This window comes from Bradyrhizobium sp. HKCCYLRH1034, from assembly GCF_051168375.1.
Classification (GTDB): Bacteria; Pseudomonadota; Alphaproteobacteria; order Rhizobiales; family Xanthobacteraceae; genus Bradyrhizobium.
The window spans coordinates 1-54,739 of the sequence record NZ_JBNPUW010000016.1 but is presented as its reverse complement, the minus strand read 5'-3'; the positions used below and the strand labels follow the sequence as shown (position 1 = coordinate 54,739).

Below are 54,739 nucleotides of genomic sequence, written 5' to 3'. Positions count from 1 at the left end.
GCGAATGTCGTCGCCGTCGATCTCAATGCCGAAGCGCTCGGGACCGTCCTGGCTGCCCTGCCGGCGGACCGTGTGATGAAGGTCGTCGGCAGCGTCACCGACGCGGAGCTCGCCGCCAACACAGTTGCCGAGGCCGCCGGCCGGTTCGGCTCGGTAAACGGGCTGGTCAACAATGCCGGCATCATCCGGCCCGCGATGATCGAAAAGATGAGCATGCGTCAATGGCAGGAGGTCATCGACGTCCATCTCACTGGCGCCTTTCTCTGGCTTCAGGCCGTCGGGCGCCACCTCGTCGAGCGCGCCAAGGACGGCGACAGATCGGGCGGAGCCATCGTCAACGTTTCGTCGGACGCAGGACGAAAGGGCTCGGTTGGGCAGATCAACTATGCCGCCGCCAAGGCGGGTTTGCTCGGAATGACGATGACCGCGGCGCGCGAATGGGGCAAGTACAATATCAGGGCAAATTCGATCTGCTTTGGCGTGGTCGAAACGCCGATGACCGAGGTCGTTCGCGGCGAGAAATTCCGCGATGGCCTGCTGGCGCAGATCCCGCTGGCGCGCTGGGCGACGCCGTATGAGGTGGTCCAGACCGTCTGCTTCCTGCTCTCGGATGCAGCCTCATACACGACGGGCCAGCACATCGGAGTCAATGGCGGATTCCATATCAGTCTTTGATCCGCCTTCGTCCTCCCTCAAGCATCACGACTGTCGCGGTGCCGAAAAACGAAGGCCAAACTTGCGGTGGGGCGCGCACGAGACGCGCCCCACCGGCTCTTTTCTCTCAATCTGCCGTGATCAGTTCGCCGGAGAGCGTCCAGCTGGTCCCATCAAAAACGGCGATGCGCAGAGTCTTGAACGGCGCATAATCTTCGGTCGTGGTGCTGATGGTGATACCGGGCAGCATCATCGGCATGCGCTGGCCATGGAGCGATGTCGCCTGGCGAAGCAGGCTCTCACGGGTCAGATCATCGCCGCATGCCTTGAGCACAGCCGTCAACGTATTGACGTTCATGTAGGCGACGAGAACCGAATAATCGTCGGGGTTGACTGACGGCGCGTACTTCTTGAGGAACTTCTTGTAGGTCTTGACCTCGTCGTCCTCGGCCCAGGCCGGATCTCCCGGTTGCTTGAGAAACTGCGTGGTGACCAATCCACGCGAGGCCTCCAAGCCTGCCGGTTTCAACACCGTCTCGACAGAGGCAGTCGAGCCGCCAATGATGTGCAGCGGATGCCAATCCAGTTCATGGACCTTGCGGATCGATTGCGCCGCGGCCTTGGCTGAGGACTGCTCTATCAACGTGTCGACGCCGGCGGATTTCAACTGCACGATCTGAGAGTCGATGGTCGGGTCGGCGATTTCATACGAGACCTGGGCGATGATCAGACCGGCCTTCTCACCCAGTCCGGCGCGCAGACCTTTCAGGTAATCCTTTCCGAAGTCGTCATTCTGGTAGAGAACACCGATCTTGGCGTCCGGCTTGGTCTTGAGGATGTACTTGGCGATCGCCTGGCCTTCCGTCTCGAAGTCGGGATAGAGCGGAATGGTCCAGGGAAATTGCTTGGGATCGTTGAAGCGGCGCCCACCTGCGGTGATCAGGAGTTGCGGCACCTTCTTGGAGTTCAGATATTTCTGGATCGCGACGTTCGGCACCGTCCCGATCGTGCCGACCTCCGCCAGCACGCCGATATCCTCGATGAGCTTTCGGGATTGCTCGATGGCTTTCGGCGCACTGTAGGCGTTGTCGAGCTGGGTGAAGCTGATCTTGCGTCCGTTGATGCCGCCGCGCTCGTTGAGCATGTCGAAATAGCCCACCACCGCCCGTCCGGCCCCGGCGCCGAACGCGGAGGCCGGGCCGCTGAGCGGCGTCGACTGGCCGAGCTTGATTTCGGTGTCACTGACGCCGGGCCCATAGGCCTTCTGGGCATGTGCGCTCGCAAACGACAACAGCGCGGCGACGAAGATCGAACACGACAGAGCGGATCGACGGCTCACGGTATATCCTCCCAATTATGTTTTTCTGGTTTCTTGACTTATCGCAGGAGTTCACGGGCTATCACCAGACGCTGGATCTGGTTGGTGCCTTCGAAGATCTGGGTCAGCTTTGCGTCGCGCATCATCCGTTCGACGGGATAATCCATGGTGTAGCCATAGCCCCCGAAGATCTGCACCGCATCGGTCGTGACCTTCATCGCCATATCGCTGCCGAAGCATTTGGCCATGCTCGCAAGCAGGTTGAGGCGCTGCCAGTCGCCGTCATCTCCGGCGCGGGCGCATTCGTAGACCAGTGCACGCGCCGCCTCGATCTGCATTGCCATGTCGGCGAGAATGAACTGGACGCCCTGGAACTCGGAGATACTTCTCTTGAACTGTTTACGTTCCTTGGCGTAGGCGAGGCTGGCCTCGAACGCGCCTTGCGCCAGGCCAACGCATTGGGCGCCGATCGTCGGTCGATTGAGGTCGAGCGCGCGCATCGAGGCCTTGAAGCCTTTGCCTTCCTCGCCGACGAGGTTCTCGGCAGGGACGCGGACGTTATCCAGGAAGATCGGCGTGTTCGGCGCGCCGCGGAAACCCATCTTGCGCTCGTGGCGGCCGAAGCTGATGCCGGGCATCTTCTTCGGCTCGAGAATGAAGGCGCTGATGCCCTCTGAGCCGGGACTGTCGCTGGTGCGCGCCATCAGCACGATGTAGTCGGCGGCAACGCCATAGCTGCACCATTGTTTGCGGCCGTTGATGACGTAGCTGTCACCATCCTTGCGGGCTCGCGTATTGAGCGCCGAGACGTCCGAGCCTGCCTGCGGCTCGGAGATGGCGATCGCCGTGACGACACCGCCCCTGGCGATGATCGGCAAGAACCGCTTGCGCTGCTCTTCTGAGCCGAAGTGCAGCAGCGGCATGATGAACATGGTGTTGAGGCCGGCAATCGAGGCACATGCCGGCGAGACCTTCGAGATCTCCTCCCGCGCGATGCACATCATGGTGAGGTTGCCGTTGGGTCCGCCATACTGCTCGGGGACCCAGAGCTGCATCAGCCCCATGTCACCGAAGATCTTCACGATCTCCTCGGGGAAGCGGTCGGTCTCGTCGATCTCGGCCGCTATCGGCGCCACATGCTTGGCGACGACTTTCTGAATGCTGTCGCGAAAGGCGACCTGCTCCTCAGTGAAGCTCATGACAGCGCAATTCTCCTTGACTATCTCAATGGTTGGACCATTATAGATGCAGGATAGTGCATTGTCGAGGGGCGAAATACGCGGGGCTCCGCAACGCGAGTCTCGCGTGCAAGCTGCGGCGGTAGGGCAGGCCAATCCGGCAGAACAAAAGGCAGATGCAGTCGCGCCGGATTCATTCAGTGCAGGAGTGACGAGACTTGGCGGCGCATTCATCTCGCCGGGTTCAACTCCGGGCAGCCTTCACGTCCGGCGCCGGGCATTTTGCCCCGGTGCCGACCAGGCCTGCGGTGCTTGGGCATTCGCGCGCAGGCGTTCGAGAAAATGAGCGCGGCGAGGCGCCCAGGAGGTGATGTGTTGGGACTGCAGGAACTGTTGTCGATACCGTATCTCTTGCAGGCCGAGGCAACCGAGAGTGAGCCCGGCCAATGGCGGGTTCGTCTCGCTTACCCCGAGCTTCCCGGGTGCTGCGTCGAGAGCGCCGTGATCGAAGATGCTCTGCGAGAGCTCGAGCGCCGGCGTATGGAAATCATCCTTGGGCTGGTCGAGAGAGGCGAGGACCCGCCAGTCCCACGCGCGCCGCTCGCGGCTTCCGATCCGCTCTGGGCGGCACGCGAGCTTGGCCTCGAACAGCGTGTCGCTGCGCTCCTGAAGACTCTCGTGGAAACCAGCACCGCGCAATTGCCTACGGAGGAAGCGCATGCTCACGCACGAAGACAATGAGCGCCTCGTCAGGGTCGGAAAGGGGACTCCCCTCGGAGACCTGTTCCGGCTTTATTGGATTCCGTTCCTGCCCTCGACTGACCTCGCTGCCGACGGTCAGCCGAAGCGTATCCGGTTGCTTGGTGAGGACCTGGTTGCCTTCAGGGACACCGAAGGGCGGGTAGGCCTGGTCGACCAGGCATGCCCGCACCGCGGAGCGCCGATGGTGTTTGCGCGCAATGAAGATTGCGGGCTGCGCTGCGTCTATCACGGTTGGAAGTTCGACGTCACCGGCGCGGTGACAGACATGCCCGCCGAACCGGTTCGCAGTCGCCTCAAGGAGCGGGTACGCATCAAGGCCTACCCTTGCAAGGAGCGCAACGGGATGATTTGGGCCTACATGGGTCCCGAGCAGGTCGATCTTCCGCCGCTGCCCAACGTCGAATGGAATCTGGTGCCGCAGGATCAGGTGCATATCTCGCTGCGGGTCCAGGAATGCAATTGGCTACAGGCTGTCGAGGGCGAAATCGACTCGGCCCATGCGCCTTTGCTGCATGGACGTCTGGATTCCCAGGGTACCACCAGCGCCTGGATTCAAAAGCGCGATCTTCGCCCGACCTTCGAGTGCATCAAGCAAGACTTCGGAATGAGCATCGCCGCGCGGCGCCATTATGACGCCAACACCTTGTACTGGCGGGTCAACCAGTTCCTCCTGCCGTTCTATACGCTGGTGCCGCCCCTTTCTCCGTTCCCCGATCTGAGCGGGCACGCCTGGGTCCCGATCGACGACGAGAACACCCTCTGCATAATGTTCTCGTATCATCCTTCGAAGCCGTTGTTGCCGAAGACGCGGCAGGTCTTCGCGGAAGGTCACAACGGCCGCGAGAGCGGCCATGCCAGTCGTCATGCGCTGGTGCAGCAGCCGGTGACGGTTCCTTATGCCGGGTACTGGACCAGGTACAATCCGCAGAACGGTTTCCAGTTCGATTACGAAGCACAGCGGACCACGTGGTTCTCGGGCCTGCCCGGGCTCTGGGTGCAGGATGGCGCGTGCCAGAGCGGGGTATCGCCGATCTTCGATCGCACCAGGGAAAACCTCTGCTCCAGCGATACCGGCATTGCAATGACGCGGCGGTTCATCCTCGAAGCTCTGGGTGCGTACCGAGACAACGGCGTGAAGCCGAAGGGCGCCACCGATCCTGACGTCTTCATGGTCCGGGCGGTATCGCTCCGACTGCCGCCGGAAGAGCAGTGGGCCGACGTCGGTGCGCCCTTCATGAAAGCCAGGCTCGGGGCCGATTTCGGCTACGAGGTGTGAGGCGCCGCGATGCTGCAGCTGCGTGTGAAGCGGATCACCCCCGAAGCCGAGAACATCAACTCCTACGAGCTCGTTGCGCCTGATGATGCCGAGCTCCCGCCCTTCACCGCCGGCGCTCATATCGATCTGCAGCTCTCGAACGGCCTCATTCGATCCTACTCGCTGGTGAACGACCAGCGGGAGCGGCAGCGCTATGTGATCGCCGTCAACAGGGATCCGGCAAGTCGCGGCGGCTCGGCATTCGTCCATGATCGAATCCGCGCTGGAGACACGGTCACGGCATCCTGCCCGCGCAACAACTTCGCGCTTGTCGAGCACGCCGATCATTCGATCCTCATTGCAGGTGGGATCGGCATTACCCCGCTGCTGTCGATGGTTCGTCGTCTCGAGGCTATTGGACGACGATGGGAGCTGTTCTATGCCGCAAGATCGCGCCGAGCGGCGGCATTTCTCGACGAACTCGATACGGTTCGGCCTGACGTCCTGCATGTTGACTTCGACGACGAGCGGCCGGGCCGGGTGTTCGACGTTGCCGGCATCGTGGCGCGGGCGCCGGCGGACGCGCATCTCTATTGCTGCGGCCCAGCAGCGATGCTGGAGGCTTTCGAGACGGCAGCTGCCGAGCGGCCCGCCGATCTGGTGCATGTCGAATACTTCAAGGCCAAGCAAGCCGCCGCGGTGGGAGGCGGCTTCGAACTCCGCCTTGCCCGCAGCAATCGTACCATCTTGGTGGGTCCCGGAAAATCGATCCTCGATGCGCTCCTGGAGGCCGGGATCGCCGCGAACTTTTCCTGCATGGAAGGCGTCTGCGGTACCTGCGAGACGCGCGTCCTCGACGGCATACCTGACCACCGCGACCAGTTTCTCAGCACGGAAGAACAGGCGGCGAACAGGACGATGATGATCTGCTGCTCGGGCGCGAAATCGAAGACCCTGACCTTAGACCTCTAGATGTGCAAATAGGGAATGTGAACTCAACGCAGAGATTAGAGCGCACGCTGCGAGGCCGGGTCGCCGTTGTCGGCATCGGCGAGACTGAGTATTTCCGGCATGGGGCCTCGCCGGATCCGGAGTTCAAACTGGCACTCAAGGCGATCCTCGCTGCCTGCGAGGATGCCGGGATCGATCCGCGCGAGATCGACGGCTTCTCGTCCTATGGCGATGACCGCAGCGAAGCATCTCGCCTCGCGGCTGCGCTTGGCATCCATCAGCTTCGCAGCGCGACGATGCAATGGGGCGGCGGCGGCGGCGGCTGCTGCGCCGCTGTCGCCAACGCCGCGGCCGCGATCGTCGCCGGTCTTGCCGATTGCGTTGTCGTGTTCAGATCGCTGGCCCAGGGCCAGCACGGCCGCTTCGGCCAGTCCGGCAACGTCGACACGGTCTCGGGCGAGAGGGCCTACCTGATGCCGTATGGCGTGCTGGCTCCCCCGCAACGCTTTGCCATGCGCGTGCGCCGCTTCATGTACGAGCACGGCGTGCGCCAGGAGGCGCTGCGCGCGGTTGCGCTGGCGTCCTACCATCACGCGCAGGCCAATCCACGCGCGATCATGTACGGCAAGACGCTCGATCCTGAAAAGTACGATTCCTCGCGCTGGATCACGGAGCCGTTCCATCTCTACGATTGCTGCATGGAGAATGACGGTGCCGCTGCGGTCGTGCTCGTCGCGGCAGAGCGCGCCCGCGAGTTCCGGAGCAAGCCAGCGTACCTGTTGGGCGCTGCGGTCGGATCCGAATATCGTGCCGGAGCCGCACCGCATAACGCGCCCCATTATGCCGGTGCGAGCTTCGACACTGTCGCAGCCGATCTCTATCGCATGGCCGGTCTCGGCCCTGCGGACGTCGGTGTCGTTCAGAGTTATGAGAATTTCACGGGCGGCGTGATCATGGCGCTGGCGGAGCATGGATTTTTCGCGCCCGGGGAGGCGAACGACTTCCTGACGCCCGAAAACCTGCTCGCGCCTTCAGGGCGTCTTCCGCTCAACACCAGCGGCGGGAATCTCGCCGAATGTTACATGCATGGTTTCGAGTTGGTGCTGGAAGCCGTGCGCCAAGTGCGCGGCACGTCCGTGAACCCCGTCAAGCGCAATGACGTCGCAATGGTGATTGGCGGCCCGATGGTCACGCCTGTCAGCAATCTTCTCCTCGGCTCGGAGGCGACGCTGTGAGCGACTCGAAGAGATCCTTCTATCTTCCCGAGGGGCTGCCGATTCCGACGGCCGAACCGGACGGGCTCTCAGCACCCTACTGGGAGGGCTTGCGCCAGGGCCGGCTCCTCGTGCAGCGCTGCAGCAGATGTGAGACCTGGCAATTTGGTCCGGAGTGGATCTGTCATCGATGTCATGCCTTCGATCCCGACTGGGTCGAGATTGCCCCGCAAGGCCGCATCTTCAGCTGGGAGCGCGTCTGGCATCCCTCGCATCCGGCACTCCGGCAGCAAGGGCCGTATCTCGCAGTCCTGGTGGAAATGCCGCATGCAGGCGGAATCCGCATGGTCGGCAACCTCCTGGGCGAGGCCATGCAAGAGGTCACGATCGGAGCCGAGGTTTTCGGCTTCTTCGAGCATCACCCCAAAAGGGATCGGCCATACGCGCTGCTGCATTGGCGTCTCCGTTAGGCTTACCGCAGTAACGGCTTGTAAGGGCCCCTTGGGGGCCGAGTTCAGTGGCCACGCAAGGTTCTCTAGCGCCGACTTGCCGGCCGTAACGAGCGAGAGCGGGTCTGTTCAGCTGTGGTTCTACCCGCCATGGCAGGAGCCGGAGGTCGAGTTTGGAGCGCAACTTGACCGCATCCCCACCAACCTCGATCGCCTCATGAGTAGGACTGGATGAGATATCGTAGGCTTGCTTGGTGTGGGGAAAGGCGGTAGCGCCCCAGCGCATTGAACCCCCGACTGAGCGAGGAGCCGCTCAATCGCCACGTTCACCCGTCGGCGTCTCTATCGCCACCTTCCGTCTGCTGTTTTCCGACTTATGGCATCTCGGATGCTTAGGGGCGTGCTTGCGACGTTGCATATCGCTTCAACGAGCAGACGCACCGCTCGTCCTTCCCAACCTATTTGATCGATTGGGGCTTCCCAATACTCCGACAGAACGTAGGCCAAGTGACGGGCCTTCACGCTCAAGCCCGTCATCGTATAGGCGGGAGTCCCCATGATGGCTCGTTCAACGGGATCAAGGCGGGCCAGGAGGGCCTCATCCCGCGCCGTCAGGTACTCGTCGGACTGCATGAGGTTTTCACCGTCACGATCGAGTTCAGCTATCAACGCCAAGAACTGGTTTTCGAAGGCGACCAAAGGAGCGTCCAGGTCTCCGGTAGCTTCCTCGGGGCTGGTGCCTTCGGCGTGATCACGCATTTTTTCAGCTCGGTACACGGAAACCGATAATTTTACACGGTTAGCGTTTATATTCGCGGATGTCAACGCTTTTCGTGGCTGTTAAACGAAAATCGTGTTCCCATGAAATGGCGGTTGAATGACTCCCGATCAATCTCGGGCGGCTCGTGGTTTGCTCGACTGGTCTCAGGCTGAATTGGCTGCTCGGTCCAATTTGAGCGAGAGTACAATTCGTGATTTCGAAAAAGGCCGCCGGATTCCGTCGATCAACAATCTGGCGGCTGTCAGGCGCGCTCTTGAGGCCGCGGGCGTTCAATTCATCGACGGCGATCATCCTGGAGTTCGCTTGGTGCGATGACAGGCTGCTTCACGCGTTGGCACTCACCTACAGCTCAGGACGATTGCCACGCCACCACGGGTTGCCTCTGAAGCCAAGCCTGAATTAAGACGGCTGACGACTTCGGCTGCTTCGCTCTGAATCGTTCTCTAACCTGTTGAAGTTCAGAACCGGCGACTTCTTGTCACACGTCAAAATAGCCCAAGATCGCGGCTCCTAACTGTTGGGTCGCGGGCGCGCCGATCTGCAGCATGATTTCAGTAGAGTGACTATCTCCATCCTCCATCCCGCGGGTGAGGAGCGATCTTCGGGCCGCTTTAATTCGGATAATCCAGAAAAGCTATTTCAGTTCAATCGCGCCTGGAGCTAACTTTTGTCCGAACGCGTCTTGAAAGTATTCAACTGTCGAAACCCTTCCAAGCTGGCGCTCTCGCGCAGGTTTCGTCAATCGGCGATATCACTATGGGCCACATATGGTAGCTATGGTCGCGCGGCTCGAGGATGCTGGAGCTGGTGAGTCATGCCATCGATGGCTGACCGATGTAGGAGCGTCTCGGTCGCGCCTTCGAAATGCGCGCGCCCGCGCGCGGCTCGCTTTCAACCTGGACAGTATCAAAATATGTCCGCTGATTGGGGCAGACCAGAAGGGGCGGGCCGGCGATCGGCACGACGCGAATAGCCCTAAACCGACATTGGCCGGGTCCCAAGGCCCGGCCAATTCCAATGCCCTAGCCAACGGCTCATGCTTTTCGGTCCCTGTAACCGAGGAGTGTGACATGCAAGATCAAGAGAACGCTGCCCCGACGATCCGCACGCGAGCGCCTTGGAATAAGGGTAAGCTGACGGGAGCCAAGCCTCCGCTGCGGTCCAGATGCAGACGTGACGCTAGTGTGCTGCCCTAGGGCTGCTCTGTCCTGCGGACCGTCGCCGGCTTTCTCAGTTAGCCAACAACGGCGATTTCTTCATTCGTCGCTTTCGACGCGGCGCGCACGTCGTCTGCGGTCATCGCGCCGAGCTTGGCGAGTTCGGTAAGACAGTAGGCATTCAAGCCCTTGAGCGCGGACCCTTGCATCGACAGCCTTCCGCGCACGACGTGAAACCTGCCCGAGGCCAGATAATCGCGGACGACATTCATCATCATAAACAGCGCGAGAACGCGCGGCGGCTTCCCGTCGTTCACTTCGCGTCCGATGTTCTTTGACCAACCAAGAACGTCGCGCTCGACTTTCGGCATGATGATGTCGAGCGCGATGCGTCCGCCTAGCTCGCGTTTGGGGTCGCTCGAAATCAGATGGCATTCGCGCGCCAGCGCCGACAGCACAAGCTTCACTTCAACCGGAGCCATGAGCTTCCGAATAAAGATCGGAGGTTGCATAGAACAACCATTGCACAATGTGGTATGGTGCGCAATCTCGACGGGAGGGGAAGCAACATGAGGTTCGTGGTCGGACAGATTTTCGAAGGGACTACAGACACCACCATGCGCGCCGAAGTGCTGGAGGTCTGGAACGACGGACGCGACGCCAAGCTCAACCTACTAACCCACGATCACAGCACATTCGAACTCAACGCTGGCGCGGTGATGGCTGGTCATCAGCATTGGCGCTTGGTCCCCTGAGTTTTCCCCTTGACGCTGGCAACCATCCGTATGTGACTCGCGCCCGCACTCGACGGGCAAGCGCCCAGCGGGGCAAAAGGAGGGTTATTCTTATGAAGACTGCTCATGAGTTGTTGGTTGAAATAAATTTCTTTGCTTTGACCGTTGCCCCGACCATGCCTACCGACGGTCTGTTCGGTTGTTCGACAGAAGTCGAGACGAGCGACGCGAGCCTACCGAATTGGACGTTTCGCTGGCGCAAGCTTCCAGAGAACGACCATGATCTCAGCTTGAAACTGACCGAACTTAAGGAAACTAATCGACGTATCGATTGGAGCGGGGCATCTCGCGAGATCCCTGCGGGAGCAAACAAGCAGATTTGAAGACATTGAACGGAGGCAAGTTCGATGGTCAATTATGTGCCGACAAAGGCCGTGCGTATTATAGCTGCCATGGCGGCTTTCAGCATCGCGCATCGTGCGAATGCCGCCGACACAGTGCAGACACTCGACGCGAAGATCGCCGACGCCCAGCGTGCGGCGGCGGAGGCTAAGAAGGCGGCCGACAGCATTTGCTTCGATGCGGGCAAAGAGATGGGGCAGCGTGATTTAGGTCAGCCCAACGACGCCAGCGCGAAATTCAAGAAATGCACCGACGCCATGCAGACTAGCAGCGACGCGATTGGGTTGATCGGGTTCTTGCAAGAGCAGCGCTCGCATCTGACGGGCGAACCGCCCGCTACCCGCTACGCGTGTAGCGGTGAGCCCAGTCTCGGCGCGCCGCATCCCGACGCGAACGGCCATTACACGGTGTGCCCGAAAGGCCCGGATGACCACAGCTACAAATTTTGGATCATCACGCAAGTACGCATGCAGGCGGGCAACGCCAAGGAAACGTGGAGCGACGGCGGGATCATATCGTTGCGGCGCTACAGTAGCGAAGCCGAGTGCCGCGCGGGCATCGCTCGATATGAAGACTACCCTTCCAAGGTCCCCTACAACCTCAAGGATAGCGTCTTGGTCGGCGATGTGTGCGTCCAAGTGTTCATCGCGGACGTGCGCGAGTTGCAGTAACGCGACCTAGCATGCGCCCGGCCGGAGAGCGGGCGAAAGCATCCTTGGCGATCTCCAGCGCAATGGCCAAGGCTGGCTGACTCTTTACGGATTCGGCCTGAGCTTCGCGCAACTCTCGGCGGAGCCTGTCAGCCGAAAGCGTTGCGTAAAGCAGTCGCGTCCATCTTCATCCGCCGTGGTGCCCGTCCCAGCGCCTCGGTTCCATCCAAGTTAAGTGCTTTTTCGATTTCGATAGGCCCGAATTGGGTCATTCACGACGTAATCCGGCCGCCCCGTCAAGTCAGCAATTCACCCTGGACGGACCACGCAGGAGGCAGGCTTGAGACTTCGGTTGTTGAAGCATCAACGGACCTAGCTGAGATAATGGCTGGGAAACCTTAAGCCGCAGCACGATCTTCCTGGTCCGTGCCAGGCTTTACGACTTTCGGCGTGCCATTGGACACCCGGCGGCTGCGGTGCCTTGGGCTCGTCCCATGGTCCGTGCATCCAAACGTCCCACTCTTCCTCGATGGTCAGGATCATGGGCATTGCCGTGTGCTTACTCCGCTCGATGTCACCCAGCATTCCGGGATGATGTCGCCTGAGGTGCCGAGATGCGAGAACTCGCGCGTCGAACGACAAAGCCGGGTCCGTCAACAGCACGTCAACAGTAAATGGCGCTTTGTTCGAGTCTCGTTCACGCTCCGTTTTGGGCTCTACTGGCCTTTTCGCTTTGATTTCACGCGAGAAATTGTGTCCCGGACTACCTTGACATGGTGGGGGTCACAGGTTCGATCCCTGTCGTACCCACCATCGAGTGCTGCGTGTGATTTACCGTAATAGTGATCGCAGTACTGAAGGGGGTGTCGCTCCGCTCGTTTCCCCGGTTGGCAGCTTGAGAGGGAGGCGGGCGGTCCATCGGGTCGGAGCAGCTATTTGAACTTCTCCGGCCAAAGCCCTGGTGCGATCGACTAGCTCTGCCGGGAGCTGCCAATGCTGTTGACGGGCGCAGATGTCGTTGCAGCGAATTGCTCAGGCGCAAGCCGAAGCTGGCCACCGGTTGACCACCGAAACCCCGTGAACGAACGGCGATAAAGGCCGTCAATCGTGAGCAAACTTCATTGTTTTCGTTGATCTTTTCGCATGCTACTTACGTTCGGGACGCAGGGGTCGCAGGTTCGAATCCTGCCGCTCCGACCATTTTTTCAGGCGCCTAGCTTTTCATCTCCCGAGAAGCGCAACGAAATCACACGGCGCCACCCTGCACCATCCGGCTATTCGTGAGCATTTCGCCGCGGCAGACGACAGCGCTTCATCAAGCGTCCAATTCCTTCAGCTTCCGGTAAAGCGTGCGCAGGCTGATGCCGAGGGATTCTGCAAGCGATTCTCGATTGCCGCGATGCGTCAACAGGGCGGTCCGAAGCGCTCGCGCCTCGCGCTCCTTCGATGACGGCGGGTTCTCACCGTCAGCAGGCGCCAGCTTTGTTGCGGTTCGCTGCACCCGGTCGCGTCCCTCAATGTCCGGCGATCGCAGCGTCAGAGCACGCTCGATCGTCGCGGCTGAGATGACATCGTCATCGCAGAGCAGGGCCGCGCGCTCCAACACGTTGCGCAACTCGCGAACATTGCCCGGCAAGGCGTCGCCCTCGAGCCGCTCGGGTGCCGGCTGGGACAAGGTGAGCCTTCGCTCCGGCGCCACGCGGGCAAGCAGCGCTGCGGCGAGAAGCGGTAGATCAGCGGCGCGCTCGCGCAATGCCGGCAGAAGGATCGGAAAGGTCGACAGTCGGTCGTAGAGATCGTTTCTCGACAATGCGCGACGCATGCGCGCGATCAATTCCGGGGACCAGCAGAGCGCGATCAGGAAGGCCGGTGCGCGACCATTCCGATCAGCGCAGAGCGGCCGTGATGGCCGCTGCCTTCGCTGAGCTCCGTCTCGTATTCGCGCAGTTCGATGATCTCCAACTCACGGAACGCCTCTCGGAGCATGGTTTCCGTATAGAGGTGCGAGAGGGCGGAAGGGCCGCCCGTCTTGTACTCCAACTGCTTGGGCGTATAGCCCTGCAGGATCAGCGTCCCGCCCGGCTTCAGGCTTGCGATCATGCGCGCGAACAGCCGTTTCCTCAGATCCGGGGCGGCGAACTGCACAAAAATCGCCGCGATGCCGTCATACGCCGCGCTTGGCCACGCGAAGCCGTCGCAATCGGCAAGCTGGTAGTTCACGCTGACTCCGGCTGACGCGGCAAGTTTGCTTGCTTTCGCCAGACCTACCTCCGAGATGTCGAAGGCGTCGACCTGAAATCCCTGCCGGGCGAGCCAGACGCTGTTGCGGCCTTCTCCGTCGGCGACGCAGAGAATGCGACTGCGGTACGGGAACGTGCCGACATGGCGGCGCAGCCATTGATTGGGTTCGGTTCCGAAAACGAAATCATCGCCTTCGAATCGTCGGTTCCAGCGGCCGGCGCCGGTGTCTGGCGGTACGTTCGTGACCATCGGCGGTCCCACTTTGAAGATGACAAGCGTGTTGCTGGCAGCCGCAAGGAGCTTGCGAGCTCCTCGGTATCAGCCTGCGAACCCTTGATCGCAAGTTAGGTGAACTGGAAGCCGGATCGTAGTTCATCAGCCCGTCAGACGCGGCAGGCGCGTGAGCAGGGGACGATCGCGCCGGCGGCTCGATACCGTCTCGCACGAACCGCGCTGGCACAGGCTCGACCGCCTGTTTGTTATCGTCTCGCCAAAGTGATAGCAACACGGGGCGGCCTTGCGGCATGGCGCCGTGGCCGCCGATGTAACGGACCGAATTGGTCGATTGAGGAATATGCGGACGAATATGGCAACCAAGCGCGCACGCAGCAGGTCTTCGCTCGAGCCTGACGCGTTGCTCGAGAAGGCTCACAAGGCAAGCGAATTCCTCAAGGCGCTGTCGCACGAAGCGCGGCTTGCCATTCTGTGTCTGCTGCTTGACGGAGAGAAGTCCGTCAGCAGCATTGAGGATTCGCTGCAGCTCCGCCAGCCGACGGTGTCGCAGCAACTTGCCCGGCTGCGCGCGGACGATCTCGTCAAGGTGCGCCGGGACGGCAGGAACGTGTATTATTCGGTCTCGCGGCCGGAAGTGATCGAGGTCATGTCCGCTCTCTATCGCGCTTTCTGCTAGGTGGTGCTGATGGAGTCTCGCTGCCCGCGGAGATCGTCCGTCAGGCGGAGCCGGGGACGGCGGCGACTGTGTTTCCTGCGGTCACTCGATCGATGAACCCGGCTGCCGCGGCTATCACCGCGGAGGTCGCCTGTTGGTGGGGCGCATGTCCACAGCCTTCCAGCACGCAGGTCTCGATCCGGGCTGGCACGAGGGCGCGGAGCGTCTCAAGCTGAATATGCGTGAAGAACTCGTCTTCGCTGCCCTGAACAGCCAGCACCGGGGCGCGAACCCGTCCAACGTAGGGCTTGATCCCCCAGTCGCGCGCTTCTTCCCCAGTCCAAGCATCGACCAGCCGGCCAAAAAGATGATCGGTTCTGCTGCCATGATACCGTGCGAGCCGCGCCCTCAGGTCGCCGTGCTCGAAGTCCCTGATCTGGGCTGCGATGCCGTCAACCGTCCGCTGTTCGCGGAAGAGGTGAGGGGCGATCGCGACGACCCCGCTGACCTCATCGGGAAACGCGCCGGCAAACGTCAACGCGATCGCAGCACCGTCGGAGTGTCCGACCAGGATCGGGCGCCGCGCTCCGGTCGTCCGTAGCACTTCGGGCAGGGCATCCAGAGCCTCGGCGAGCAGATATTGCCGCGAATGGGGCGGCTCGAGCGGCTCCGAGTCACCCGAGCCCCAGCGGTCGAACACCAGGACGGAGCAGCCGGTCGCGGCCGCAAGCCGCTCGGGAAAATCGCGCCAGAGCCGGGCGCAGCCCAAGGCGTCATGCAGCAGGACGATCGGCGGACGTTCCGGTCGCGTCGCCACGAGCCAATGGCCGCGAAGCCTCCGGCCGGCCGCAACGAAGCTCAGCTGCCGCGCCGCCGCGACGACCACGTCGCGAATGTCCGACGGGCCGAGATTGACGAAGTCGGCCGACGTGCGCGAGAAGAAGTCCTCAACGAGGGATCCGGCATCGGCCAGTTCGGCGCCGCGCAGCGCCGCCTCGAGATCAAAGATGACGCGTGGCGGTGTGACGAAGAAATCGCCCGTGATCAGGGCTTCGCGAATTCGCCTGCGGTCTGGCCCCTCGAGGCGGATATCGGCGCGCAGGCTGCCGCCGCGCCGCGTCAGAGTGGCACTGACCAGCGAGCTGTCCACCTCGGGAGCGTCGACCATCTCGACGAAGTCGTCGCGGCCGATCTCGTCGCGATACAACTGGTCGGCGAGCTCTTCTTCGTGCATCGACGCCTGGCCCCATTGCGGAACAATGCCGAGGCCTTCCGCCAGGCCGTCGAGCAAGCCTCGCTGGATGGTGGCCAGATCAGGGAGCTTGTCGCCGAGGATCTCGCGCATGCTGACGACGCGCTGGTGGGCCGAGGCGAGGTCGCGCTTGGCGAGCTTTTCCACCGGCACTTTGAGCGCAGCGATCATCTGCTCGGGGTCGAAGTCGATCAGCAGTGTTCCCTGGTAGAACAGAGTATCGCCGTCAAAGAAGCCGCCGGTGCCGCTGATCTTGCGGCCGTCGACGTCGATGTCGTTGCGCGGGCGGTAGCGCGCGGGGACGCCGAGCTTGTTGAGCCCGAGTGCGACGCTTTCGCAGATCCGGCGTGTCGTTTCGGTGAGATTCATGGCGCCGAGGCTGGAGCGGCCGAACACGAGCTCCCATCCGATCTGACCCTCGTCGAGATAAAGACCTCCGCCTCCCGTGATCCGCCGGCCGATCTCGATTCCCTTGCTCCGGCAATAGTCGAGCCGGACCTCATGGCTCAGGATCTGATGGATTCCGACCAGCGCCGACGGACGAAACCGCAGGAAGCGGATGGTATCGGGAATCCGCCGTGCCTTGTGAGCGTCGATGAGCGCCTGGTCGAAGGCGATATTGGCGCGTCCGCCCCGAATCCCGGTGTCGATGACCCGAAATGACTTGGCGCTGCTGGCCATCGCATCTTCCTCCCGGTTATTTGGGTAGTCCGCGCCGGAGTTGGCTGCGCACGTGGCGAATGTCGCGGCGATCGGGCTTGAAAGGGTATGAAGCAATGTCGCGCGGCGGCGAGTCGCCATAGGGGCGGTCGCAGGCGGACACATCGGCGGCCTCCTTGCCCGGGCAGCCGGACGTGCGGAAGGCCACGCCCGCGTCGATGATCGCGTCGACTTCGTCCTGCGGCAGACCAAAATCGACGAGTTGACCGCGCTCGTCGAAACGCATGCGCTGCAGGGAGTGGCTTCGATAGTCGATGAGATACCGGGCGAGCTGGATGCGTCGCCATTGCGGGCGCGGCGCCGGCGGGAGATGATCCATCAACGAGCCTTGTTCGGGAAAGAACGCGAACAGGTGGCTGTGGCCGCCGAGGTCGCGAATTCTCTGCACCTGCGAGAGAACGTCGTGGTCGCTCTCGCCCATCCCGACGATGAGATGGGCGCCGAAACGTTCCGGGCCAAATATCTCGGCGGCGGCCAGCAGGATCTCCCAATATTTGTCCCAGCTATGCGGCGATTGAACCCCGCGGCCGCGGGTGCGGTCAAAGATGACCGGGTTGGCTGCATCGAGCGCGACCGTAAATATCTCGGCGCCGAGATCCTTGAGCTCCTGCACATCCAGTCGCGTCATCGTCGTCGGGTTGGACAGGATGGACACGGGTACGTGCCTGATGCGTTCAACCCATTTCCGCAGGACAATGCGGGTGTCCTGGTCCGACCGCGGATGCGTGATCATGCTGATACACATGCGATGGAAGCGCCCGCCGTCGCCGCCCGATGCAACGATGTCAATCACCTGGTCGTAGGGCACCGCAGGCCAGTCGACCCGAATGAAGTTGCGGTCGGCATAGTTGCGCTCCGCTTCGCGATGGCGCGCAAGCCCGCAATAGGCGCAGTTGGCGCGGCAACCTTCCGGATAGGTCAGCAGCAGGTTCAGGCAACGGGTGCAACTGGTGCGATGCATGTAGCCGTTCATGATGCCGAGGGTGATCGCCGCCGCCGTCGACATTTGCACGTACTCGGGCGACCGCATGTTCGGCGTCAGAACATTGTCGTTCGGCAGGTACGTGCCGACCGGCCGCACATCCTGCGCTCTCACGCGCCCGCCGTTGCGTGCTTCCGCCGGCACGGCGCCGGGCGCGCGCGGCCGCATGGCTTCGGCCGCGTTGAAGGTGCGCGTCTCCCCGGTGAGGAAATTCGGCACCGGATGCGTCGGTCCTTCGAGACAGCTCATGACGTCCTCCCCTGATCCTGCATCTTCACGCCCAATAGTTCGGCGAACTGATCCACCCCTCGGCGAGCGCAGTCGCGTCGGGGCGACGGCCGTCGCCATAGTGCGCCAGCACTTGCCGTCGTCGCAGCAATGCCCGGCTCAAGGCTGCATCGAAAATGTCGCCGAGCTCTTCGTCATAGTCATCGAGGGCGCCGCTGCGGCCGGACAGCATGTCTGCCGCGGCGTGCCCGGCGAGTGCCCCCGATTGCACGGCGGAGGCGATGCCGGCGCCGGTCACGGGGTTGGTCAGGCCTGCCGCATCGCCGGCCAGCAACACCTGGGTTGCGCCGAGCCGGCCTGTCGAACCCACCCTGCCGCCCACGGGTATCGCCCCGCCCGTCAACGCGAACGGGCGCGTTCCGATGCGGCGCGATGCCGACAGCGAGGCGAAGAGCGCGGCGAGCATCGGTTTCAGTCGCCGCCGGTCCTCTATCATGATGCCGACGCCGATATTGGCCACGGCGCCCTTGGGAAACAGCCAGCCATAGCCGCCGCGGTAGTCGGCGCTCAGGAAGATATCCGTGGCATCGTGCGGCACGATCAGCGGCGCGGTCAGTTGCCTCGTATCGACAAGCGCGCGATTGGTCTGGCCGATGGCCGCGCCGACCCGCGAGCGAGGGCCGTCGCAGCCGATGAGGACGCGCGGTTTCAGGGCAAGACCATCGGACGTATGAACTGTGCCGTCGATATCGATGGCAACCACGGAGGTGCCGTATCGGCACGCGGTTCCCGCATTCGCCGCCTCATCAGCGAGCATTCGATCGAAGGCGGCGCGATCGATCATCCAGCCGCGGAAGTCCGGCGTTTCCTCGCAATCCGTCGCTTCGGTGAAGGTCAGCATGCGCGTGATCTTCTGTTCGGCGACGGCCGTGATGTTCGGAATGTCCCGCTCGATCATGGCGGGCACGAACTCGGCACATTGGACCGGGCGACCCGCCTCGAGCCGGCGATCGACGGCGACGACGCGGTAGCCGGCTTTCGCGGCAATCGCAGCCGCACGGCTCCCGGCCGGTCCTAGTCCGACGACGACGATATCCGCTGCCTCGGCGTTCATCGTGCACCTCAGGCTGCGCAAGCCCGCCGTCCGGCGAGGCCGTCAAGCGCGATCGAGCAGCAGGCATGCTCCTGCTCGACCGGCCGGCCGATGGCGCGGGCGAGAGCTACGATGCCGTCCGCGGGATAGGCGATACCGTCAAATCCCGCCATGACGGCGTATGCGTCGGTCATCAGCTTATGGCGGCCCGCGGGGCGGATACAGCCAAGTTGAACCGGCGCGTGATTGATCCGTTGCCGCGCGGCGACCAGCACCTTCGCCACGTCGTCGGTGGATATCGTGGCGAAGGGCCGATCCGGCGGCGCATAGATCGGGGTCACCACCACCAGGATCAAGGCGGCAACCGGGTGGCGCGAAACGATGTCCAGCGCGGTTGCTTCGCCGAGTAGCCGGCCATAGTGCAGACCGATGACGATGTGTGGCACGACCTGCATCTTGGTGCCTGAGAGCGCGGCGAGCGTCGCCTCGAAATCCGCGACAGGACGGTCGAGGTGATAGACTTCGCGGATCGTCTGCTCCGAGCCGATCACGTCGAGCATCGCGACGTCGACCCCGGCGGCCTCCATGGATCTGGCGCGCCGTTCGTCGAGCAACGCGGAATGGACGGCGATGCGCAGATGGGGAAAGTCGCGCTTGAGCCTTTCGATGGTCGGATAGAAGCGATCGTACGGAACCTCGTTGCGCCGGTTGGATCCGCCTGAGAGCAGGAACCCGCGCAGATCCTTGAGCAGAATGAGATCGCGCACCTTGCGGTCGAGTTCGTCCGGTGTCGTTGCCGCGATCATCGGTTCGAGGATCTTCGCCTGACAGTGATCGCAATTCAGCGCACAGGCGCCGCCGGTGATGGAAAAGGCGGGAAAACTCGCCTTGCCGCAGCCCTTGAGTTCCTCGCTGGCATAGGCGCGGAACGTCGGCGTGTAGAACCGCATCGGTCCGAGTGCGCGCTCACGGGCTGCCGCCTCGAGTGCATCGACGAGCCCATGATCAAAACGCAGGTCGTCGAGCGGTTCGATCTCCTGCAGCTTCTCATACCACGCCATTGCGTTCCTCGCTTTTCATATGCGAAAAAACATATATATTGTAGGTCCGCCGTCGGCTTCGGCCGTCATTGATGCCTCATCAGTTGTCGCGGTTCGCCATGAAGACACTCTGCGTCTTGCAGCATTTTGAGGCGGACTATCTCGGCTTGATGGAAGACCAGTTCGAAGGCCGCAACGTCGGCTTTCGCTATTGCCGGCCGTTTACGGCCGGAGGATCGATACCTGCGACGGCCGGGGATTTTGACGGCCTCGTTGTTCTTGGCGCCGGACCGCTCGGAGTCGTCAGCGGCAACCTGCTTCCGAGCCTTGGGCCCGAGTTGCGGTTGGTACAGGATTTCCTGGCGCGCGACCTGCCCGTCATCGGCATCGGAGCTGGCAGCTGCATAGTTGCAACCGCGTGCGGCGGCGGCACTCAGGAAGCTCCGCTCCGCTTCGTTGTGGAGACGGCCCGACGGGTCGATCCCGCGGCGCTCGGCGGTCATCTGCCGCAATCCTTTCCCGTCGCGATCTACATGCGCGATCGCCCGGTGCTGCCGGCCGATGCCCGTGTTCTCGCGATCGACGCTGCGGGGGAGCCGGCGGTGTTTCAGCTTCGTGATAACTGCTTCGGGTTCCTCGGCCATCCCGGAATCAAGTCGGCCATGATCGAGGATCTGATCATGGAATCCGAAGAATGTCCTGATCGCACGGCGGAAACGCTCGCCGACCTGCGCGTGGTGCAGCGCGAGATCGCTACGGCGCTCGGACCGCTGATGATTGGTTTGATCGAGTCGACGCATTTGATGCGGCCGCTCCCGTAGGACCGTTCTCCCGAGCAACGAATTATTTTCTTCAGCCTATAGATGTCATTCAAAAAATGGAATATGTTTTGTGCGTTCGTCCGACGGATTGGATGAATTCGATGTGAGCTTGTTGTTCACCCAGGACTTCGGTTCTTGGGCATGTTGATCTTCATCAACTCCAAGGTGATGCGCCTCAAGATAAACTTATTGTGCACGCTCGTGTGTCGATGTGCGTTGCGCACGCTCAATAGCAGATGATCGGGAGGACATCGTAAGAATGGCCAAAAAGCTCATCATCATCATGGTCAATACCGATCCTCGCAACGGCGAGGAACTGGGCGCGCCGTTCTTCCAGGCCACCGTTGCCGCGGCGATGGACTACGAGGTGGAGGTCGTCTGTACCGCGACGTCGGGGCAGCTCATGAAAAAGGGCGTGGCAGAGAAGCTCGTGGTCAAGCCCGGGTCTCCGAAAACCGTCTATGACTTCATCAAGGACGCGCACGGAGCGGGAGTGAAGTTCTATTGCTGCTCTCCGAACCTCGATCTGTTCGACATGACCGAGCAGGACCTGATCCCTGAATGCGAGGGCATCGTCGGGGGTGCAAAGGTCATCGAAGAGGTGATGGAAAACGATAATGCCAAGGTGCTGACCTACTGAGGAGAGCCGCCAGATGACGAGCGGAGCTTCAATCGAGCTGACCTCTATCGGCGACCCGGTCTCCGAGGCGCCGGTCGTTCCCTACGAGAAGCTGGAAGAGGTGTTCGACGACATTCGCTCGCACGTCCTCTACGATCATGAGCTGCATGGCTGTCTCAATTGCGGCATCTGCACCGCGACCTGTCCCTCGGCTCACTACTACGATTATTCACCCCGCGAGATCGTCCAGCTGCTGTGGACCGAAAATCTCGAAGGCATTTACGACGCGATGCAGGAGAAGATCTGGTCCTGCGCGCAGTGCTACACCTGTGCGGCCCGCTGTCCGTTCGAAAATTCGCCGGGCGGGCTCGTCATGATCATGCGTGAGGTCGCGATCAAGCACGGCATGCAGTCGGCGAAGGATGTACTGCGACCGTTCTCGCGGGTGCTTCTGAAGGTCATTTCCACGGGAAACCAGCTCGCGCCGAACATGATCACGCGCGATGCGTTTCCCGACTGGGGCCCGAACGTCGCCAAGGTCGACGCCCCGCTCAATATCCTGCGCAAGGCCATTCCGGTCCCGACCATGCACACCATGGACACGGCCTGGGAGGTCAACCTGAAGACGTCCGTCGAACTCTACACCATTTGGGAGGCGACCGGCGTGCTCGATCAGCTCGAGACGATCGACGAGAATTTGTTCGATGTCGTCAGTGACGTGATGGATGAGAAGCGCGAGGAGTACAACGAGTGGCTAGAAGAGCATCAGGAAGAATAGGCCGCTGAGATGACCACAACAGACGGCGAGATCAATCGCTGCGGTGGACGACGGAGGAAACGATGGACGAAAAGCGCAGTGACAGTCAGTCGGCTTACGCCGGCTTTGGCGCGGAGTGGCGCCCTTCCAATCTGACGCCGGGCGAGGCGCAGACAGCGACGGCCTGGGTGGAAACCCGGATCGACCGTCGCTCGATGCTGACCAACAAGGAGCGTGTCCACGACATCCGCGACGCGATGTGGGAGTTGGAGAAGGACGGCGAAATCGTCGTCCATCGGATCGACGAGCGCCACGAGCCGGTGGTGGCGCGCACGCTGTACGGCTGGGACAAGCGCATTCCCACCACCAACCTCTGGCAGCACAAGTCCTGCGGACAGTGCGGCAATATCCCCGGCTATCCGTCGAGCGTGATGTGGCTGATGAACCAGCTCGGCGTGCGCTATCTCGACGAGACCGATCAAACCTCTTGCACCGCCTGGAATTATCACGGCTCCGGGGTCGGCAATGTCGTCAGTCTGGCCGCCGTCTTCCTGCGCAACTTCCACCAGGCATACATGTCGGCCAAGGCGCAGGGGCTGCCGGTCGGAACCTACTTCCCGCTGGTCCACTGTGGCACGTCGTTCGGCAATTACAAGGAGATGCGCATCTTCTTGATGCATTCGGCTGAACTGCGCGAGCAGGTGAAGAAGATTCTCGGCAAGCTGGGCCGCTTGGTCGACGGCAAGCTGCTGATCCCCGAGGAGATCGTGCACTATTCCGAATGGCTGCACGTCATGCGTCATCGCATCCGGGAGCGGCAGGTCATAGACGTGAGCAGCCTTCGCGCCACCGTTCATCCGGCTTGTCACGTCTACAAGATGGTTCCGGAAGACGTGATCTATGACGACACCGTCATGGACGGCAATCGCGTCGCGGTATCGACCGGCCTGATGCAGGCGCTGGGTGCACAGGTGATCGACTACTCCACCTGGTACGACTGCTGCGGCTTCGGTTTTCGTCATATCATTGGCGAACGTGAGTTCACCCGCTCCTTCGCCATCGACCGCAAGATCAGGGTCGCGGTCGAGGAGGCGCGGGCGGACGTCATGATCGGCCACGACACGGGTTGCATCACCACGCTCGACAAGAACCAGTGGATCGGCAAAGCCGTCGACAAGGTCTACGCGCTGCCAGTCATGGCCGATTGCCAGTTCGCGGCGCTCGCCCTCGGTGCGCATCCATACAAGCTCGCGCAGCTTCATTGGCACGCCTCGCCGTTCGAGGGGCTGCTCGAGAAGCTCGGCATCGACTGGCAGAAAGCCAAAGCCGAATTCGAGGCCTACCTCGATGAAGTGAAGGCCGGCCGCATCGAGACGCTCTACGACCCCAAACGCGCGATTACGTCGGGCCCAGGCTATGTCAAGCCGACGGCGACCTTGTCAGGAGCCGCATCATGACCTGTCCCGTTCTCATCGTTGGCGGTGGGCCGTCGGGGCTTTCCGCCGCACATGCGCTGGCCGCGGCCGGCCAGCGCGTCGTTCTCGTCGAGAAGGCGGAGCAGCTCGGCGGCGCGCCGATCCAGTCGGGCTATGCCAAGCTGGTGCCGTCCGGCGAATGGGCCAAGGACGCCATCGGTGGCATGGTGCGCCGGGTCGAAACCGACAGCCGTATCGAGATCCGAAGGCGCGTCACGGTGAAGGCCTTCTCGGGCAGCCCAGGCGACTTTCGCGTGACGCTGTCGGATGGCACGGTGCTGGAGGCGGGGGCGGCGATCCTGTGCACCGGCTTCACGCATTTCGATTCCGTCAACAAGCCGGAATGGGGTTTCGGTACCTACCCTGATGTGGTCACGACGACCCAGGTCGAGCAGATGCTCTCCTCCGGCACGGGCGTGCGCTGTCCGTCCGACGGACGCGAGCCGGAACGGGTCGCGATCCTGCTATGCGTCGGCTCGCGCGACCGCCAGATCGGTCGCGAGTGGTGTTCGAAGATCTGCTGCACGGTCTCCGCCAACATTGCCATGGAGATCCGCGAGGCGGTGCCACGGTGCAACGTGTATATCTACTACATGGATATCCGCACCTTCGGCCTCTACGAAGATCTCTACTACTGGGAAAGCCAGGAGAAGCATCGGGTCAAATACATCAAGGCGCGGATCGCCGAAGTGACATCGGACGGCAGGCGGCTGATCGTGAAGGGCGAGGACACGCTGGTGAAGCGGCCGATCTCGATTCCGTTCGACATGGTGGTGCACGCCATCGGCATGGATCCCAATGTCGACAACATGACGTTGTCGGCGGTGTTCGACGTCAAACTGCAGAAGCACGGCCATATCCAGAAGGCATCGGTCTATTCCAACACATCGGCGACCTCGCGGCCCGGCGTCTTCGTCGCCGGCGCGGCGACCGGGCCCGAGACCATCGACGATTCCATCGCACAGGGCCAGTCGGCAGCGATGGCCGCGCTGACCCTGGTCCGCGGCGCCATGATGGAAGCGGCCGAGTGATGTGGCCGATCACCAGCCATAGAGGCAAGGCGGGGGCCGAGCCGATGCGGCCGGTGCTTGATCTGTCCGGCTCCAGGCTGCGGCGGGCGTTCGAGAACCTCGTGGAATCCGCCGACGACACCGGCGGCGTCGAGCGTTATGTCGGAGCGCTCGCGCTCAAGGCCTCGCTGTTCGAGGAGGTGCTGGGCAAGGGGCGGGTCAGCGAGCTGACGGAGGCCGAATTCTGCGACCTCGCCACGTTCATCACGCCGGTGCGCCGGCGTGTGGGTGCGTGGCTCGGCCGCAACGGATTTGTGGCGATGCGCGGCAGGCTCGAGGCCCTGCTGCGCGGATGGTCCGATCTCGGCACCACCGACCAGCGCGTCGCCGCGTTCGTCACGAGCTTTCCAGCCGATCGCGAGCACCGCTGGTCGCGCGATCTTGCCGCCGAGGTCCTTCATTTCACCGCGCCCGACCGCTATCCGCTGATGACGCGCTGGATGTGGGACGCCAGGGTCAATACCGGCGTGTTGCGCGAGATATGGTACGACGAGGATGCCGAGGCCGGTACGATCGCCGTCGGCGACGGCCTCGCCACTTTCACGATGCTACGCGAGGAGCTCGAAGGTTTCCTGCAGGCGAACGGTGTCTTCCGCGATCTGGCCTTCTACGTCGATCTGCTCTGCGCCCACACCTATGCAAATTATATCAACGACAAGGGCGGCCAGTTCCTGCACGCGGACTTCTGCGGCGGCTTCAAGGCAGACGCGATGGCACATACTCGGCGTCTCCTGGGACTCGATGCGGTCGATACCGAGTCGGGGCGCACCCGCCTGAAGCTGATCGATGGCAGGGCCTATGTGCTCGGGCAGCCCCGCCTGCTGAGCGAATGAGGGAACATCCATGCCGATTCACGAAAAATCGCTGATCCGGCCCGAGAACCTCGTCACGCATGAACACCTGGAAATCGATGGCGTCGATGTCTCCGGGCACTGGAGCACGTTCATCACCTCGCGCGCCATCACCGACTACAACGAGCAGATGCAGGAGGAGATCGCGGCGCTCCCGGGGGGCGAGTTCATCCACCGCTGCTGGCAATGCGGCTCATGCACCAATGCCTGCACGATCAACGCCGTGAATCCCGACTTCAACCCGCGCTATTGGATCTACCTGATCCGCATGGGCTTCGAAAGCGAGCTGCTGCGTGACAAGGACATCATCTGGCAGTGCGTCTCCTGCAACAAATGCACCTATGCCTGTCCGCGCGACGTCAGTCCGGAAGGCGTGATGAAGGCCACGGCACATTGGCTGGAGCTGAAGGGCTATACGGAGAAGAAGCCGTCCACCGCGTTCGATGAGGTCTTCTCCGAGCAGGTCTTCGCCACCGGCAAGATCGAGGAAGGCCGCGTGCTGCGCCGGTTCTTCGCGCGGACCGGGCAGTCCCTGTCGCAGGGCTGGCTTGTCGAACTGATACGCAGTCTCGCCAGCCGATTGCCGGTCGGCCTCCTGGTGAAGTTGGGACTTGCCAGCGTGATCCGTCCCCGCACGCGCGGATGGCGGGGCGCCAGCCTCGCGATCGACGAGTATGTCCGTGAGTGCGAAGCAGCTGCCCGCAAGGCGCTTCGGCTGGACGTTCAGGGAGCTGAGTGATGAGCGACAAACACAAGCAGGTCGCCTACTATCCGGGCTGCGCGCTCGAAGGAACCGGGCACGCCTACAACCGCTCGACCAAGGAGGTCGGCAAGGCACTCGGCCTCGATCTGGTCGAGCTCAAGAACTGGAACTGCTGCGGCGCCATGGAGGTCAAGAACATCGATCCCAAGCTGCAGACCTATCTGTCGGCCCGCAACCTCTCGATCGCCGATGCGATGGGGTTCGATACCGTGATGGCGCCGTGCAATGGCTGCTATCACAATCTCAAGAAGGCCGAATACGACCTCGCCAAGGATCCCGCGTCGCGCGAGGTGACGGACCGACTGTCGCGCAAGGCCGGCCACGCGACCTACGAAGCCGGCAAGGTCACGACCATTCACGCGCTCGACTGGATCGAGGAATCGGTCGGCGAACAAGGCCTCAAGGCACGCGTGAAGAACTCGCTCAAGGGCCTGAAGGTCGCCAACTACTATGGCTGCATGTACACGCGGCCGCGTCACATCTTTCCGGAAAAGGACAAGGGGCCCGGCTCGGAATCGACCTCCAAGCCCCATTTCATGGACGACCTGCTGGCCGCGGCGGGGGCCGAAAATGTCGAGTACCCCCTCAAGACGGCATGCTGTGGCGGCGCTCACACGCTGTCCGACAGTGACACCTCGACCAAGCTCGTTCTCAACCTGCTCACGACGGCCGAGGCCTGCGGCGCGGACGTGATCGCCACCGAATGCCCGACCTGCCACACCGGGCTCGAAATGCATCAGGTGCGCGCCGAAAAGGTCTTCGGCCGCAAGACGAGCGTCAAGATCCTGTACTTCACCCAGCTCCTCGGCATGGCGCTCGGGCTGTCGGCGCGCAGGGTCGGCGTGCAGGAGAACTTCTCGGATTCGACCGGTCTGTTGCGTGCGCGGGGGCTCGGCTGATGGCGGATATCGGTATCACGAGCCTCGACAACGTCGCGATGCGGCTCGACGGCATGTTGGCCGCGTCCGATGCCGCACTCTCGGCGGCCGCCGCGCCGCTTGCCGAGGAGTTGCTGCAGCTCGGCGAAACGATTCTCGAAACATGGCTCGCTGCGCACGGCGAGATCGCGACCGATCGCAAGGTCGAGACGTTTCGCCTGTTGGCGCTGCATCGGCAGGGTGCGCGCGGCGATGCAAGCTTCAACGCATGCCGCGAAACATGCCGCGAGCTCGTCTATCATTATAATCTGGTGCGCCTCGAGCCTGGCCACGCGGAGGTCGCCCGGCGGCTGCGGCTGGGCGCCATGGTCGCGCGGCACCTTATGCTGTTCATCGGAGGCAAGCTGGAGGTGGCCGGGCTCGGCGACTTCTGCTGTGCGTCCCGGACGCTACGTCAACTCGATGCATCGATGCAGACCAACGAAACTGTTTGAGACAAGGAGAAGACGATGCCCATCGTCCGCGGCTGCAACCTTCCCGACGACCTCCTCTACGACGTCGAAAACAACATCTGGTATCGCGAGAACGCCGACGGCACCGTGACGCTCGGGATGACCGCTGTGGCAGCGGCCATGGCCGGTCAGCTTGTCGCCTTCACACCAAAGAAGGCCGGCCGGTCGGTCGATGCGGGCAAGTCCTGCGCCACGATCGAATCCGGCAAGTGGGTCGGCCCGGCAAAGGTCGCCTTCAATGCGGAAATCGTCGAGGTCAACGATGCAATGAGCGCAGCGCCCAAGCTCGCCAATACGGACCCATATGGCGAGGGATGGATGGTCAAGGTGCGCCCGAAGGACTGGGCTGCTGCCAAGGCCGGCCTCGTGCCGGGCACGGCGGCCGCCGCCCCTTACGAAGCGAAGATGGCTGCCGAGAATTTCGCTGGCTGCGCGTAAGGAAGTGGATAGGCCGTGACTGAGACCGTCGCAATCAGGACATCGATGATAAGTCGCGGCCTCGCGGCCTTCATGTCGCTGCCGACCTATTTCCCGGGTGTCCTGGCCAGTCTGATCATCGCGATCGCTGCAACCTTCCTGTCCGAGCACTATGGCGGGCCGGTCATGCTGTTCGCCTTGCTGCTTGGGATGGCCTTCTATTTCCTGTCGCAGGAGGGGCGCTGTGTTGCCGGCATCGAACTCGCCTCGAAGCACATCCTGCGCGTCGCCGTCGGCCTGCTCGGGGCGCAGATCACGATTGCCGAGATCATGAAGCTCGGTCCGACGCCCGTGATCACGGTCGTCGGCGCGGTGATCCTGACCATCCTGTTCGGCGCGCTGGCCTCCCGTGCCATGGGTTTGAGCCGGCGGTTCGGAATCCTCACCTCCGGGGCTGTGGCGATTTGCGGAGCGTCGGCGGCGCTCGCGATCTCGTCGGTGTTGCCCAAGGGGGAGCAGCACGAACGCGACACGGTCTTTACCGTGATCGGCGTGACCGCGCTCAGCACGATCGCGATGATCGTCTATCCGCTGGTGATCGCAGGATTCCATCTCGATCACGCTGCAGTCGGCATGTTTCTTGGCGGCACCATTCACGACGTTGCGCAAGTGGTTGGCGCCGGCTTCAGCGTGTCGGAGGAGACCGGAAACGTCGCGACCTTCACCAAGCTGCTCCGGGTTGCCATGCTGCTGCCTGTCGTGGTGATGCTGTCCTACGTGTTCCGCGCCCATCACGTCGGTAAGGCCGGGCGACAATTGCCGGGGTTCCTGGTGGTGTTCGCCGTTCTGGTGATGCTCAACAGCGCCGGCGTCATTCCCGCATTCCTGCTTGCCCTCATCAAGGACGTTTCAAGGTGGTGCCTGGTGACGGCGATCGCAGCGCTCGGGATGAAGACGTCGCTCAAGGCGATGGCCGATGTCGGCGGCCGGGCGATCGCGCTGATCGTCGCCGAGACGTTGTTCCTCGCAGTCCTCGTGCTGATGGTCGTGCGTTGGAAAGCAGGAATCCAGTAATGCGCGCGGTTGCGCCTGCGAGAGACCGAACGGAGAGATGCAATGGCCGATGATAACAATACCAAGCGCATGTCGATGATTGTCACCAAGGGCACGCTGGATTGGGCCTATCCGCCCTTTATCCTGGCCACGACAGCGGCGGCCATGGGCCTCGAAGTGACCATGTTCTTCACCTTCTACGGCTTGACGCTGCTCAAGAAGAATCTCGACCTGAAGATTTCGACGCTCGGCAATCCGGCCATGGAGATGCCGATGTTTGGAATGCACATCGGCATGCCGAATCTCGTATCCGCCATCCCCGGCGTCGACGCGGCGGCGACGACAATGATGAAGAACCTGATCAAGAAAAAGGGGGTCGCATCGATAGAGGAGTTGCGCACGATGGCCATCGAAGCCGAAGTCAAGATGATCGCCTGCCAGATGACCATGGATCTATTCGAGTACACCAAGGACGACATGATCGAGGGGCCGGTGCTCGGCGGCGCTGCGACCTACATCGAGACGGCGACCAAGAGCGACATCAACCTGTTCATTTGAATGTATCACGAAGCCAGCACCAGAAATTACGGAGAGACAGGATGGCTGACCAGGTTCTCGATGCCAAGGGACTGAACTGCCCGCTGCCGATCTTGCGCGCGAAGAAGGCACTCAAGGACGTGCCGATCGGTGGGACGCTTCAAGTGCTCGCCACCGATCCCGGCACTGTGAAGGACTTCGAGGCGTTTTGTCGCACGACCGGAAATGATCTCTTGGAATCCAAGTCGGAAGGCAAGCAGTTCGAGTTCCTGATCAGGCGAACGTCCTGACGCTACGCAATCTCTGCCACGCCGGAGTGCCTTTCGGTTTGACCGAGAGCGGAACCGCAACCAACGGAGGGGGACCGGTGCAGTCTGCGCGCTCCGCCGCCGGCGTTTCGCCGCCGTTTGCCCACGCTGCAAGGCGTACGACTGTGAAACGTCACCCTTGCGTCTTCGCTGGGGCGTCCTCGATCAGGTGGTCCGCAATGATCTCCACCAGGCTCGCGAGCCCGCCTTCCCACTTCCAGTGGGCCTTGCTCTCGTCCATGGTCAGCCGGCAGTTCGAGCATGCCGAGACCATCGTCTTTGCACCGGTCTTCTCGACCTGATCCATTTTGATCTTGAATACCTTGTGGCGAAGATCGGCAGCGCGCGCGATCGCCTGCACGCCGCCCCCGCCACCGCAGCACCAGTTGAGATTTCCGGTCGGGGTCATCTCGCGGAAGTCCTTCGCGAAATCCTGCAGGAGGAATCGCGCATCTTCGGTCGCGCCGCCACGACGGGAGATCTGACAGGGATCGTGATAGGTGATCGACTCCTCGATCGGCTTCAGCCTCAGCCTGCCGTCCCGCTTGAGTTGCGCCATGAATTCCGAAATGTGCACGACTGCGAAGGGCAGGGGGCGGCCGAGCATATTGGCGCCCGACCAGCGCAGCGCACCGAACGCGTGGCCGCACTCCGGAATCACCACCGTCTTGGCTCCCACCGCCTCGGCGGCCTCGGTGATCCGCTGAACCATGATCCTGGCGACGTCCGCCTTGCCGGCCAGATAGCCAAAATTCGTGGCTTCATAGCCCTTCGTGCTCAGCGTCCAGTCAACGCCCGCATGGTTGAGCAGCTTGGCCATGGCCACCACGGAATCGGGGTATTTCATCGTCTCGACGGACGAGAGCGTCAGCAGAATGTCGGCCTTGTCCTTGTCGAGCGCGATGGGCACGTCGTGCTCATCTTCGAGCCATTCGATACGATCGCGCAGCTTTTCGGCCGTCACGCCCAGCGGGCTTCCATGATCGCGCGAATTGTCGGCGGCCTGCAGAAGGTCCTTCGGTCCAAGTCCCGCCTTGACGAAGGCCTGCCGCGCGCCGCCCACGATGGAAGCGATGTCGATCCCCATCGGACAGATCGTGGTGCAGCGACCGCACATGGTGCAGGTATCGAACAGCAGTTCCTCCCATTCCCTGAGGTCCTCTTCCGTGACGCGGGGGGCGAAGAGCGAGAGCGGGAATTTCTGCCGGCGATAGGCCTTGGCAATCGGAAACAGCTTGTAGGCGGGCGTGTGCCGCGGATCTCCGGAGGCCTGATAGAAGTGGCAGGCTTCGGCACAGTTCCCGCAATGGACGCAGGCCTCGAGATAGCTGACCAGATGTCCCTCGGTTCGCGCCAGGAACGTTCTGCTGGCTGCTTCGACGTCGATTTCGCCGCCCATCGCCTTACCTCACCCGCAATTGTATCAGCTCTTCGCCTTCCGGATCGATCACATGCACCGCGCACGCAATGCACGGATCGAAGCTGTGTATCGTGCGCTGGATCTCGAGCGGCTGCCGAGGATCGTGGAGGGTGTGGCGATCCATCAATGCCGCTTCGTAAGGTCCGGGCTGGCCCTTGGAATCGCGCGGTCCCGCGTTCCAGGTCGAGGGCACCACGGCCTGATAATTATCGATACGCTTGTTCTTGATCACCACCCAATGCGCCAGCGCCCCACGCGGCGCTTCCATGAAGCCGACACCCTTGGCTTCGGCGGGCCAGGTTGAGGGATCCCACTTGTTCGAATTGTGGACGTTCAGATCACCCGCGCGGATGTTGGAAAGAAGACGGTCGTACCAGGTCGACATCTGGTCGACGACGATCTTGCTTTCCAGGGCGCGCGCCGCAGTGCGTCCCATGGTCGAGAACATCGCCGTCAGCGGCAGCTCGAGCTTGCCCAGCGCGTAACCGGCCAGTTCGCGCGTCGGCTCGTGACCTTTGGCATGGAGCATCAGCACGCGCGCGAGCGGGCCGACCTCCATGACATGGCTCTTCCAGCGAGGCGCCTTCAGCCAGGAATAGCTCGCACCGACATCGAGCTGCTCGAAGGGAGGCTTGGGACCGGTGTAATGCAGATTGGTCTCGCCCTCGTAGGGATGCAGGCCTTTGTCCTTGCCGGTTGCATAGTCGTACCAGGAATGGGAGACGAACTCCTGGATTTCCTCCGAATTGTTCATGTCGACGGGATGGATCGTGGTCAGGTCGCGATTGAGGATGGCGCCCGCCGGGATCAGCCAGCTGGCCGGGTCGTCCATGCCCTTTTCGGGAAAGTCGCCGTAGGTCAGAAAGTTGCCCACGCCTTCGCCGCGCGCGAACCAGTCCTTGTAGAAGGATGCGATGGCCAGCGTGTCCGGCAGATAGACCTGCTCGACAAAATCCTTCATTCGGCCGATCACGGTCTTCACCGTCTGCAGACCGTCGATGCCGATGGCGGTGCCGCCGGTGTTCAGGCTGATCGCCGACGGGGCGCCGCCGACCAGGAAATTCGGATGCGGATTCTTGCCGCCGAAGACGGTATGGAGCTGCACCACCTCGCGCTGCCAGGCGAGCGCTTCCAAATAGTGCGCGACCGCCATCAGGTTTGCTTCGGCCGGCAGCTTGAATCCGGGATGTCCCCAGAATCCGCCTGCAAAGATGCCGAGCTGGCCGCCTTCGACGAAGGCTTTCAGTCTCTTCTGCGTATCTGCGAAATAGCCCGGGCTCGACTTCGGAAAGCTCGAGATCGATTGCGCCAGTTGCGACGTCGCCGCCGGATCGGCCTTCAACGCCGACACCACGTCGACCCAGTCGAGCGCGTGCAGATGATAGAAGTGCATGACATGGTCGTGCACATATTGTGCGGCAATCATCAGGTTGCGGATGAGTTGCGCGTTCGGCGGAATGGCGTATCCCAGCGCATTCTCCACGGCACGGACGCTGGCGATGCCGTGGACCAGCGTGCACACGCCGCATATGCGCTGCGCGAAAGCCCAGGCCTCGCGCGGATCGCGTCCTTTGAGGATCAGCTCGATGCCGCGCACCATCGTGCCGGAACTGTACGCACCGGTGATGGCGCCCTGGGGATCTGTTTCCGCCTCGATCCGCAGGTGCCCTTCGATGCGCGTGATGGGATCGACCACGATGCGCTGGTTCATATCTCAACTCCCCGGCGGCTGTAGAAGATCCCGGTCTCGCTTCTGGTCAGGAAGACGAGGAAGGCATGCATGAGCTTGCCGAACGGGAACCAGATCAGGAACAGGCACACGGTCAGGATGTGCACGGACAGGAGCGTTTCATACGGCGCCCATAGGTGGCTCACCGCGATCAGCCCTGTCACGACCGGAAGGAACGTCACCAGCCAGCTGAAGTAGTCGTCAATCGTCGAAAGCAGTCTCAAGACCGGATTCGTCATCCGCCGCGCCAGCGCAGCCAGCAGCGACGCCAGCGTGAGCACCGACGCGGCCGAGATCACGCCGGTGGGCAAATTCGGCCATGAAAAGCCGAACAATCCGCGCAGGAATAGAATGTGCTGCGCCAGTCCGAACACGACGATGGCAAGGCCGACGTGAAAGACATAGCCGTTCACCGTGCTGAACAGCGACGCGCGCAGATAGGTGTTCGCGGGCCATAGGTGACGCACGAAGCCCCGGAACGCGCCAACCACGGCGTGCGGTGCACCGGCTCGCTTCGCCGATCTGTCGTTGGTCCAGGGCAGGAGCAACAGTGACGCGAGCCGCCACACCACGCCGCCCACGAATATCGCGATTGCAATCTCGATCGCGGGCCCGCGCACGAAATCCAGCAGGCTCATGGCAGGGTCTCCCTCTCCGCTCGTTGTTTGCGCCGGCGCGCCAGCCAGGCGCTGGCAATCCCGACCGCCGCGCCCGCAGCCGCGGCGCCGCCGATGATCTCCGGATCATTCAACGTGTTTGAGGAAAGCGGCTGGTAGAAGCTGCCGCGATCCCAGAAATTCGGTTCGGAACACCCCAGACAGCCGTGCCCGGACTGGATCGGGAAGGAGACGCCACCATTCCATTTCACGGTCGCGCACGCATTGTAAGTCACGGGCCCCTTGCAACCGACTTCATAGAGGCACCAGCCCTTGCGTGCTCCCTCGTCGTCGAACTGCTTGGCGAACTGCCCCTTGTCGTAGAACGGTCGGCGATAGCAGCGGTCATGAATCGTATCGCCGAAAAACGCTTTCGGCCTGCCCTTGTCGTCGAGCTCGGGAAGCTTGTTGAAAGTCACGAAATACGCAACCGTGCCAGCGATGGCTTCCGGAATGGGCGGGCAACCGGAGACATTGATCACCGGTTTGTCGGTGATGATGTCGCTGACGGCAACTGCGCCGGTGGGGTTGGGATTTGCGTGCGGGATGCCGCCAAAGGCCGCGCAGGTCCCGACTGAGATCACGGCGGCTGCATCTGCGGCCGTCTCCTTCAGCACCTCGAGGTTGGTCTTGCCGGCGTTGGTGGAGTAGACCCCGCCATCTCTCGTCGAGACTGAGCCGTCGACCACGACGACATATTTGCCCTTGTTCTCCTTCATGGCAGCGAGGCGGGCCGCTTCCGCGGCAGCACCCGACACCGCCATCAGCGTTTCGTGATAGTCGAGCGAGATGAGATTGAAGATCATGTCCTCGATGGTCGGACCGAAAGAACGCGTCAGCGATTCCGTACAGCCCGTGCATTCCTGAAATGAGAGCCAGATCACGGATTGGCGCCGCGTATTTGCCAACGCCTCCGCCATGCCCTTCGCGGCCATGGGGGGCAACGCCAGCAGGCTGGCAAGATAGGTCGTATATTTCAGCAGGGCGCGGCGGGAGACGCCCCGGCGCGTCAAGAGCTCGCCGATCGTCTGGGTTTCATGCATCTTCGGCATCCTCTGAAGAGACGCGGTCGATCAGATCTTCAGACAGTTTGTTGCTGGCCGCAGCGATGTCAGCCGCATGGCTTGTCAGGATCTCCGGGGACGCCGTGATTTCGATGCGTTCGGCGGCGAGCTTGTCCCCGGCGCCCAAATGGCGAACCCACCACACGCCGGCATAGCGCGTCTCCCAGATTTCGCTGACGCCGGCTGCGGTCAAAACGGCCTCCAGGTCACCATGGCCCAACCGCTCCTCCAATTCGCTGCGGTCCGCAACCGTGAGAGGCAGGCTGCACAGATCGATCGCCGCGCAAGCGCCGGTTTTGGCAAGCACATCGAGGTGATGGGCGATCTCGCGGAGCAGGCTGTCGATCATCCCGGTGCGGAACCCCGCTGCGGCATCCGCTTCAACTGTCATGGTGCCACCTGCTGAGTAGCGCTTTGATCTGCTGACATGCGGTGGGAATGGCCGCGCCAACCGCGGGCGTCAGCGACAGGCCCCATTGTGTGGATTCGGGTTGAACCGCGACGAGCGCCCGACGCGCCGGCTCGCAGCCGGTCAGCCGCGCCGCCGACATCAGGTCGGCAAGCGCGACCTCATGAGCCGTCCGCTTCTTTCCCGTCAGCTGCCGGTCCATCTCCGGACCTTGAAAGATTCTTACGGTGCCGGGCTTCGCGCCCAGTTCCACGGCGTCGACGGCGATGAGCGAGCCGAAATCTTCGATCTCCGAAAACAGGGACAGCCCGAGCGTCCCGCCATCCCGCAGAGCAACACGATGCGGTATCTCGCCCGCACATTCCAGTGCATCGAGGGCCCGAATGACGTGCACGCCAATGCCGTCATCGCTCAGCAGGATATTGCCGATTCCGAGCACCAGCGTGTGGGTCGCCGCGACATGCGTCCGCATAGGAGAACTCCTGCGAGATCAGGCGCCTCATATTCTATGCAGCGAATATGATGCTCTTATCTTGATCCACGTCAAATCGAGTTCATCGATCGGGCTATGATCTAGCACCCAAGTAATTGCGTGGAACCGACATGTGCCTTGGCATCCCGATGCGGGTCGTGGAGTGTGACGGAGTCATGGCGCGATGCGAGGCCAAAGGCATCGAGCGCATGGTGAGTCTGTTTTTGCTTCAGCATGAAACGATCGATCCCGGCGATCACGTCGTGGTTCATGTCGGTTACGCCATCCGGAAGATGTCAGAAGCCGAAGCGTCGAGTGCATGGGATCTCTTCGACGAACTGCTTGCGGCGGAAGACGCAATGCGCGGCAATGCATGAACGCGCCATGCGGGCCGCCTGCGTCAGCCGGACTAACGTAAGGGGACGCCGTCAGCGATCGAAGCCGCGCTGCTCGATCGGGCGTTTCATGCCGCGCGCATGGTCGCTCCGAAGCACGACGACGTGCATTTGCATGCCACGATGGCATGGACTCCGCGGACCGTTGGCCTCGATCGTCGCGGCGCGGTTCAGGGCATCCGCTTCGGGCTGGCTTTCTGCGAGGCCTCAGGCAAGCGGCTGGTGCGCTGATCAGGTAATGACGAAGCATCGATCGATTTCAGAAGCAGACAGCCAGGCCGGCCATCTTGAACGACTTTGTTCTCCAGGGTGGCTTCGCGAGCGTATGCCCTCAAGCCGAGATCATCGGAAAAGTTGGAGCTGCTCTTACCGAAACGCCGCAACGAATCGCCACGAATCGGGTGAAACGAGCGTGCGCTTGCTACCCTGGCCCAGCGTAGCCGGATTCGACGAGGTGTTTTCCACATGACAGCGCGATCTCCACGCGAGGCGCCGCTTGCGCGACGAACCGGAACAGCATGGCGGCACGCCAATGTCGGCCGGCTGCTCAACAATGCGGTGCGCAGGTTCGAATCCCGGGTCCTCCAATTGATGGCCGAGGGCGGTCATGGCGGGACGCGGATCGCCCATGTCAGCCTCACCCGCAATCTCGACGTCGAGGGCACCCGGCTGACCGAGCTCGCGCGGCGGGCCTCGATGAGCAAGCAGGCGATGGGCGAGCTGGTCGATCAATGCGTCGAGCTGGGTCTGGTGTCGCGCGAGGCCGATCCGAGCGACCGGCGCGCCCGACTGGTCCGCTTCACGCCGGCCGGACTGAAATGGCTGGAGGCGTTTGGCGACGCCGTCGATGTGGCCGAAGCCGAGATGCGCAAGGAGCTCGGCAAGGCCGTGATGGACGCGATCCTGCAAGGGCTGTCGGCCTACGGCGCCCGCTTCGATACGCTCGACGACACCAGATAGTCAGGTTGCTTGACTATTTTGCCGGGCGCGGTAGCCTTCCTCCGTTGCGAGGAGAAGCGCCGTGATCGAACGTCTGAGCGCCTCGGTGCTGATCGTGGGCGGCGGTCCGTGCGGGCTGATGCTGGCCAACGAGCTTGGCCGCCGCGGCGTGTCCGCAATCCTGGTCGACGAGAAGCCGGGAACGGCCTTCAACCCGCAGGCCAACGCGACGCAGGCGCGGACGATGGAGCATTTCCGCCGGCTCGGCTTCGCCGACGAGGTCCGGCGCGCCGGCCTGCCCGCGGATTACCCGACCGACGTCGCCTATTTCACGCGCTACACGGCGCATGAGCTGGCACGTTTTCAATTGCCGTCCGCAGCACGCGCGACGGAACTGGTGAAGGGTCTGTCCGGCTCATGGAGCGCAGCAGAGCTGCCGCACCGGGTGTCGCAGAAATTCGTCGAGGCGATCCTGCGTAGGCACGCGGCGCAGCTTGCGGGCATTCAGTTGCGCTACGGACATCGGTTGATCGGCTACGTCGCGGATGACGGCGGCATTGCCGCCGACGTCGAGCGTGTCAGCGACGGCGCGCGCTGCGAGGTCGCGGCTGAATTCCTGATCGGCGCCGACGGTCCGCGCTCCCCGGTGCGACAATCGCTCGGGATCTCCTACGGCGGAACGACGGGAATACGGCGCGATTTCATGGGCGGCCGCATGCTCGCGGTCTATCTCCGCTCGCCGGAGTTCTACGCCAGTGTCCCGCATGCGCGGGCCTGGATGTATGTCTGCTTCAATCGAGACCGCCGCGCCTTCATGGCCGCAGTGAACGGACGCGACGAGTTTGCCTTCCACACCCAGCTGCGGCCCGGCGAGGACGAAAGCGCGATCACTGCCGATGATGCAAGGACAGCGTTCCAGCGCGCCTGCGGTGCGCCCATTCCCTGCGAGGTGCTTTCGCACCTCACCTGGACCGCGGGTCATGCGCTGGTCGCCGAGCGCCTGCAGCGCGGCCGGGTCTTCCTTGGCGGCGATGCGGCGCATCTGTTCACGCCGACCGGCGGACTCGGCTACAACACCGCGATCGAGGACGCGGTCAATCTGGGCTGGAAGCTCGCGAGCGTCGTCAAGGGAACGAGCCCCGTCTCGCTGCTCGACAGCTACGAGGCCGAGCGCCGTCCGGTGGCGCTGCGCAACACCGGCTACGCGCGCGGCTTTGCGGATTCGCTCGGCCTGTTTGCCGCGGTGCCCGAGATCGAGGACGCGACCGCGGCCGGCGACGAGGCACGGCGCATCGCCAGCGCCTATCTCGATCAGCATGCGCGCGCCGAGTTCAACATCCCCGGCGTCACCTTCGGCGGCCGCTATGATGGCTCACCGATCATCGTCCCCGATGGCACCCGGCCGCCGCCGGATGCGGCCAACGCCTACGTGCCGAGCGCCTGTCCCGGCGGCCGCGCGCCGCACGCCTGGCTGGAGCAAGGTATCTCGCTGTACGACCGCTTCGGCTTCGAATGGACGCTGCTGCGGTGTGAGGGCAGCGACGTCGATGAGGATCAACTCCGTGAGGCCATGGGGCCGCTGCGTGCCGACGTCGAGATCGTCACCTTGCCGCGGGCCTTGCGCGATCTCTACGAGGCCGACCTCGCGTTGATCCGTCCCGATCAGATCGTGGCGTGGCGCGGGAGCGCGGCGCAGGCCGGCCTGCTTCGACGCGTGCTGGCTCGGGCGCTCGGAGGAGATGCACGTTCTCACTGAGAGCTGTCTAGCGCGGGTCCGATACCGAGAAGTCATCGACGTCGTGCTGCAGGGGCGTGCCGCAGCATTTGGAACCCGCCGCGTAGTTGCGCGCGGAAGCATTCTGCAGGGCCGCCACGCGGGGCTTAGGAACGATCGTCGGGCGAGGCTCTTGCCGTCGGAACGATCAGGAGCCAACCCCTCGGAGATCAACGATGAGCAGGATGATCCACAACCATCAGACGAAAGCGATCCGAATTGCCATGGCCGCCTCTGCCGTGACCGTGTTGGTGGCCGGCGGCGCGGTCGCCGCTCCGAAAGGTCAGTCGCCCGCCAAGGATCAGCATTTCATGACCGAGGCGATCGAGGGCGACATGTCCGAGGTGAACATGGGCAAGCTGGCGCAGCAGAAGGGGCAGAGCGATCAGGTCAAGCAGTTCGGGCAGGCCTTGCAGCAGGACCATAGCGAGCATCTGCAGAAGGCGCAGCAGCTTGCGAGCCAGAACGGGATGAAGGTGCCGTCCGAGCCGAGCAAGAAGCAGAAGGCGATCTACAACCGGCTGGAAGGCATGTCCGGCGGTCGGTTCGACCAGGCGTTCGCGCAGGCGATGGTTCGCGATCACCAGGAGGATATCAAGAAGTATCAGAAGCAGGCCGCGGCAAACTCACCGCTGTCGGACTTCGCCCAGCAGACCGTGCCGGTGCTGCAGAAGCACCTCGACATGGCGAAATCATTGGCGAAATGACATGGGCCAGAGCGACCACGATGCCTCAGCCTTGTCCGGGCGTCGTGATCGCCAATGATCGCGCCATCTGAAGAACAAGTTTGCCGACCACGAGGCCAATGCAACGCTGGCTGAGACGCTGGCGAAGCAGCCTCGCAAGATGGCCGAGCCGGGACCGGCGGAAAATCGCACGTCGGCACTGCGTGTTCGGCATCGGAGTGTCGTCCGCCCCAGCATTGCCCGACCTTCGTCCGGCTGCTAGCGTTCTCCCATGAGGCACGGGCAAGCGATAAGACGATGACCGACGTGATGACCGAATCGGAAAAGGCGCAGCAGATCGTGGCTGCGCTGAGGGCGGCGGAGGCGAGCCCGCCGGAAGCGGCACTGCAGACGTTGAACGGCCTGATGGGCCTCGTCCGCAGCCCGAGCGCGGAGCAGCCGCTCGAGGTGGAGGAGGCGCGCTCCGCGGCCTTCATGTCGATCTGCGAGGTCGGCAAGGCACTGCATCGCGGGCAGCCGACGGAGGCGCTGTGGCCGACGGCGCTGTCGGCCAGCGAACGCTGGCTGGCGCTTGCCAAGTGAGCAAGGGCGAGTGAGGACGAGCCAGACCGGTGCGGACCGCATGAGTTGGCGTGCCATGGCGCCAAGCGATCTTGCTGACGTCGATGGAATCGCAGCCCGCGTGCACCCGAACTATCCCGAGGACAAGAGTGTTTTCGCGGAGCGTCTGCGTCTCCACCCTGATGGATGCCGCGTGCTGCGTGGGACCGGCGCCGGCATCGCCGGCTATGTGCTCAGCCATCCCTGGCATCTCGGCCGGCCGCCGGCCTTGAACCGGCTGATCGGAAGCATTCCGTCGGCTGCATCGACCTACTACATCCACGATCTCGCCTTGCTGCCCGCGGTTCGCGGCAGCGGCTCGGCGACCGTGATCGTCGAGGAACTGATCCGACACGCGCGTGCGCTCGGCCTGGAGTCGCTGTCGCTGATCGCCGTCAACGGCTCGACGCCATTCTGGGAGAGGCAAGGATTTGTGGTCGACAAGGCGGCCGCCGCGGATCCGACCGGCAGCTATGGCAGCGACGCGAACCTGATGATCCTGCGGCTCGCCTAAATTGCGCGAGCGTCTTTCGCAGCGGGGGTACAATGCGTAGCGGCCCGGCGATGGGTCGGGCCGCTCGCTGTTCTTGACGTGCTCTATTCCGGCATCGACATCGGCCGCCGCCACATGTCGCGCCGCCGGCTGAAGCGATTGGCGTGCAGCATCCATCCGGTGACAGGCTTGCCGTCGCGGTGACGGCCACCGCTCTCCGCAGCCGCCCAGGCGGCGACGGCGCCGAGCAGCAGCGCGGTGGCCACCGAGAACGCCAGGATGACGGTGCCGGCGCGCGTGCGCGAGATCGCGGTCTTGGCTTCTGCGATCACGCTGTCCACCCGCCGCTCGGCATCGGGAGCAGCGAGACCGGTCGTGCCGCTGACGAGCTGCACGAGATAGCTGCGATCCTCCGGGCTGACGCCATTGTGGCTCGACGCCGTGAGCAGGATGCGGCCGGCCTCGCCGCGTGCGGGGGCGAGATCCGGGCTGGGTGCTCGCCGGGGCGCGCGGAACAGATGGTCGAGCTCATAGCTCAGGATCGATGGTTCATTGGCCGTCGCCGGCGCAGTCAGCGGATTGGTCCGCGTCGCCGCGGACGCGCCGAGCACGGCCAGGGTAGCGCCGAGCACGACTGCCAGCGCCCAGGCTGAGACGCCATGCAGGCCGTCGCGCTTTTCGATCTCTTCGCTTTCGGCAAGCCCGTGCGTTGCGCGCAAGCGACCCGCCATGTAGCCGCCGCAGCCGAAGCTGATCAGCGCCTGCAGCACCAGATAGAGGCCGGACAGGAGCCAGAGCGCCACCGAGGCGTCGCGCCATGTCGGCGCGGTGGAGCTGACACCGAGGCCGACCGACATGGCAAAGCTGATCAGGATCGAAGAGACCGCGGCGGCGGTTAGGGCTCCTGCAACGACCGGCGTCCATTGCAGGGTCCAGCTATCGGCCGTCGCGCTTGAAAGGGGTGATGTGACGACCGGCGCAGTTTCCATGGCCATGATGTCGTCTCAGCGCAGACCGAAGAACGACAGAACGGCCATGATGACCACGATCAATCCCACGAGATAAATCAGTCCGTCCATGATGGTCCTCCTCCGGTTCGACATTGGTCGCCGTATAAGCAACAGCGAGGCGCAATGTTCCGTGCACGTATCAGCGGAGGAGGAGAGAACGCGTGGCCGCCGGCCTCAGATGGGACTTGCCGCAACAGCTAACGGATCATGAGCCAAAGGATCATGGTGCCGTTGCGCGATGCAATAGAGCAGGGCCAGGGGGGCGTGGCGGCCAGAGATGTCGCCGCCAGCCATGTTTCAATTGTTGCCAGGTTTGGATGGATCGCGCGGCTCATTCCCCGCGCGAGGGCTGACGCAATGACCCGCGGTCAATAGCGTGGGTCGTAGCCGCGCTGCCGGGCATAGGCGTAAGCGGGGTTGATGCCGCAGCCCGCATCGGTCCCCGAGGCCGCCGCCTGGCACTGACGATAGGTGGAGAACTGACAGTTGCCCGGATAGCCCCACATCCTGCCCTGCAGGCAGAAGCGGTCTTGCGCGGCGGAAGCCGGTGAGATCGCGGCGAAGCTCGCGAGGACGGCGGTGGTAGACAGCGAGGCAAATAACAGGCGGCGCATGCGTTTATCCTTGCGTTGAAAAGTACTATTGCAACGCGAGGGGGCGCAGGCCCGTTCCTCGCGCGCAACATCAACTGTTTTGTGTCGGCGGCGCAGCGACGCGTTCACAGGCCGACGAAATTGTCTGGATGTTGGCGCTTGCCCGAGTTGGCCTTTTGAAGATCAGAGGACTCCACCGTTGCGGAGCTTGGCAACGCGCGTCATGGCGTGATGCCGGAACATTCGTCCACCGCTCCGGTTGCTTTTGGCCGCTGGTGATGGACCGATCCCATGTTTCGCCGATCCAAGACGTCAGACGCCGCACATCGCGACTCTTCGAGCGTTTTCGCGAGCCGCCCGCGCGCACCTGGCACCGGCGGGATGCTGGCTCTGCTCGGGTTCGCGTTCCTGATCCACTATTTCGATCAGCGGCCCGAACAGACGGAACGCTCGGGAGGCGCGAGCCGGTCCGGCGCTGGACACGGCCGGCTGGCGCGTGCGCCCGCGGAGATTCCCGCGCGCGGCTGGAAGGACGTCCTGTTCCGGGTCTATGAAAACGTCACCGAGCACAGGATCGTCGCGCTCGCCGCAGGCATGACGTTCTACACTCTGCTGGCGATCTTTCCGGCGCTGGCCGCGTTGGTGGCGATCTACGGCCTGTTCTCCGATCCGGCCAAAATCACCGGACATCTGGAACAGTTGCAGGGCGTGATGCCCGGCGGCGCCATCGACATCGCGCGCGACCAGTTGACGCGCGTCTCTGCCAACGGCCGTCAGGCGCTGGGCATCACCTTCCTCGTCAGCCTCGCGATCTCGCTGTGGAGCGCCAATGCGGCGATGAAGTCGCTGTTCGACACACTCAACATCGTCTATCGCGAGCCCGAGAGGCGCGGCTTCATCAAGCTGAACGCGATTTCGCTGCTGTTCACCGGCGGCGCGATCCTGTTCGCGCTGCTTGCGATCGGCGCCGTCGTCGTGCTCCCGGTGCTGCTGAACTATCTCGGCATGTCCGGGGCCGGCGACCTGGTGCTGCGGATCGGCCGCTGGCCGGCGATCTTCATCTGCGTCGCGCTCGGACTGGCCCTGATCTATCGCTACGGGCCGGACCGCGAGGAGCCCAGATGGCGCTGGATCAGTTGGGGCAGCGCGCTGGCGGCGGCGCTGTGGCTCGCGGGCTCGGCGCTGTTTTCCTGGTATGCGGCGAATTTCGGCAGCTTCAACGCGACCTACGGCTCGCTCGGCGCCGCCATCGGCTTCATGACCTGGATCTGGATCTCCGCCATCGTGATCCTGATCGGTGCCGAGCTCGATGCCGAATTGGAGCATCAGACCCGGCGCGACACCACCACCGGCGCCGCACAGCCACTTGGCACCCGCGGCGCCACGATGGCTGACACGGTGGGCCGTGGGAGCTGATCTGCCGTCGGCTGAGAATGCAGGTGCGATCGGCTCGGCCGTGCGAGATGCCGCACGGGCATCGCAACGCACGGGGCCCGCGCCACGGCGATCTCGTGGAACCGCCCGCCTGAGACGGAACCGGGGAACCCGAGGCGGATCCGCCGTGTTCCTATCGGGTCGTCGCGAAGCCCCGAATTGTCGGGTTCGCTGCGGCGTCGTCTCGATTGTCACGACGGAGCTTATGCATGACGGAGCAGCCTGTTCGCGGAAGCGACGAGGGTGGGCCCAGGGATCTGCCGCGCATTTCCACCGGAAGTGAAGGCCTCGACGACATTCTCGGCGGCGGCTTCGATCCCAATCGCCTGTATCTGTATGAAGGCCGTCCCGGCACCGGGAAGACCACCATCGCGCTGCAGTTCCTGCTCAAGGGCGCAAGTTGTGGCGAGCGTGTGCTGTACATCACGCTGTCGGAAACCCGGCGCGAGCTGGAGGTCGTGGCGCGGCGCCATGGCTGGTCGCTCGCCGGCGTCGACATGTTCGAGCTGGTGCCGCCGGAAACGACGCTCGACCCTGAGCGCGAGCTCACCGTGTTCCATCCGGCGGAGGTGGAGCTCAGCGAGACCACCGGTCTGATGTTCAACGAGGTCGAGCGCATCAATCCCAGCCGTGTTGTGATCGACAGCCTGTCGGAGCTTCGGCTGCTGGCCCAGAGCCCGCTGCGCTATCGCCGCCAGGTGCTCGCGCTGAAGCACTTCTTCACCAAGCGCAACTGTACCGTCGTCCTGCTCGACGACCTGTCATCCTCGCAGGACGACCTGCAGCTCCACTCGGTTGCGCATGGTGTCGTGATGCTGGAGCAGCTCGCGATCGAATATGGCGCGGAGCGCCGCCGGCTGCGCGTGATCAAGATGCGCGGCATCTCGTTCCGGGGCGGCTTCCATGATTTCACGATCGCCTCGGGCGGGCTCAGGATCTTTCCGCGCCTGGTCGCCGCGGAGCATCACCGATCCTTCGCCGGCGATTTCACCTCGAGCGGCAACGCCGAGCTCGATCAGCTCCTGGGCGGCGGGCTGGAGCGCGGCACCAATGCGCTTCTCATCGGTGGGGCCGGTGTCGGCAAATCCTCGGTGGCGCTGATCTACGCGATCGCGGCGGCCCAGCGCGGCGAGCACGCCGTCTTCTTCGCGTTCGACGAGGGCCGCGGCACCGTGGAAGCCCGTGCCCGGACGCTCGGCCTGCCGCTCGAGCGCCATATGGAATCCGGGCGCATCCATTTCCAGCAGATCGACCCGGCCGAGCTGTCGCCGGGCGAATTCGGCGCCATCGTTCGGCAGAGCGTCGAGCAGGACGGCGCCCGCCTGATCGTCATCGACAGTCTCAACGGCTATCTCAACGCGATGCCCGACGAGCGCTTTCTCATCCTGCAGATGCATGAGCTGCTGACCTATCTCGGCCAGCAGGGTGTGCTGACCATCCTCGTGCTCGCGCAGCACGGTCTGGTCGGGCCGATGGATACGCCGCTGGACATCAGCTATCTCAGCGATGCCGTGCTGATGCTGCGCTATTTCGAGGTGGGAGGGGCGGTGCGACGCGCATTGTCGGTGGTCAAGAAGCGCAGCGGTCACCACGAGCACAGCATCCGCGAGTTTCGCCTGAGCAGCTCCGGCATCACCCTCGGCCCGCCGCTCAGGGAATTCAGCGGAATATTTTCCGGCAATCCGCGCTTCACCGGAACGGACATCCCCGACATGGACGTGCGGGATGGGCATTGAGCGAGATCACCGCGTCCTCGTCTTCGCGCCGATCGGGCGGGACGGGCCGGCATCGGCAGAGCTGCTCCGCAGTGCAAGAATCGAGACGACCGTCTGCTCTGACCTCACGCAGCTGCTCAGTGAGTTGAGCGCAGGCGTGGGCACGGTCTTCGTGGCCGAGGAAGGGTTGTTCGCAAAGGACACCGCCGCCCTCACGCAATGGGTCGAGCGGCAGCCGGCCTGGTCCGATTTGCCCTTCATCGTGCTCACGAGTCACCGCGAGCAGAGTGCCGTCGTCACGTGGCGGCGCAATCTGGTAAGCGCGCTGCGCAATGTCTCGCTGCTCGAACGGCCGATTCAGCCGATCACGCTCACCAGCGCCGTTCAATCCGCGCTGCGGGCGCGACGTCGTCAATACGAGATTCGCGCTCTCATCCAGGCGCGCGAGCAGGCGGCGCAGCAGCTCGAGCAACTCGTCGTCGAGCGGACGCGGGCCCTCGCGGAGTCGAACGAGCATCTTCGCATCGAGATGGCCGAGCGCGCGCGGGTCGAGGAGACCCTGCGCCAGACGCAGAAGATCGAGGCCATCGGCCGGCTGACCGGCGGCGTCGCGCACGACTTCAACAATCTGCTGATGGTGATCTCCGGCGGGCTCGACATGCTCGACCGCCAGAGCGATCCGGCGCGGCGTCGCCGCCTGATGGACGGCATGATCCAGGCGGCGCAGCGGGGCGCCAGCCTGACCCGCCAGTTGCTCGCGTTCTCGCGCCGGCAGGAGCTGCGGCCCGAGCCGGTCGACATCGCCCGCCAGATCGGCGGCATGCGCGAGCTGCTCGACCGCAGCCTGCGCGGCGACGTGCACGTCGAGTTCGATTTCCCCGAGGCGCTCTGGCCCGTCGAGGTCGACCCTGGCGAGCTCGAGCTCGTCGTGCTGAATCTCGCCGTCAACGCTCGCGACGCGATGCCGACCGGCGGCACGATCGTGGTTCGGGCCGAGAACCTCCGCAATGTGCAAGACGATCAGATCGCCGGCGACTACGTCCGCCTGTCGGTGATCGACACCGGCACCGGCATGACGGAGGAGGTTCGCGTCCGGGTGTTCGAGCCGTTCTTCACGACCAAGGACGTCGGCAAAGGGTCCGGCCTCGGGCTGGCCCAGGTCTATGGATTCGTCACCCAGTCACGCGGCACTGTCCGCATCGACTCCGAGCCGGGCAAGGGGACGACGATTGCCCTCTACCTTCCGAGGTCAGAGCACGCGGCGTCCAGGGAGCCGCACCATCTCCTCGATCTGCAGCGGCCCCAGGCCCGCCGGCGCAACGAAGGCCGTGTGCTGCTGGTCGAGGATGACGATGAGGTCGCTGCGCTCGTCGGCGAGATGCTCCGCCAGCTCGGCTATGAGGTGACCCGGGCCTCCAGCGCCGCCGCGGCGCTCGGTGCGCTGGCCGACGGACGAGCCGTCGATCTCGTGTTCTCCGACGTCATGATGCCGGGGGGCATGAACGGTGTCGAGCTGGCGCGCGAGATTCAGAAACGGCGCGGCGACATGCCGATCCTGCTGACCAGCGGCTATTCGGGCGCTGCCGTTCACGCCGCCAAGGAGGCGGGCGTCCGCATCCTGTCGAAGCCATATCGCATCGACGAACTGGCGACCGCACTCGATGCGGTGAAGATGGACCACGTCTGGTCGCAGGCGCGCATCTCGTGATACGGGGGCTGATAGGGAGCTGCTGCTAGCGAGCTGCGGTCTTGGACCTCTCCGGTTCACGATCAGCCGCGCTCGATCACCACCGAAACCGTGACATGCCCGACCTCGCCGTCATCGGAGCTGACCTTGAGGCTGACGTTCGTGGAGGAGGGATCGAGCCGGTCGCGCGCGATTGCAAGCGCGGTGTCCGCCGTCTGCATCAGCACCGTCTCGACATCATCGAGATCGACGCCATCGCCGCGCATTTCGCCAGGACTTGTCACATAGAAGCGCATCTCGTTCGTCCTGATCTGCCGTCACCCGAAGGCGGGAGCCGTCGATCTGGTGGAGATATGCGGGATCAAACCCTCCAGCAGTCACGACCATCTCAAAATCGAACATGGTGACAACGTTCCTGCGGATGTCCGCAACACCCTGACTGCGGACCTCCTGAGGCACCCGGTTCACATGCACCGTGCTGAGACCGAGGGCTTCGGCGAGCGCAGCATCTTAATCGGGAACTGATCCTCGTTGTCGGCGACGAGACCGACCTCCGCCAGGCGTTGCCGCAGCTCGGCGACGAGACGCGCCTCGCGTGCCGCTGCCGAGCGAACGCCGAGGTGCCGCGATGTCGATGGTGTTCAGCTCGTGCCGTCGCAACCGGCCGATCAGGATCGTCATGGGATGCCTGACCCGTTCGCGATGGCGAAGCTCGAGACCATCGGCTTGAGGCCGGGTCTGCAGGACCGGAGGCGAACATCGAAAACGGCCGAATGCGAGATTTGTTCCTCGCGGATCAGTTTTTTGCCGGCAGCCAGCCGCGACCGAACCGGTACTCACCGCCGGTCGTCCATCCAATTGACAGATCCGCAGGCGGCACAATTGAACAGACGCGCCGCTTCGCCGGTTCGCGGGTTCAGGATGCTCTGAACCGCGCGCGCCGGTTGGCCGCAGCCGCGGCAGCGCGCCGGCTCGGTCCGACCGCTGTGGGAGTCACTGCTCTGATCCGACACGTCTGCCATGGCTGCCCCGAAACGGACGAGAGCGGGCGGTGGATCAGGTCGACCGCGCACGCCGGTCTGAGATGGGAGTGGGGGCGCCCGACGCTGGCCTTTTCCGGTCGATCCGCGGTTCCCCGGCACCCGGCCGCGCTGCGATGACCTGCCGAGAAAATAGATGGCTTCGGTGTCGGGCCGCCGAGCCTTGCATCGTCCTCTGCGAAGGACACGGAGGATTCCAGACATGACCCCCAGAATAGTCACCGCGGACGAATGGACCGAAGCGCATCGCGCCCACCTCGCCCAGGAGAAGGCCTTCATCAGGCAGCGCGATGCGCTGGCTGCCGCCCGCCGGGCGCTGCCGTGGGTGCGGGTCGAGAAGGACTACGTCTTCCAGGCGGGGGACGGACCCGTCAGCCTGGGCGATCTGTTTCAGGGACGGAGCCAGCTGATCGTCTATCATTTCATGATGGCGCCGGGCGATCCGCACCGCTGTCCCGGCTGCTCGTTTCTGTGCGACCACATCGACGGCGCCAACCAGCACCTCCGCCACCACGACGTCAGCCTGGTCGTCGTGTCGCGTGCGCCGCTCGCCGAGATCGCGCCGTTCAAGGCGCGCATGGGCTGGGCGTTCGACTGGGTGTCATCCGAGGGCAGTGATTTCAACTTCGACTTTCAGGTCTCGTTCTCGGACGAGCAGATCGCGACGGGCAAGGCCGCCTACAATTTCTCACCCTTGACGAGCAGGTCGCCCGAGCTCCCGGGCCTGACCGTGTTCACCAAGGACGACGCCGGCAACATCTTCTGCACGTTCCAGGTCCGCTCCCGCGGCGGCGATCCCCTGATCGGCGCCTATCACTATCTCGATCTCACGCCCAAGGGCCGCAACGAGACCGGCCGCGGCAACCTCTCCGATTGGGTGCGCCTGCACGATGAATATGAGGAAAGCGGCGCGCGAGACTGTCATTGCGGCCGGTAGATCGAAACGAGCAGGGCGGATCAGCGCAGCGTGATCCGCGGCGCCGTCAATGCCGCCATGCGGACACAGGAAATCGTGAAGGGTCCTCATAGGATCGATGCCCGGTCGGCGGACTTGTCGCGCGTGATGACGCATTCGAGGAGGCTTCCATGCGCCGAGCCATGTTGCGACTGACGATATCAGCCCTGGTTTTTGCCTGCGGCACCGCCGCCGCTCTGGCGCAAAGCCAGACCACGCCGGATCAGCAGAAGATGCCGCCTGCGATGGCCCCGGGAACCGGCTCGCCGATTGGCGGCATGATGGGCGGCGGCATGATGGGGCATATGCCCGGCCCGATGGGACGCGGCGGGATGGGCGGCGGCGTCATGGGCCCGGCATTGATGCGCATGGTGTTCGCACTTGTCGACGCCGACGGCGACGGCACGATCTCGCTGCAGGAATTCCAGGCGGCGCATGAGCGCATCTTCAAGGCCATGGACAGCAACAAGGACGGCAAGTTGACCCCGGAAGAGATGCAGGCGTTCATGCACGGGCCGCAATGACCGGCGTCAAACCGGCGTGATGGCCGGGCCTGCGCTGGCGCGAGTCCGGCAAGTGCGGCCATTTCGCTGATCTCGATCAAGTGCCCGCCGCACGGACGCGCAACAGTGCCGCCGTCAGATCCGATCGCCGCGTGCGACGAACTGCGTCGACGCGGCGGCAGACCAGCCGGAAAAGAGGCGAGCATGACCTACTATTTTGCCAAAGCGGTCAATCTATCGTTCGACGCGGCGATCGAGCGGGTGACGGCCGAGCTGAAGGCACGCGGCTTTGGCGTTCTGACCCGCATCGATGTGCAGGCGACGCTGCGCGAGAAGATCGGCGCCGACTTTCGGCCCTACACCATCCTGGGCGCCTGCAATCCGAAGCTGGCGCATGAAGCATTGCAGGCGGAGAGCCGGATCGGCACCATGCTTCCCTGCAATGTCATCGTCCAGGAGATCGGCGGGAGGGTCGAGGTCGCCGCCGTGAATCCCGTCGCCTCGATGCAGGCCATCGAGAACGCGGCGCTCGCGACGCTCGCCACAAAGGTTTCTGACGCCTTGAAAGCGGTGGTCGAGGCGGTCTAGCTCTGCCGTCCAACGGGACCACCGCTGATCGGAGGATCGCCGGCCCAGGTGCATGACGACACCAGGGATGATGGACCGCGGTGATCGCATGCTTCCGCAGCAGAGCTGCGGCAGGCATGCGATCGACCGACTTGACGCCCCACGATCTCCGCGCCACGCGCCCGATTGTCGACGCTCCGGGGGCCGCAGCGCAGCTTCCGCGCGACGTTATTGTATGTCGGACGTCATGTCACAGCGGTAGAACTACGGAAAAGCCGGAATTCTCAACGCGCTTTAACGAGAGTGGAACAAGTTGCATCAATTTTTGCGCAGACATGTCGCCGGGCGCGCGGGACGATCGTCGTCGCCGCCGACCATCTGCAAACGAACTATTCATCTGGAGGTTATCTTGTTGTTTCGATCGAACAGCCGCTCGGACGCGGAAGCACAGCTTGCAGCAATCAGTCGCGCGATGGCCGTGATCGAATTCCAGCTCGACGGCACGATCATCACCGCGAACAAGAACTTCCTGAACGCACTCGGCTATCAGCTAGAGGAAATCCAGGGCAGGCATCACAGCATGTTCGTGGAGCCTTCCGAACGCGACGGTGCCGCCTACCGCGAGTTCTGGGCGGCGCTGAGCCGCGGCGAGCTCAAGGCCGCCGAGTTCAAGCGCATCGGCAAGGGCGGTCGCGAAATCTGGATCGAAGCGTCCTATAATCCCGTCCTCGACAGCGCCGGCAAGCCGGTGAAGGTCGTCAAGTTCGCGACCGACATCACCGAGAAGAAGCTGCGCAGCATGGCCGACGGCTCCAAGCTTGCCGCCATCGATCGCGCGCAGGCCATGATCGAATTCAAGCTCGACGGCACCATCGTCAGTGCCAACAAGAATTTCCTGGATGCGCTGGGCTATCGCCTCGACGAGATCCAGGGCAAGCATCACAGCATGTTCGTCGAACCCGCGCTGCGCGACAGCGCGGCCTACCGCGAGTTCTGGGCAGCTCTCAATCGCGGCGAATATCAGGGCGGCGAATACAAGCGCATCGGCAAGGGCGGCAAGGAAGTGTGGATCCTCGCCACCTACAATCCGGTGCTCGATGCGACGGGCAGGCCAATCGGGGTCGTCAAGTTCGCAACCGATGTCACCGCGCAGAAGCTGACGAACGCCGACCTCGCCGGCCAGATCGAGGCCATCGGCAAGTCCCAGGCCGTGATCGAGTTCAACATGGACGGTACGGTCATCACCGCGAACGACAATTTCCTGCATGCGCTCGGCTACACGCTGGCCGAGATCCGGGGCAAGCATCACAGCATGTTCGTCGAACCGTCCGAGCGGGAGAGCGCCGCCTACCGCGACTTCTGGGCCAGCCTGAACCGTGGTCAGTACCAGTCGGCCGAATACAAGCGCATCGGCAAGGGCGGCCGGGAGGTCTATATCCAGGCCTCCTACAATCCGATCCTCGACCTCAACGGCAAGCCGTTCAAGGTGGTCAAATACGCGACCGACGTCACCCGGCAGGTCTTCGTTCGCATGGGCAACGAGCGCGTGCGCGCCATGATGGAATCGGTGGCGGCGGGCGCGGAGGAGCTCAACGCGTCCGTGCGGGAGATTTCCGAAGCCATGACGAAGTCGCGCGAGACCGCCATGGGCGCGGTGGACCGTGTCACCTCAGCCGACGCGCAGGCGCAGCGGCTCTCCGATGCCGCTCAGTCGATGAGCGGCATCGTCGAGATGATCCACAACATCACCGGCCAGATCAATCTGCTGGCGCTGAATGCCACCATCGAGTCCGCCAGGGCCGGCGAAGCTGGCAGGGGCTTTGCCGTCGTTGCCTCCGAGGTCAAGAACCTTGCCACCCAGGCAAAGACCGCCACCGACAAGATCGCGACCGAGATCGACAGTCTCAACAATATTTCCGGGGGCGTCGTCACGTCTCTCGGCTCGATCAAGCAGGCGATCCAGAACGTCAGCGAGTATGTGACGTCGACGGCCGCCGCCGTCGAGGAGCAGAGCACCGTCACGAGCGAGATGTCGTCCAGCATGGCGCGCGCCGCGGCCGAGGCTCAGGCGCTGGCCGAGCGCGCCGCGGCTTGAGGTCGGATCGGAAAGCACCGATCGCGCGGCGGCCTGTCAATCCAGGCCGCCGCGTGGTTGCAGGCAATGCCGCCGCCCCGCACGTCATGCGCCTGTCGTCTTCGCCGAATTCCACCTTTCTCATCGGGGCGACCCGTGGCTGATATCCTCGCATTTCCCGCCCGGGCCTCGTTGCGTATCATCGGCGCGAAAGCAGAACGGCTGCGCGATGCGGTGGTCACCGGCGAGGTCGGACGGCTGCGGCGCGAATTGGAGGCTTGGCGAAGCGCGGTCGACAATCTGGACCGGTGCATCAGGTCGGATCCGGCCCTCGCACCGCTTGCGGCCGAGTGCGACAAGATCCGCGACCTGATCTCCGTCACCGCGGGCAAGCTTGAAACATTGCTGTAAAACCGGCCGCCCCAGGGGTCGCGAGGAGTCGTGGTCAGGCTGGGACCGGCTGCTCCGGGCAGTTCGTCAGGCGAGCCGGCGCGCCCACGGCGGTGCAGCCCGACGGCACATCGGTGGTGACGACGGCACCGGCGCCGATCTTGGCAAAATCACCGATCGCGACGTCGCCCAGCACGGTCGCGCCCGAGGCGAGCAGCACGCCGCGGCCGATCCGCGGGGCGCGGCCGGGCAGCGCGTCGTGTCGTCCGATCGTAACGTTCTGCAGAATGGTGACGTCGTGGCCAATGCTGCTGTGGGCGCCAATGACGATGCCGGTGGCATGATCGAGAAACACCGCGGTCCCGAGCCGCGCCGAGGGATGGATGCTCACCTGCAGGGATGTTGACGAGTCCGCCTGCATCAGGAGCGCCAGGTCGGGTTGCCCGTTGCTCCAGAGCCAGTGCGCGACGCGATGCGCCTGCAGCGCGACGTAGCCTTTGTAGTTCAGCAGCGGCGGCAGCAGCGCCGTCGTCGCTGGATCCTGCGCCGCGATCGCCCCGAGGTCGCGACCCGCCGCCTCGACGAGCTCAGGCGCGGCGGCATACGCCTCGCGCGCGACCGCGGCAAATCGGGCGCGCGCGGCATCGCCGCTGCCGAGGCGGATGCCAATCTGCTGCGCGACGGCGCTGCCGAGATCAGAATGATCGAGGATTGCAGCCGACAGGGCGCGGCTGAACACGGGATCGGCCGCGGCGATGGGCCGGGCCTCGTGCTGGATCGACGACCAGAGCTCGGGACTGGATGGGTGTGTGTCGGCCATGGCAAAGCCTGCTCGATAACAGGTGACGGCGACAATATAGCCTGACCTGCGCGTTGCAGAAACCTGGACGACGCCTCGCGGGCGTCGTCATCCGATGTGGCCGGCGACGATCCACGCCGAAGGTCGCAGTCCGTTCAGTTCTGCGCCGTCCGCGCCGCTGCGGCGGCGACGCCCGCACCGATTAGAAGGGTGCCGCCCGCCTTGTTGAAGATGCTGATCACCTTCGCGCTCCGTACGAGCGCGCGGGCGCGCGAGGCGATCAGCGCATAGCCGACGGCATTGGCGAAGGCGAGCACGACGAAGGTCGATTCGAACACGACCATCTGCGTGAGGAAGCTGCCGTTCGGACTGAGGAACTGCGGCAAGAACGCGACGAAGAAGGTGATGCTCTTCGGGTTCAGCGCCGTGACGATCCAGGCGTGACCGAGCATTTTCAGCGCCGAGGTCCTGTCGGTCCGCGGCACGGCGTTCAGCGCGCCGCCGGCCTGCCACAGCTTGATCCCGAGCCAGACGAGATAGGCCGCGCCGATCCATTTCAGCACGGTGAACAGCAGCGCCGACGTGGCCAGCAACGCACCGACGCCCAGCATGGACAAGGTCATGGCGGTGAAGTCGCCCAGCGCGACGCCGAGGGCCGTCGGCAGCGCGGTTCGCCACCCCTGGCCCAGCGCATAGGAGACCACCAGCAGAACCGTCGGCCCCGGGATCACCAGGAGGATGATGGACGTTCCCGCAAACGCGAACAAAGTCTCGATCGTCATGCTGATCGTCTCTCGCGAGGACATATGCGACGTTGGTATATCGAGGCGGATAGGGCCGCAATGATCTTTGTTGCGAGAGCCGCTTCGCCGTTTTCCTCGACGATCACAATCCGTCTGCCAACGCAAGACGTGTCATGAACGACCTTCGATCACTGCGGCGCTCCAAAAAAAGCGCTTTCGCTTTTCCAGAAAATGTGCTCTACTGCATCCATCCTGCTTCGCCACGAGGGGCGTATCGCGATCGTCACGACACGTGAGGCGGGGAGGCGATGGCCGCTTGCCTGTCGCAGCGTGCTTGCACGCGGACGAACGGCGGGCTTGCGGACGTGAAGTCGTGTGGTCCTGGCGCCGCGACGCTGGCGCCAAGCCGTCGGGCGATGATCCCGAGGCGACGGTGGCTAAACAGCCGTACACCGGGGAGATCACGATATAAGCGTGAAGACCATCGCGCGGGGAATGCCGGGAGGTGGATTCAATTGGTCGTCGCAACACTCGATGAGGAGGTTGCGATGGGCATTCGAAAGAAACGGTCAACGCGGAGC

59 protein-coding genes and 2 pseudogenes (1 of these 61 cut by a window edge) are annotated in these 54,739 nt (G+C 63.5%); 39 read left to right on the top strand and 22 right to left on the bottom strand.

Annotation, left to right across the window (positions count from 1 at the left end; translation table 11 throughout):
* Positions 1-675 carry the 3' portion of an SDR family NAD(P)-dependent oxidoreductase gene (locus ACQR0W_RS29130; RefSeq protein WP_434840807.1) on the top strand. The gene continues 102 nt to the left of window position 1, outside the view, so only the last 675 of its 777 coding nucleotides appear in the window; its start codon lies beyond the left edge, outside the window; it ends in the stop codon at positions 673-675.
* 106 nt (positions 676-781) lie between these two features.
* Here ACQR0W_RS29130 and ACQR0W_RS29125 read toward each other — a convergent pair whose 3' ends face one another.
* The 3 genes from ACQR0W_RS29125 to ACQR0W_RS29115 form a co-directional block, all read right to left on the bottom strand.
* Positions 782-1,993: an ABC transporter substrate-binding protein gene (locus ACQR0W_RS29125; protein WP_434840808.1), complete on the bottom strand. Its 1,212-nt coding sequence runs from the start codon at positions 1,991-1,993 to the stop codon at positions 782-784.
* Positions 1,994-2,031: 38 nt separating this feature from the next.
* Positions 2,032-3,171, bottom strand: a complete 1,140-nt coding sequence (locus tag ACQR0W_RS29120; RefSeq protein ID WP_434840809.1) for an acyl-CoA dehydrogenase family protein — start codon at positions 3,169-3,171, stop codon at positions 2,032-2,034.
* A 240-nt stretch (positions 3,172-3,411) separates the two neighbouring features.
* A complete protein-coding gene (locus tag ACQR0W_RS29115) occupies positions 3,412-3,870 on the bottom strand; it encodes a hypothetical protein (protein WP_434840810.1) in 459 nt (152 codons plus the stop codon).
* Between ACQR0W_RS29115 and ACQR0W_RS29110 the strand changes: the two genes are divergently transcribed.
* From ACQR0W_RS29110 to ACQR0W_RS29095, 4 genes are read left to right on the top strand one after another with little or no spacing between them, the layout of a single operon-like run.
* Entirely contained in the window at positions 3,869-5,188 is a 1,320-nt protein-coding gene (locus ACQR0W_RS29110) for a Rieske 2Fe-2S domain-containing protein (protein ID WP_434840811.1), read from the top strand. The two genes, ACQR0W_RS29115 and ACQR0W_RS29110, sit on opposite strands and share 2 nt — an antisense overlap.
* A 9-nt stretch (positions 5,189-5,197) precedes the next feature.
* Entirely contained in the window at positions 5,198-6,139 is a 942-nt protein-coding gene (locus ACQR0W_RS29105; RefSeq protein WP_434840812.1) for a PDR/VanB family oxidoreductase, read from the top strand.
* A gap of 17 nt (positions 6,140-6,156) precedes the next feature.
* A complete protein-coding gene (locus ACQR0W_RS29100) occupies positions 6,157-7,353 on the top strand; it encodes a thiolase C-terminal domain-containing protein (protein WP_434840813.1) in 1,197 nt (398 codons plus the stop codon).
* Positions 7,350-7,802, top strand: coding sequence for a Zn-ribbon domain-containing OB-fold protein (locus ACQR0W_RS29095; protein WP_434840814.1), 453 nt, complete (start codon positions 7,350-7,352; stop codon positions 7,800-7,802). The genes ACQR0W_RS29100 and ACQR0W_RS29095 overlap by 4 nt, the downstream gene beginning before the upstream one ends.
* A gap of 321 nt (positions 7,803-8,123) precedes the next feature.
* On the opposite strand, the gene ACQR0W_RS29090 is transcribed toward ACQR0W_RS29095, so the two are convergent.
* Positions 8,124-8,540 carry a hypothetical protein gene (locus ACQR0W_RS29090; RefSeq protein ID WP_434840815.1) on the bottom strand — a complete coding sequence of 139 codons (417 nt, stop codon included), beginning with the start codon at positions 8,538-8,540 and terminating at the stop codon, positions 8,124-8,126.
* A gap of 118 nt (positions 8,541-8,658) precedes the next feature.
* Between ACQR0W_RS29090 and ACQR0W_RS29085 the strand changes: the two genes are divergently transcribed.
* Entirely contained in the window at positions 8,659-8,877 is a 219-nt protein-coding gene (locus ACQR0W_RS29085) for a helix-turn-helix domain-containing protein (protein WP_042340407.1), read from the top strand.
* Positions 8,878-9,796: 919 nt separating this feature from the next.
* On the opposite strand, the gene ACQR0W_RS29080 is transcribed toward ACQR0W_RS29085, so the two are convergent.
* A complete protein-coding gene (locus tag ACQR0W_RS29080) occupies positions 9,797-10,201 on the bottom strand; it encodes a hypothetical protein (RefSeq protein WP_434840816.1) in 405 nt (134 codons plus the stop codon).
* Between the two features lie 87 nt (positions 10,202-10,288).
* Between ACQR0W_RS29080 and ACQR0W_RS29075 the strand changes: the two genes are divergently transcribed.
* From ACQR0W_RS29075 to ACQR0W_RS29065, 3 genes are all read left to right on the top strand, one after another.
* Positions 10,289-10,474, top strand: coding sequence for a hypothetical protein (locus ACQR0W_RS29075; protein WP_434840817.1), 186 nt, complete (start codon positions 10,289-10,291; stop codon positions 10,472-10,474).
* Between the two features lie 92 nt (positions 10,475-10,566).
* Positions 10,567-10,836, top strand: coding sequence for a hypothetical protein (locus ACQR0W_RS29070; RefSeq protein ID WP_434840818.1), 270 nt, complete (start codon positions 10,567-10,569; stop codon positions 10,834-10,836).
* 24 nt (positions 10,837-10,860) lie between these two features.
* Positions 10,861-11,526, top strand: a complete 666-nt coding sequence (locus ACQR0W_RS29065; protein ID WP_434840819.1) for a hypothetical protein — start codon at positions 10,861-10,863, stop codon at positions 11,524-11,526.
* Positions 11,527-12,820: 1,294 nt separating this feature from the next.
* Here ACQR0W_RS29065 and ACQR0W_RS29060 read toward each other — a convergent pair.
* Positions 12,821-13,327 carry a helix-turn-helix domain-containing protein gene (locus tag ACQR0W_RS29060; protein ID WP_316171969.1) on the bottom strand — a complete coding sequence of 169 codons (507 nt, stop codon included), beginning with the start codon at positions 13,325-13,327 and terminating at the stop codon, positions 12,821-12,823.
* 35 nt (positions 13,328-13,362) lie between these two features.
* The gene (locus ACQR0W_RS29055; protein ID WP_316171968.1) at positions 13,363-13,995 is read right to left on the bottom strand and encodes a class I SAM-dependent methyltransferase; all 633 of its coding nucleotides are present in this window, start codon (positions 13,993-13,995) and stop codon (positions 13,363-13,365) included.
* A 47-nt stretch (positions 13,996-14,042) separates the two neighbouring features.
* On the opposite strand from ACQR0W_RS29055, the pseudogene ACQR0W_RS29050 reads away from it, so the two are divergent.
* Positions 14,043-14,117: pseudogene (locus ACQR0W_RS29050) on the top strand (helix-turn-helix domain-containing protein); the annotation flags it as partial.
* A 215-nt stretch (positions 14,118-14,332) separates the two neighbouring features.
* The gene (locus tag ACQR0W_RS29045) at positions 14,333-14,656 is read left to right on the top strand and encodes an ArsR/SmtB family transcription factor (protein ID WP_315715794.1); all 324 of its coding nucleotides are present in this window, start codon (positions 14,333-14,335) and stop codon (positions 14,654-14,656) included.
* Between the two features lie 40 nt (positions 14,657-14,696).
* Here ACQR0W_RS29045 and ACQR0W_RS29040 read toward each other — a convergent pair whose 3' ends face one another.
* From ACQR0W_RS29040 to ACQR0W_RS29025, 4 genes are read right to left on the bottom strand one after another with little or no spacing between them, the layout of a single operon-like run.
* The gene (locus ACQR0W_RS29040) at positions 14,697-16,568 is read right to left on the bottom strand and encodes an alpha/beta fold hydrolase (RefSeq protein ID WP_316187351.1); all 1,872 of its coding nucleotides are present in this window, start codon (positions 16,566-16,568) and stop codon (positions 14,697-14,699) included.
* A 16-nt stretch (positions 16,569-16,584) separates the two neighbouring features.
* Complete coding sequence (locus tag ACQR0W_RS29035; protein ID WP_316174794.1) at positions 16,585-17,808, bottom strand: radical SAM protein; 1,224 nt, start codon at positions 17,806-17,808, stop codon at positions 16,585-16,587.
* A 55-nt stretch (positions 17,809-17,863) separates the two neighbouring features.
* A complete protein-coding gene (locus ACQR0W_RS29030) occupies positions 17,864-18,931 on the bottom strand; it encodes an NAD(P)/FAD-dependent oxidoreductase (RefSeq protein WP_316164205.1) in 1,068 nt (355 codons plus the stop codon).
* An 8-nt stretch (positions 18,932-18,939) separates the two neighbouring features.
* A complete protein-coding gene (locus tag ACQR0W_RS29025) occupies positions 18,940-19,971 on the bottom strand; it encodes a radical SAM protein (protein ID WP_316164206.1) in 1,032 nt (343 codons plus the stop codon).
* A gap of 98 nt (positions 19,972-20,069) precedes the next feature.
* Here ACQR0W_RS29025 and ACQR0W_RS29020 point away from each other — a divergent pair, with 98 nt between their 5' ends.
* The 13 genes from ACQR0W_RS29020 (at position 20,070) to ACQR0W_RS28960 (ending at position 29,993) form a co-directional block, all read left to right on the top strand.
* On the top strand, positions 20,070-20,771 hold the full coding sequence (locus ACQR0W_RS29020) for a hypothetical protein (RefSeq protein WP_316172180.1): 702 nt from the start codon (positions 20,070-20,072) through the stop codon (positions 20,769-20,771).
* A gap of 259 nt (positions 20,772-21,030) precedes the next feature.
* Positions 21,031-21,411, top strand: a complete 381-nt coding sequence (locus ACQR0W_RS29015) for a DsrE/DsrF/DrsH-like family protein (protein WP_315752123.1) — start codon at positions 21,031-21,033, stop codon at positions 21,409-21,411.
* 13 nt (positions 21,412-21,424) lie between these two features.
* Positions 21,425-22,168 carry a 4Fe-4S dicluster domain-containing protein gene (locus ACQR0W_RS29010; protein WP_315828036.1) on the top strand — a complete coding sequence of 248 codons (744 nt, stop codon included), beginning with the start codon at positions 21,425-21,427 and terminating at the stop codon, positions 22,166-22,168.
* Between the two features lie 62 nt (positions 22,169-22,230).
* Positions 22,231-23,604, top strand: a complete 1,374-nt coding sequence (locus ACQR0W_RS29005; RefSeq protein ID WP_315828037.1) for a heterodisulfide reductase-related iron-sulfur binding cluster — start codon at positions 22,231-22,233, stop codon at positions 23,602-23,604.
* Positions 23,601-24,653, top strand: coding sequence for an FAD-dependent oxidoreductase (locus ACQR0W_RS29000; RefSeq protein ID WP_315828038.1), 1,053 nt, complete (start codon positions 23,601-23,603; stop codon positions 24,651-24,653). Before ACQR0W_RS29005 ends, ACQR0W_RS29000 begins: the two co-directional genes overlap by 4 nt.
* Positions 24,650-25,525, top strand: coding sequence for a hypothetical protein (locus ACQR0W_RS28995; RefSeq protein ID WP_316187352.1), 876 nt, complete (start codon positions 24,650-24,652; stop codon positions 25,523-25,525). The genes ACQR0W_RS29000 and ACQR0W_RS28995 overlap by 4 nt, the downstream gene beginning before the upstream one ends.
* 10 nt (positions 25,526-25,535) lie before the next feature.
* Positions 25,536-26,282, top strand: coding sequence for a 4Fe-4S dicluster domain-containing protein (locus tag ACQR0W_RS28990; protein WP_315752118.1), 747 nt, complete (start codon positions 25,536-25,538; stop codon positions 26,280-26,282).
* Positions 26,282-27,205 carry a CoB--CoM heterodisulfide reductase iron-sulfur subunit B family protein gene (locus ACQR0W_RS28985; protein ID WP_316187353.1) on the top strand — a complete coding sequence of 308 codons (924 nt, stop codon included), beginning with the start codon at positions 26,282-26,284 and terminating at the stop codon, positions 27,203-27,205. The genes ACQR0W_RS28990 and ACQR0W_RS28985 overlap by 1 nt, the downstream gene beginning before the upstream one ends.
* A gap of 38 nt (positions 27,206-27,243) precedes the next feature.
* A complete protein-coding gene (locus tag ACQR0W_RS28980; RefSeq protein WP_316187354.1) occupies positions 27,244-27,678 on the top strand; it encodes a hypothetical protein in 435 nt (144 codons plus the stop codon).
* A 15-nt stretch (positions 27,679-27,693) separates the two neighbouring features.
* Positions 27,694-28,134, top strand: coding sequence for a glycine cleavage system protein H (locus ACQR0W_RS28975; protein WP_315715458.1), 441 nt, complete (start codon positions 27,694-27,696; stop codon positions 28,132-28,134).
* A gap of 15 nt (positions 28,135-28,149) precedes the next feature.
* On the top strand, positions 28,150-29,187 hold the full coding sequence (locus ACQR0W_RS28970; protein WP_410052581.1) for a YeiH family protein: 1,038 nt from the start codon (positions 28,150-28,152) through the stop codon (positions 29,185-29,187).
* Positions 29,188-29,196: 9 nt separating this feature from the next.
* A complete protein-coding gene (dsrE2, locus tag ACQR0W_RS28965) occupies positions 29,197-29,724 on the top strand; it encodes a sulfur carrier protein DsrE2 (protein WP_315828043.1) in 528 nt (175 codons plus the stop codon).
* 41 nt (positions 29,725-29,765) lie between these two features.
* On the top strand, positions 29,766-29,993 hold the full coding sequence (locus ACQR0W_RS28960) for a sulfurtransferase TusA family protein (protein ID WP_316171960.1): 228 nt from the start codon (positions 29,766-29,768) through the stop codon (positions 29,991-29,993).
* A gap of 151 nt (positions 29,994-30,144) precedes the next feature.
* On the opposite strand, the gene ACQR0W_RS28955 is transcribed toward ACQR0W_RS28960, so the two are convergent.
* Genes ACQR0W_RS28955 through ACQR0W_RS28930 form a run of 6 tightly spaced genes read right to left on the bottom strand, consistent with a single transcriptional unit; the run spans position 30,145 to position 35,761 of the window.
* On the bottom strand, positions 30,145-31,410 hold the full coding sequence (locus ACQR0W_RS28955) for a (Fe-S)-binding protein (protein WP_315828044.1): 1,266 nt from the start codon (positions 31,408-31,410) through the stop codon (positions 30,145-30,147).
* Between the two features lie 4 nt (positions 31,411-31,414).
* The gene (locus tag ACQR0W_RS28950; protein WP_316164215.1) at positions 31,415-33,142 is read right to left on the bottom strand and encodes a nickel-dependent hydrogenase large subunit; all 1,728 of its coding nucleotides are present in this window, start codon (positions 33,140-33,142) and stop codon (positions 31,415-31,417) included.
* Positions 33,139-33,798 (bottom strand): hypothetical protein, encoded by a 660-nt coding sequence (locus tag ACQR0W_RS28945; protein WP_316187355.1) that lies wholly within the window; start codon positions 33,796-33,798, stop codon positions 33,139-33,141. The genes ACQR0W_RS28950 and ACQR0W_RS28945 overlap by 4 nt, the downstream gene beginning before the upstream one ends.
* The gene (locus ACQR0W_RS28940; RefSeq protein WP_316187356.1) at positions 33,795-34,868 is read right to left on the bottom strand and encodes a hydrogenase small subunit; all 1,074 of its coding nucleotides are present in this window, start codon (positions 34,866-34,868) and stop codon (positions 33,795-33,797) included. Before ACQR0W_RS28940 ends, ACQR0W_RS28945 begins: the two co-directional genes overlap by 4 nt.
* Positions 34,852-35,271: a hydrogenase expression/formation C-terminal domain-containing protein gene (locus ACQR0W_RS28935; protein ID WP_316171956.1), complete on the bottom strand. Its 420-nt coding sequence runs from the start codon at positions 35,269-35,271 to the stop codon at positions 34,852-34,854. The genes ACQR0W_RS28940 and ACQR0W_RS28935 overlap by 17 nt, the downstream gene beginning before the upstream one ends.
* Entirely contained in the window at positions 35,261-35,761 is a 501-nt protein-coding gene (locus ACQR0W_RS28930) for a HyaD/HybD family hydrogenase maturation endopeptidase (RefSeq protein WP_316171955.1), read from the bottom strand. The genes ACQR0W_RS28935 and ACQR0W_RS28930 overlap by 11 nt, the downstream gene beginning before the upstream one ends.
* Before the next feature lie 131 nt (positions 35,762-35,892).
* Here ACQR0W_RS28930 and ACQR0W_RS28925 point away from each other — a divergent pair, with 131 nt between their 5' ends.
* The 7 genes and pseudogenes from ACQR0W_RS28925 (at position 35,893) to ACQR0W_RS28895 (ending at position 40,669) form a co-directional block, all read left to right on the top strand.
* Positions 35,893-36,138, top strand: coding sequence for a HypC/HybG/HupF family hydrogenase formation chaperone (locus ACQR0W_RS28925; protein ID WP_315752106.1), 246 nt, complete (start codon positions 35,893-35,895; stop codon positions 36,136-36,138).
* 180 nt (positions 36,139-36,318) lie between these two features.
* Positions 36,319-36,384 (top strand): annotated as a pseudogene (locus ACQR0W_RS28920) (adenosine-specific kinase); the annotation flags it as partial.
* 237 nt (positions 36,385-36,621) lie between these two features.
* Positions 36,622-37,116, top strand: coding sequence for a MarR family winged helix-turn-helix transcriptional regulator (locus tag ACQR0W_RS28915; RefSeq protein WP_316171954.1), 495 nt, complete (start codon positions 36,622-36,624; stop codon positions 37,114-37,116).
* A gap of 61 nt (positions 37,117-37,177) precedes the next feature.
* Complete coding sequence (locus ACQR0W_RS28910; RefSeq protein WP_316171953.1) at positions 37,178-38,851, top strand: FAD-dependent oxidoreductase; 1,674 nt, start codon at positions 37,178-37,180, stop codon at positions 38,849-38,851.
* Between the two features lie 194 nt (positions 38,852-39,045).
* The gene (locus ACQR0W_RS28905) at positions 39,046-39,576 is read left to right on the top strand and encodes a DUF4142 domain-containing protein (RefSeq protein WP_409999281.1); all 531 of its coding nucleotides are present in this window, start codon (positions 39,046-39,048) and stop codon (positions 39,574-39,576) included.
* A gap of 288 nt (positions 39,577-39,864) precedes the next feature.
* Complete coding sequence (locus ACQR0W_RS28900) at positions 39,865-40,137, top strand: hypothetical protein (protein WP_315715796.1); 273 nt, start codon at positions 39,865-39,867, stop codon at positions 40,135-40,137.
* A 40-nt stretch (positions 40,138-40,177) separates the two neighbouring features.
* Positions 40,178-40,669, top strand: coding sequence for a GNAT family N-acetyltransferase (locus ACQR0W_RS28895; RefSeq protein WP_316171952.1), 492 nt, complete (start codon positions 40,178-40,180; stop codon positions 40,667-40,669).
* Positions 40,670-40,752: 83 nt separating this feature from the next.
* On the opposite strand, the gene ACQR0W_RS28890 is transcribed toward ACQR0W_RS28895, so the two are convergent.
* Together ACQR0W_RS28890 and ACQR0W_RS28885 are read right to left on the bottom strand one after the other, a co-directional pair.
* On the bottom strand, positions 40,753-41,643 hold the full coding sequence (locus ACQR0W_RS28890; RefSeq protein ID WP_316171951.1) for a hypothetical protein: 891 nt from the start codon (positions 41,641-41,643) through the stop codon (positions 40,753-40,755).
* 383 nt (positions 41,644-42,026) lie between these two features.
* A complete protein-coding gene (locus ACQR0W_RS28885; RefSeq protein WP_316171950.1) occupies positions 42,027-42,272 on the bottom strand; it encodes a DUF3551 domain-containing protein in 246 nt (81 codons plus the stop codon).
* 360 nt (positions 42,273-42,632) lie between these two features.
* On the opposite strand from ACQR0W_RS28885, the gene ACQR0W_RS28880 reads away from it, so the two are divergent.
* From ACQR0W_RS28880 to ACQR0W_RS28870, 3 genes are all read left to right on the top strand, one after another.
* Positions 42,633-43,667: a YihY/virulence factor BrkB family protein gene (locus tag ACQR0W_RS28880; RefSeq protein WP_316171949.1), complete on the top strand. Its 1,035-nt coding sequence runs from the start codon at positions 42,633-42,635 to the stop codon at positions 43,665-43,667.
* A gap of 227 nt (positions 43,668-43,894) precedes the next feature.
* Entirely contained in the window at positions 43,895-45,421 is a 1,527-nt protein-coding gene (locus tag ACQR0W_RS28875) for an ATPase domain-containing protein (protein ID WP_316171948.1), read from the top strand.
* Complete coding sequence (locus ACQR0W_RS28870) at positions 45,411-47,108, top strand: response regulator (protein WP_316171947.1); 1,698 nt, start codon at positions 45,411-45,413, stop codon at positions 47,106-47,108. The genes ACQR0W_RS28875 and ACQR0W_RS28870 overlap by 11 nt, the downstream gene beginning before the upstream one ends.
* A gap of 62 nt (positions 47,109-47,170) precedes the next feature.
* On the opposite strand, the gene ACQR0W_RS28865 is transcribed toward ACQR0W_RS28870, so the two are convergent.
* Positions 47,171-47,383, bottom strand: a complete 213-nt coding sequence (locus tag ACQR0W_RS28865) for a hypothetical protein (protein WP_316171946.1) — start codon at positions 47,381-47,383, stop codon at positions 47,171-47,173.
* Positions 47,384-48,329: 946 nt separating this feature from the next.
* Here ACQR0W_RS28865 and ACQR0W_RS28860 point away from each other — a divergent pair.
* The 5 genes from ACQR0W_RS28860 (at position 48,330) to ACQR0W_RS28840 (ending at position 52,637) form a co-directional block, all read left to right on the top strand.
* Positions 48,330-49,064, top strand: coding sequence for a DUF899 domain-containing protein (locus ACQR0W_RS28860; protein ID WP_316171945.1), 735 nt, complete (start codon positions 48,330-48,332; stop codon positions 49,062-49,064).
* A gap of 149 nt (positions 49,065-49,213) precedes the next feature.
* Positions 49,214-49,606, top strand: a complete 393-nt coding sequence (locus ACQR0W_RS28855) for an EF-hand domain-containing protein (protein ID WP_316171944.1) — start codon at positions 49,214-49,216, stop codon at positions 49,604-49,606.
* Positions 49,607-49,789: 183 nt separating this feature from the next.
* On the top strand, positions 49,790-50,173 hold the full coding sequence (locus ACQR0W_RS28850; protein ID WP_316171943.1) for a DUF302 domain-containing protein: 384 nt from the start codon (positions 49,790-49,792) through the stop codon (positions 50,171-50,173).
* A 451-nt stretch (positions 50,174-50,624) separates the two neighbouring features.
* Positions 50,625-52,247 carry a methyl-accepting chemotaxis protein gene (locus ACQR0W_RS28845; RefSeq protein WP_315715483.1) on the top strand — a complete coding sequence of 541 codons (1,623 nt, stop codon included), beginning with the start codon at positions 50,625-50,627 and terminating at the stop codon, positions 52,245-52,247.
* Between the two features lie 171 nt (positions 52,248-52,418).
* The gene (locus ACQR0W_RS28840) at positions 52,419-52,637 is read left to right on the top strand and encodes a hypothetical protein (protein WP_316171942.1); all 219 of its coding nucleotides are present in this window, start codon (positions 52,419-52,421) and stop codon (positions 52,635-52,637) included.
* Positions 52,638-52,671: 34 nt separating this feature from the next.
* Here the strand turns inward: ACQR0W_RS28840 and ACQR0W_RS28835 are convergent, their stop codons facing one another.
* Both ACQR0W_RS28835 and ACQR0W_RS28830 read right to left on the bottom strand, forming a co-directional pair.
* Positions 52,672-53,436, bottom strand: coding sequence for a serine O-acetyltransferase (locus ACQR0W_RS28835; protein WP_316171941.1), 765 nt, complete (start codon positions 53,434-53,436; stop codon positions 52,672-52,674).
* Positions 53,437-53,570: 134 nt separating this feature from the next.
* The gene (locus ACQR0W_RS28830; protein ID WP_316171940.1) at positions 53,571-54,197 is read right to left on the bottom strand and encodes a LysE family translocator; all 627 of its coding nucleotides are present in this window, start codon (positions 54,195-54,197) and stop codon (positions 53,571-53,573) included.
* Positions 54,198-54,739 lie beyond the last annotated feature (542 nt).

Bases quoted from the DNA above. Each gene is read 5' to 3' on its own strand.
- ACQR0W_RS29120 (WP_434840809.1), bottom strand. From the start codon at position 3,171: ATGAGCTTCACTGAGGAGCAGGTCGCCTTTCGCGACAGCATTCAGAAA.
- ACQR0W_RS29110 (WP_434840811.1), top strand. From the start codon at position 3,869: ATGCTCACGCACGAAGACAATGAGCGCCTCGTCAGGGTCGGAAAGGGG.
- ACQR0W_RS29115 (WP_434840810.1), bottom strand. From the start codon at position 3,870: ATGCGCTTCCTCCGTAGGCAATTGCGCGGTGCTGGTTTCCACGAGAGT.
- ACQR0W_RS29105 (WP_434840812.1), top strand. From the start codon at position 5,198: ATGCTGCAGCTGCGTGTGAAGCGGATCACCCCCGAAGCCGAGAACATC.
- ACQR0W_RS29090 (WP_434840815.1), bottom strand. From the start codon at position 8,540: ATGCGTGATCACGCCGAAGGCACCAGCCCCGAGGAAGCTACCGGAGAC.
- ACQR0W_RS29085 (WP_042340407.1), top strand. From the start codon at position 8,659: ATGACTCCCGATCAATCTCGGGCGGCTCGTGGTTTGCTCGACTGGTCT.
- ACQR0W_RS29080 (WP_434840816.1), bottom strand. From the start codon at position 10,201: ATGGCTCCGGTTGAAGTGAAGCTTGTGCTGTCGGCGCTGGCGCGCGAA.
- ACQR0W_RS29075 (WP_434840817.1), top strand. From the start codon at position 10,289: ATGAGGTTCGTGGTCGGACAGATTTTCGAAGGGACTACAGACACCACC.
- ACQR0W_RS29070 (WP_434840818.1), top strand. From the start codon at position 10,567: ATGAAGACTGCTCATGAGTTGTTGGTTGAAATAAATTTCTTTGCTTTG.
- ACQR0W_RS29065 (WP_434840819.1), top strand. From the start codon at position 10,861: ATGGTCAATTATGTGCCGACAAAGGCCGTGCGTATTATAGCTGCCATG.
- ACQR0W_RS29060 (WP_316171969.1), bottom strand. From the start codon at position 13,327: ATGCGTCGCGCATTGTCGAGAAACGATCTCTACGACCGACTGTCGACC.
- ACQR0W_RS29055 (WP_316171968.1), bottom strand. From the start codon at position 13,995: ATGGTCACGAACGTACCGCCAGACACCGGCGCCGGCCGCTGGAACCGA.
- ACQR0W_RS29045 (WP_315715794.1), top strand. From the start codon at position 14,333: ATGGCAACCAAGCGCGCACGCAGCAGGTCTTCGCTCGAGCCTGACGCG.
- ACQR0W_RS29040 (WP_316187351.1), bottom strand. From the start codon at position 16,568: ATGGCCAGCAGCGCCAAGTCATTTCGGGTCATCGACACCGGGATTCGG.
- ACQR0W_RS29030 (WP_316164205.1), bottom strand. From the start codon at position 18,931: ATGAACGCCGAGGCAGCGGATATCGTCGTCGTCGGACTAGGACCGGCC.
- ACQR0W_RS29025 (WP_316164206.1), bottom strand. From the start codon at position 19,971: ATGGCGTGGTATGAGAAGCTGCAGGAGATCGAACCGCTCGACGACCTG.
- ACQR0W_RS29020 (WP_316172180.1), top strand. From the start codon at position 20,070: ATGAAGACACTCTGCGTCTTGCAGCATTTTGAGGCGGACTATCTCGGC.
- ACQR0W_RS29015 (WP_315752123.1), top strand. From the start codon at position 21,031: ATGGCCAAAAAGCTCATCATCATCATGGTCAATACCGATCCTCGCAAC.
- ACQR0W_RS29010 (WP_315828036.1), top strand. From the start codon at position 21,425: ATGACGAGCGGAGCTTCAATCGAGCTGACCTCTATCGGCGACCCGGTC.
- ACQR0W_RS29005 (WP_315828037.1), top strand. From the start codon at position 22,231: ATGGACGAAAAGCGCAGTGACAGTCAGTCGGCTTACGCCGGCTTTGGC.
- ACQR0W_RS29000 (WP_315828038.1), top strand. From the start codon at position 23,601: ATGACCTGTCCCGTTCTCATCGTTGGCGGTGGGCCGTCGGGGCTTTCC.
- ACQR0W_RS28990 (WP_315752118.1), top strand. From the start codon at position 25,536: ATGCCGATTCACGAAAAATCGCTGATCCGGCCCGAGAACCTCGTCACG.
- ACQR0W_RS28985 (WP_316187353.1), top strand. From the start codon at position 26,282: ATGAGCGACAAACACAAGCAGGTCGCCTACTATCCGGGCTGCGCGCTC.
- ACQR0W_RS28980 (WP_316187354.1), top strand. From the start codon at position 27,244: ATGCGGCTCGACGGCATGTTGGCCGCGTCCGATGCCGCACTCTCGGCG.
- ACQR0W_RS28975 (WP_315715458.1), top strand. From the start codon at position 27,694: ATGCCCATCGTCCGCGGCTGCAACCTTCCCGACGACCTCCTCTACGAC.
- ACQR0W_RS28960 (WP_316171960.1), top strand. From the start codon at position 29,766: ATGGCTGACCAGGTTCTCGATGCCAAGGGACTGAACTGCCCGCTGCCG.
- ACQR0W_RS28955 (WP_315828044.1), bottom strand. From the start codon at position 31,410: ATGGGCGGCGAAATCGACGTCGAAGCAGCCAGCAGAACGTTCCTGGCG.
- ACQR0W_RS28950 (WP_316164215.1), bottom strand. From the start codon at position 33,142: ATGAACCAGCGCATCGTGGTCGATCCCATCACGCGCATCGAAGGGCAC.
- ACQR0W_RS28945 (WP_316187355.1), bottom strand. From the start codon at position 33,798: ATGAGCCTGCTGGATTTCGTGCGCGGGCCCGCGATCGAGATTGCAATC.
- ACQR0W_RS28940 (WP_316187356.1), bottom strand. From the start codon at position 34,868: ATGCCGAAGATGCATGAAACCCAGACGATCGGCGAGCTCTTGACGCGC.
- ACQR0W_RS28935 (WP_316171956.1), bottom strand. From the start codon at position 35,271: ATGACAGTTGAAGCGGATGCCGCAGCGGGGTTCCGCACCGGGATGATC.
- ACQR0W_RS28930 (WP_316171955.1), bottom strand. From the start codon at position 35,761: ATGCGGACGCATGTCGCGGCGACCCACACGCTGGTGCTCGGAATCGGC.
- ACQR0W_RS28925 (WP_315752106.1), top strand. From the start codon at position 35,893: ATGTGCCTTGGCATCCCGATGCGGGTCGTGGAGTGTGACGGAGTCATG.
- ACQR0W_RS28915 (WP_316171954.1), top strand. From the start codon at position 36,622: ATGACAGCGCGATCTCCACGCGAGGCGCCGCTTGCGCGACGAACCGGA.
- ACQR0W_RS28905 (WP_409999281.1), top strand. From the start codon at position 39,046: ATGAGCAGGATGATCCACAACCATCAGACGAAAGCGATCCGAATTGCC.
- ACQR0W_RS28900 (WP_315715796.1), top strand. From the start codon at position 39,865: ATGACCGAATCGGAAAAGGCGCAGCAGATCGTGGCTGCGCTGAGGGCG.
- ACQR0W_RS28895 (WP_316171952.1), top strand. From the start codon at position 40,178: ATGAGTTGGCGTGCCATGGCGCCAAGCGATCTTGCTGACGTCGATGGA.
- ACQR0W_RS28890 (WP_316171951.1), bottom strand. From the start codon at position 41,643: ATGGCCATGGAAACTGCGCCGGTCGTCACATCACCCCTTTCAAGCGCG.
- ACQR0W_RS28885 (WP_316171950.1), bottom strand. From the start codon at position 42,272: ATGCGCCGCCTGTTATTTGCCTCGCTGTCTACCACCGCCGTCCTCGCG.
- ACQR0W_RS28880 (WP_316171949.1), top strand. From the start codon at position 42,633: ATGCTGGCTCTGCTCGGGTTCGCGTTCCTGATCCACTATTTCGATCAG.
- ACQR0W_RS28875 (WP_316171948.1), top strand. From the start codon at position 43,895: ATGACGGAGCAGCCTGTTCGCGGAAGCGACGAGGGTGGGCCCAGGGAT.
- ACQR0W_RS28870 (WP_316171947.1), top strand. From the start codon at position 45,411: ATGGGCATTGAGCGAGATCACCGCGTCCTCGTCTTCGCGCCGATCGGG.
- ACQR0W_RS28865 (WP_316171946.1), bottom strand. From the start codon at position 47,383: ATGCGCTTCTATGTGACAAGTCCTGGCGAAATGCGCGGCGATGGCGTC.
- ACQR0W_RS28860 (WP_316171945.1), top strand. From the start codon at position 48,330: ATGACCCCCAGAATAGTCACCGCGGACGAATGGACCGAAGCGCATCGC.
- ACQR0W_RS28855 (WP_316171944.1), top strand. From the start codon at position 49,214: ATGCGCCGAGCCATGTTGCGACTGACGATATCAGCCCTGGTTTTTGCC.
- ACQR0W_RS28850 (WP_316171943.1), top strand. From the start codon at position 49,790: ATGACCTACTATTTTGCCAAAGCGGTCAATCTATCGTTCGACGCGGCG.
- ACQR0W_RS28845 (WP_315715483.1), top strand. From the start codon at position 50,625: ATGGCCGTGATCGAATTCCAGCTCGACGGCACGATCATCACCGCGAAC.
- ACQR0W_RS28835 (WP_316171941.1), bottom strand. From the start codon at position 53,436: ATGGCCGACACACACCCATCCAGTCCCGAGCTCTGGTCGTCGATCCAG.
- ACQR0W_RS28830 (WP_316171940.1), bottom strand. From the start codon at position 54,197: ATGACGATCGAGACTTTGTTCGCGTTTGCGGGAACGTCCATCATCCTC.